The following is a 46,401-nucleotide window of genomic DNA, read 5'->3' on the forward strand; positions in this document are numbered from 1 at the left end:
CGGCTTTGATCGGCATGCTTCGAACGTACGCGAAGGGCCCGGCAGCCGTGGAGGCTTCCGGGCCCTTGGTTCTGTACGTGCGCGCCTACGCGGCCAGCTTCGCCAGCGTCGCGTCGATGCGGGTCAGCGACTTCTCCTTGCCCAGGATCTCCAGGGACTCGAAGAGGGGCAGGCCGACCGTGCGGCCCGTGACGGCCACGCGGACCGGGGCCTGGGCCTTGCCGAGCTTCAGGCCGTGCTCCTCGCCGGCGGCCAGGACGGCCTCCTTGAGGGACTCCGGGGACGTCCAGTCGGCGGCGTCGAGCTTGGCGCGGGCCGTCGTCAGGAGCGCGGCCGGGTCACCCTTGCCCATGGCCTTCGCCCAGGACGCCTCGTCCTCGACGGGCTCGTCCAGGAAGAGGAAGTCCACGTTCTCCGTGATCTCGGAGAGGACCTTGATGCGGGTCTGGGCGTGGGGGGCGATGGCCTCCCACGCCGCCTGGTCGAAGGCCTCGGGGGCCCAGTTGGCGTGCGGGGCCCGCAGCCACGGCTCGCAGGCCGCCGCGAACGCCTTCACGTCCAGCATGCGGATGTGGTCGGCGTTGATCGCCTCGGCCTTCTTCAGGTCGAAGCGGGCCGGGTTGGCGTTCACGTCCGCGAGGTCGAACTTGGCGACCATGTCGGGGATCGAGAAGACGTCCTGGTCCGCGGAGAACGACCAGCCCAGGAGGGACAGGTAGTTGAGCAGGCCCTCGGGGAGGAAGCCGCGCTCGCGGTAGAGGTTCAGGGACGCCTGCGGGTCGCGCTTGGAGAGCTTCTTGTTGCCCTCGCCCATGACGTACGGGAGGTGGCCGAAGGCCGGGGTCTGCTTGGCGATGCCCAGGTCGGCGAGCGCCTTGTAGAGGGCGATCTGGCGCGGGGTCGAGGAGAGCAGGTCCTCGCCGCGCAGGACGTGGGTGATCTCCATCAGGGCGTCGTCGACCGGGTTCACCAGGGTGTAGAGCGGTGCTCCGTTGGCGCGGACGATGCCGTAGTCCGGGAGGTTCTCCGGCTGGACGGTGATCTCGCCGCGGACCAGGTCCGTGAACGTGATCGCCTCGTCGGGCATACGGAAACGGACGATGGGCTTGCGGCCCTCCGTCTCGTACGCGGCGCGCTGCTCGGTGGTCAGGTCGCGGCAGTGGCCGTCGTAGCCGGACGCCTTGCCCGCGGCGCGGGCGGCCTCGCGGCGGGCGTCGAGCTCCTCCGTGGAGCAGTAGCAGTAGTACGCGCGCCCCGCGTCCAGGAGCTTGGCGGCGACGTCCTGGTAGATGTCCATCCGCTGCGACTGGCGGTACGGCTCGTGCGGGCCGCCGACCTCGGGGCCCTCGTCCCAGTCGAAGCCCAGCCAGCGCATCGCTTCGAGGAGCTGCTCGTACGACTCCTCCGAGTCGCGAGCCGCGTCGGTGTCCTCGATGCGGAAGATCAGGGAGCCCTCGTTGTGCCGGGCGTAGGCCCAGTTGAAGAGAGCGGTGCGGACCAGGCCCACGTGGGGGTTGCCGGTCGGCGAGGGACAGAAACGTACGCGTACGGGAGTCGCGTTAGCCACGCTTGATCACCTTGTTGGTGAGAGTGCCGATGCCTTCGATGGTGACGGCGACCTCGTCGCCGACGTTGAGGGGGCCGACCCCTGCCGGGGTGCCCGTGAGGATGACGTCGCCGGGGAGCAGCGTCATGGCCTCGGAGATGTGCACGATCAGGTCCTCGATGGAGCGGACCATGTCGGTCGTACGCCCCAGCTGGCGCTGTTCGCCGTTGACCGTGCACTGGATGGTGAGGTCGGAGGGGTCGAGGTCGGTCTCCACCCAGGGGCCGAGCGGGCAGGAGCTGTCGAAGCCCTTGGCCCTGGCCCACTGCTTCTCGCGCTGCTGCACGTCACGCGCGGTGACGTCGTTGGCGCAGGTGTAGCCGAGGATGACGTCACGGGCGCGCTCGCGCGGGACCTCGCGGCACATACGGCCGATGACCACGGCAAGCTCGGCCTCGTAGTGCACCTCCTGCGAGAAGGAGGGGTACGCGATGGAGTCGCCGGGGCCGATCACCGAGGTGGACGGCTTGAAGAAGGCGACCGGGATCTCGGGGACCTCGTTGCCGAGCTCCGCCGCGTGATCCGCGTAGTTGCGGCCGATGCCCACGACCTTGTTGGGGAGCACCGGAGGCAGCAGCCTGACCTTGCTCAGCGGGACCTTCGTGCCGGAGAGCTCGAAGTCCGCGAACGGGATGCCCTTGATGATGTCGAGGACGAGTCCGTCGGTCGTTCCGGGGGGACTTTCGCCCTCGACCGCGCCGAAGGCGACGTTGCCGTCGATGGAGAACCTGGCGATGCGCACGTGAGCGTTGGCCCCTTGCTGGTGTGGGGTGGAGTCTGACGCTCCAGGCTAACGCGGCAAGGGGGGCCGGCCTCTCGTATCAACCCGCGAGCGGGAGCTGCGGCTCCGGCGCGTCCATCAGGATCGTGCGCTTGGGGTTGGCCGTCTGCGTCGGCAGTTCGGTGGAGTGCTCCGGCTGCTCGGCGGCCGGGGCGACCTCCTGCGCGTCCGTGAGGTGCGCGAGGGTGGTGCGGCGGGGGTTGGCTATGTTGCGGAACATCGCCGACTTCACAGTCTTCATCTGCTGTTCGGGCCCTGTCAGTTGTGGCGTCGTGTGGCGGACGCCGGTTGTCGGATGTGCCATCCCTGTAAAGCGCCAGGCTAAACATCCAATTCCCGCCCAAAGCCAGGATGAGACCTTGATCTTGATGTGAGTTTCCTCACGAGCGACCGGGCAAATGGGTCAATTCAGGCCCGTGAAGGGCCTGTTGGAATCGGACATTGCGCCACTGAAGCAACCATTCCGCTCCCGATCATGAACACTGGGACACCCCTGGTCCACGGGTTTCCTGGGCCCAATCGACCATTTTGCCCTGTTCGCTTTCTACGTCTCGTGACGCGCCCCTCACGCCGGGTCACGGAAGTCCCGGCGCGACACACGGGCCTTGTTGGAGATCCTGCACTGTGCTGGAATTCCCGGGACCGCCGCGGGATCGAACCGGCGCGCAGGGGCGCAACGCAGCGCCGAGTGGCGGCGGGGAAGGGGAGCAGCGCCGGTCACTCACGACCACCATGGGGCGTTTCACGCCCCACGACGCCGACACCGTCCCGCCGTTTGTGCGGAGGGACGCCTGGTCCAGAGGTTGCGACGCTAGTGCAGGGACGTTTCAAGAGGGATGGCAGCGGCGCTGCGGCGGAGCCGGAGCGCGGCGGAACCGACCGCGGCTCCTCGGCCCAGCACGCCCAGAACCCGGGGCAGGCACCGTCCGGCGACAGCGGCCTCGGCGCCGCGCGCGGCACGAGCGGCGGCACGAGCCTGCCCACGGCCGCTCCGACACCGGGCGGCTCGACGGGCACGGCCAAGTCGCCCACAGGACCCGGGTCGCGAATAGCCCTGCGCAACTGGCGCATCTCCACCCGCCTCGTCTCGCTGCTCGCGCTCCCCGTGATCACCGCGACCTCCCTCGGCGCTCTTCGTATCAATGAGTCGATGGACGAGATCCAGCAGCTCAACAACATGAAGATGCTGACCGACATGACCAAGCGGGCCACCGAGCTGGCCTCCGCGCTCCAGGAGGAGCGCGACCGCTCGGCAGGTCCCCTCGCGCACGGCGCGAAGTCGTCGGACTACGTGGTCAAGGGCTCCCGGCAGAAGACCGACCGCGCGTACAACCGTTTCCTCCAGGAGACGCAGGAGCTCGACAACACCGACAGCGACAAGGGTCTCCTCGGCGTCCGGGCGAACACCGTCGAGATCACCCAGCAGCTCCAGAAGATCAACGACGTACGCAAGAACGCCTACAGCGACGCGAACTCGACGTCGCAGACGGTCGACGCCTACAGCCAGCTCATCGAGCAGCTGCTGAGCCTGTCCTCGGACATGGCGCAGGCGACGAGCAACCCGGACATGATCCAGCGCACCCGCGCCCTGACGGCCTTCTCCTCCGCCAAGGAGTACGCCTCGGTGCAGCGCGCCGTGATCGCCGCCTCGCTTCCCGCGGGCGACAGCACGTTCGGCAAGATCTCCGAGACCGACCGGCGCTACGGCTGGGCCGCGCTCGACAAGGAGAACTCCGAACTGGATGCCTTCAAGGGCATCTACGCGGGCAACCCCGACGAGCTGACCAAGCCCATCGACGGCGGCAACTCCTCCATCAAGGGCGCCGACTCCTACGCCAAGCGTGTGCTTGAGCAGGAGGGCGGCATCAAGCTCCAGGACAAGCGCTCGTACAAGGACTGGGTGGACAACGACACCACCAAGATCGACGCGATGTCCAAGATCGAGCTCACGCTGCTCAACGAGATGGAGCAGAAGGCCCGCGAGCTGCGCAACGAGTCCGAGCAGGCGGCCATCCTCAACGGTGCGCTGATCCTGCTCGTCCTCGGTGTCTCGCTCGTCGGCGCCTTCGTCGTGGCCCGGTCCATGATCCGCTCGCTGCGGCGCCTCCAGGACACCGCGACCAAGGTCGCCCAGGACCGGCTTCCCGAGCTCGTCAAGCAGCTCTCCGAGGCCGACCCGCAGGACGTGGACACCTCCGTCGAGTCCGTCGGTGTGCACTCCCGGGACGAGATCGGCCAGGTCGCCGCGGCCTTCGACGACGTGCACCGCGAGGCCGTCCGCCTCGCCGCCGAGCAGGCGCTCCTGCGAGGCAACGTCAACGCGATGTTCACCAACCTCTCGCGCCGTTCGCAGGGCCTCATCCAGCGCCAGCTCTCGCTCATCTCCGAGCTGGAGTCGCGCGAGGCCGACCCGGACCAGCTGTCCTCGCTCTTCAAGCTCGACCACCTCGCGACCCGCATGCGCCGTAACGGCGAGAACCTCCTCGTACTCGCCGGTGAAGAGCCCGGCCGCCGCTGGACCCGGCCCGTCCCGCTCGTCGACGTGCTGCGTGCCGCGGCGTCCGAGGTGGAGCAGTACGAGCGCATCGAGCTCTCCGCGGTCCCGACGACCGAGGTGGCCGGACGCGTGGTCAACGACCTCGTGCACCTGCTCGCCGAGCTCCTTGAGAACGCCACGTCGTTCTCCTCGCCGCAGACCAAGGTCAAGGTGACCGGTCACGCGCTGCCCGACGGGCGTGTGCTCATCGAGATCCACGACACGGGCATCGGCCTCTCCCCCGAGGACCTCGCCGCGATCAACGAGCGGCTCGCCTCGCCGCCCACGGTGGACGTCTCCGTCTCGCGCCGCATGGGTCTGTTCGTGGTCGGCCGTCTGTCGCAGCGCCACGGCATCCGCATCCAGCTCCGTCCGTCGGACTCCGGCGGCACGACCGCGCTGGTCATGCTGCCCGTCGATGTCGCCCAGGGCGGCAAGAACGCGCCGAACAAGCCCGGTGCGCCCATCCCCGGCCAGAGCGGTGGCCCCGTCGCCGCGCAGGCCTCCGCCGGTGCCGCCGCCGCACGTCGTGGAGTCGGCGCCGGAAGCGGTGCGCCCGGCTCGCCTCCCGCGGGTTCCGCGGGCCGGCTCGGTGCGGGTCCGCCTCGTGGTCAGGTCGCGGGAACGGGGCCGCGGGCCGCGCTGCCCTCGCGTGACGCGGGACCGCGGGCCGGTTCGCCGTCCGCTGCGGCGAATCCTTCCGGTCAGCTGCCTCCCCGGCAGGGGGCGCCCGGCCTCGGCTCCGGCAACACGGGCTCTTCCGGCGGGAGCCTCTTCGAGGGCGGGCAGGGCAGTCGCGGTCAGGGTTCCGCGCCGCAGCCTCCCGTACCCCAGCAGCGTACGAATCCGGTGAACCCCGCCGGGCCCATGAACCCCGCCGCACCCATGAACGCCTCCGCGAACGACGGCGGGGACCAGGGGCGCAGGCCGCAGCTGCCGCCGCGCGGTGGCCCGCGTGCCGAGCTTCCCGGGGGCAACCCGCAGCCGCGCGTGCCCAGTTGGAGCGACGAGAACGCACAGCCGCAGATCTCACGCGAGCCGTTCGACACCCCGCGCGGGCACGAGGAGCCGGAGTCCACCGGACAGTTCCCGCACCCCGTGGCGGGCGCGGGCGCGCAGGGCCCCGGCTCGACCGCCGAGTTCCCGCGGCCGGACTTCAACGGGCCTCCGCCCGGTACGGGTTCGCCGCGGAACGCCGATCACGGTCAGCAGGGTGGTCAGGGCCAGAACCAGGGTCAAGGTCAGGGCCAAGGTCAGGGCCAGCAGGGCACCGGGCAGTACGTCCGCCCGGACGTCTTCGGTGGTCAGAGCGGCTCCTCCGGCTCGGGCACCGGGCAGTTCCAGCGTCCCGGCACCAGCGCCCCCGGCTACAACGGCGGAGCGCCTCGACTCGGTCAGGGCCCCGCTCAGGGCCAGGGACCCGCTGGTCAGCAGGGGCAGGGCGGCCCGATCGGCATCCCGCCGGTGCCGCAGCAGCCCTCGCAGCAGCAGCCGCACCAACCCCAGCAGCCTCAGCAGCCCCAACAGCCCTCGCAGTCCGAGGGCCTGCCGCCCGCCGGTCCCGGCGACGGCAGCACCCCGCTGTTCGACACGCTGGAGACCAACTGGTTCCAGCAGCAACAGCAGCAACAGCAGCAGCCCCAGCAAGGGCACCAAGGTCCGCAGGGCGGCGACCGCTCCTCCGAGGAGCAGCAGCAGCCGCAGCAGCAGCCCCTGCGTCCGCAGCGCCCGCAGCCCTCGTCGCCTCTCCCGTCGCGGCCACAGGGACAGCAGCCGCAGGGACAGCACCCCCAGAACCCGGGCATGCCCCAGCGCCCGGTCTCAGCACCCGCCCCCGCGTCCAACGGCACCGGCGGCGGCAACATCAACAACGTCACGAACGGCAGCGCCGCCTCGTGGCGCACCTCGCCCAACGACGAGCTCGGCCGCCAGGCCGAGCGCGTCCGGCAGCCGTCCGCCGGTGGTGTCACCACGTCCGGCCTGCCGCGCCGCGTCCCACGAGCCAACCTCGTCGCGGGCACCGCGCAGCAGCAGGAGGAAAGCACAGGTCCGCAGGTCTCGCGTGCGCCGGATGACGTGCGCGGCCGGCTGACGAATCTCCGTCGGGGCATCCAGCAGGGTCGCCAGGCCGGTACGGGCCAGACCGGCAGCTTCCCCACTCACCAGCAGGAGCGTTAGTTGAGTCCGAGTCAGGCGGCACAGAATCTGAACTGGCTGATCACGAACTTCGTGGACAACACCCCCGGGGTGTCCCACACGGTCGTGGTCTCCGCCGACGGTCTCCTTCTGGCGATGTCCGAGGGATTCCCGCGTGACCGCGCCGATCAGCTGGCCGCGGTCGCGTCGGGTCTGACCTCGCTCACCGCCGGGGCCTCCCGGATCTTCGAGGGCGGAGCCGTCACCCAGACCGTCGTGGAGATGGAGCGGGGGTTCCTCTTCCTCATGTCCGTCTCCGACGGTTCCTCCCTGGCCGTGCTCGCGCACCCCGAGTGCGACATCGGCCTCGTCGGATACGAGATGGCGCTGCTCGTCGACCGCGCGGGCGCCGTCCTCACCCCGGACCTCCGCGCCGAACTGCAAGGCAGCCTGTTGCACTGAGTTTCTTCATCGGCCGCCCCACCGACCGAACGTACTGACCACCGTCCGGCCAACCTGGTGCCCCCCACCGGCTCTATCAGACGGCACGCAGATCACCTGCTGTCCCGCCCGGAGGATCCATGACCCCGCCCAACGCCTCTCACGATCCGTACGGCTCTCACGCGTCGTACGGAATTGAAGGCGACCAGCCGCTGGTGCGTCCTTATGCGATGACCGGCGGCCGGACAAGGCCCCGCTACCAGCTCGCGATAGAGGCGCTGGTGAGCACGACGGCCGACCCGGCGCAGCTGATGGGGCTGCTCCCCGAGCACCAGCGCATCTGCCACCTGTGCCGTGAGGTCAAGTCGGTGGCCGAGGTGTCGGCTCTGCTCTCCATGCCGCTCGGCGTGGCCCGGATCCTCGTGGCCGACCTGGCCGAGGCCGGGCTCGTCGCCATTCACCAGCCCGGCGGCGACGAGAACGCCGGCGGCCAGCCTGACGTGACACTGCTCGAAAGGGTGCTCAGTGGACTTCGCAAGCTCTAGCAGCGGAGCGCCGGCTCGCTCCACCACCTCCGCGAAAATCGTGGTGGCGGGCGGCTTCGGCGTGGGCAAGACCACGTTCGTGGGCGCGGTCTCCGAGATCAACCCGCTGCGCACCGAGGCCGTCATGACGTCCGCGTCCGCGGGCATCGACGACCTCACCCACACCGGGGACAAGACCACCACCACGGTGGCCATGGACTTCGGCCGCATCACCCTGGACCAGGACCTGATCCTGTACCTCTTCGGTACGCCCGGTCAGGACCGCTTCTGGTTCATGTGGGACGACCTCGTACGCGGCGCGATCGGCGCCGTGGTCCTGGTCGACACGAGGAGGCTCGCCGACTGCTTCCCCGCCGTCGACTACTTCGAGAACTCGGGCCTGCCCTTCGTCATCGCCCTCAACGGCTTCGACGGCCACCAGCCGTACACCCCCGACGAGGTCCGCGAAGCTCTCCAGATCGGCCCCAACACCCCGATCATCACCACCGATGCCCGACACCGTGCGGACGCAAAGAGCGGCCTGATCACGCTGGTCGAGCACGCACTTATGGCACGACTCAAGTAGACGAGGGCGTACGGAAGTTGCCGTAGATTCAACAGGGCGGCCTGTGTCCTTTGACACGGGTGGCCGCTCTGTTCATAACGTTTCGACAGAGAATTCACCGGGCGCCACCACGCGTCGCGGTCATTCGGTGTCGCTACGCGCACGAGAGCCCCGCCTTTTGGCGGGGCTCGCTCTATTTGACCGTTTTATCTGAGGCTTACACCACTCTTCACTTGCGCTTCCCACTGTTTGGTAGAGGACCGCCTGACGTGCTGGAATGCGTCGAACTGCCCAGTAGCACGGGCCTTGGAGACGACAGCGGGACCAGTGCAGGTTCCGCCGCCGAGAGGTTGTTGGTCGAGTGAGGCGAAGCAAGACGAGCCCCGCGCCGCCGCATACGCGGGACACGCGGGGCAACTTCACCCCGCCGCCGCGCACAGCGGCGTCCCCCGCCGATGTGCAGGGCATGGAGACGCCGGCTCCCACCGGCGGAAGACTGTCTCCGCGCAACTGGCGCGTGCCGACCCGCCTGAACGCGATCCTCCTCATACCCGTGCTCGTCGGTCTCGTCATGGGCGGCTTCCAGGTCAAGGGCTCGATCGACACCTGGAGCGAAGCCCAGGACGCCGAGGCCACGGCCCGCCTCGTGCAGGCCTCTCTGAACTACGGCAACCGCCTCATCGAGGAGCGCGACCTCTCCGCCGCCCCGCTGCTGCGCGACAAGAAGAACGACCCCGTCGTCGTGAAGGCCCGCAAGGCCACCGACGAGGCCGGGGCCAAGTTCGACGCCGCCGCCAAGAACATGCCCAAGAAGGAAGGCCTAGAGCGCCGCCTCGAAGGCTTCCACAAGGTGGAGCCGGGGCTGCAGTCCCTGCGCCAGGCCGCCTACACCTCCAAGCTCTCCGGCGCGCAGACCGAAGAGGGCTACGTCGCCATCCAGCACCCCTTGATGGAGTTCGCCAACGAACTCGGTCTCGGCACCGGCAACATCACCAGCTACGGACGCACCGTCTACGCGATCTCGCTGACCAAGGCCGCGCTCTCCCTCCAGCGCTCCCTCGGTACGCACCTCCTCGTCGAGCCCGGCCCCACCTCCACGAGCCTCGCCAAGCAGCGCGTGGCCCTCTCCTCGTACGCCTACCTCGAAGGCATCGCCATCGAGGAGTACACGGGCGGTGGCACCCCCGCGGACGTCGCCAAGCTGGCGGCAGCGAAGAAGAAGCTGAAGGCCGACGGCGAAAAGCAGGCCAAGCAGGCCGCTGCCGCCGCGAAGGCCAAGGGCGAGACGTTCGTCCCGCCGCCGTCGTCCGAGGCGATGGTCGCGGCCATGGCGCAATTGCAGTCCACGCAGCCCAGCGCCCGGGTCGCCCTCGCCGGCAAGGGCGTCACCGCCGAGGCCTGGTGGGCCACCACCAGCGCCAAGTTCGACGCGTACCGCACCATCGAGTCCGACCTGGCCGACAAGGCAGTGGCGGAGGCCTCGGACATCGCGGCCAACGCCCAGCGCACCGCCTACATCAACGGCGCCATCGTCGTGATCGCGCTGCTCGCCGCCTTCATCCTGGCCGGGCTCATGGCCCGCCAGATGAGCCGCTCGATGCGCCAGCTGCGTACGGCCGCCTTCGGCATCGCCGAGCAGCGTCTGCCGATGCTGGTCGACCAGCTCTCGCGCACCGACCCCGGCCGCGTCGACACCCGCGTACAGCCCATCCCGATCAACTCCACGGACGAGATCGGCGAGGTCGCCCGCGCCTTCGACCAGGTGCACCGCGAGGCCGTCAGGCTCGCCGCCGAGCAGGCCCTGCTCCGTGGCAACATCAACGCGATCTTCACCAACCTCTCGCAGCGCAACCAGTCCCTGATCGAGGGCCAGTTGACCCTCATCACCGACCTGGAGAACAACGAGGCCGACCCGGACCAGCTGGAGAGCCTCTTCCGCCTCGACCACCTGGCGACCCGTATGCGACGCAACGGCGAGAACCTTCTGGTCCTCTCCGGCGAGGAGCCGGGACGCCGCTGGGACCAGCCGGTCCCGCTGGTCGACGTGCTGCGCGCCGCGTCGTCCGAGGTGGAGCAGTACGAGCGCATCGAGCTCTCGGGCGTCCCGGAGGCCGAGATCCACGGCCTGGCCGTGACCGACCTCGTGCACCTGCTCGCCGAGCTCCTGGAGAACGCCACCACGTTCTCCTCGCCGCAGACCAAGGTCCGCGTCACCGCGACCCGCCTTCCCGACGGCCGCATCATGGTCGAGATCCACGACAAGGGCATCGGCCTCACCGCCGAGGACTTCGCGGACATCAACCACAAGCTCGCCAACCCGCCGACGGTGGACGCCGCGATCTCCCAGCGCATGGGCCTGTTCGTGGTCGGCCGCCTCTCCGACCGGCACGGCATCCGCGTCCAGCTGCGCCCCTCGGGCGAGCAGGCCGGTACGACCTCGCTCGTCATGCTCCCCGACGGGATCACGCACGGCGGAAGCGGCGAGAACCAGCTGTCCGACTCCGATTTCACCGTCTCCTCGATCATGCCGGAGCAGCAGACCCCGGATCAGGCGGCGTTCAACCACCCGCCGATACGTACGGCGGCCGAGCTGGGCTTCGACGACAGCCGCTACAACGGCGACGCGGTCGACTCCCAGGATCTCGACCCGGTGGGCCGCTCGCTGATGCGCGAGGAGCGGCGTGCCGCTCTGGAGGCGCAGGCGCAGGGCTTCGAGCAGCAGGGCTTCGAGCAGCAGCAGGGTGGCTACGACCCCTCGTACGGCCGGCAGGCTCCGGTGTACGACGAGTACAACCAGGGTCAGCCCGTGCGGCAGGCGTACGACGACCCGTACTACCCGGCGCGGGACGGCTACCAGGACGCGCCCTATGCGGAAGCGGGTCAGGACGACGACACCGCTCGTACGGGTGCTGTCTCCGAGCCGTTCGCGGCCTACCCGGACCGCTCTCACCAGGACGACTGGCCGACGCGTGGCGGATTCGACGACAACTCGGCCGCGTATCAGGCCGAGTACTCTCCGGAACCGGAATCTGGCTCGGCGGCCCCCGCGAACGGTGCCGACCGCGTAGGCTTCGAGCGTCCCGGACCGGCTCCGTCCGCGGTCCACGACACCACCGCTGCGGGTCTTCCGCGCCGCGGCGCCACCGGTGCGATCAGCAACGGCAGCGTTCCGGCCCCGGCCGACACCGCGGACGGCGACAGCGACAGCAGCCGGCGTACGTCCAACGACGACCGCTGGCAGCGCGCCGAATCGCTGAAGGAGCCCAAGGCGGGTGGGGTCACCCCGTCCGGTCTCCCGAAGCGGGTGCCCAAGGCCAATCTGGTCGAGGGCACGGCGGAGCAGACCCCGCAGGGCGGCCCTCAGGTCTCCCGCGACCCCGAGGATGTTCGGGGCCGGCTGAGCAACCTGCGCCGCGGCGTCCAGCGGGGGCGCAGCGCAGGCAGTGACACCACGAATGGCCAGGGCTTCGGCCCTGACAGCACCTACAACCAGGAGCGTTAGTGTGAGCCCGATGAGCCAGGCGGCGCAGAATCTGAACTGGTTGATCACTAACTTCGTGGACAACACCCCCGGGGTGTCCCACACGGTGGTGGTCTCCGCCGACGGACTCCTTCTGGCGATGTCCGAAGGCTTCCCCCGCGACAGGGCCGACCAGCTCGCGGCTGTCGCGTCCGGTCTGACCTCCCTCACCGCCGGGGCCTCCCGGATCTTCGAGGGCGGTTCCGTGACCCAGACCGTTGTGGAGATGGAGCGAGGATTTCTCTTCCTCATGTCCATTTCTGACGGCTCCTCGCTCGCCGTCCTCGCACACCCGGATGCGGACATCGGTCTCATTGGGTACGAGATGGCACTTCTTGTCGACCGCGCCGGCACCGTACTCACGCCCGACCTGCGTGCGGAGCTGCAGGGGAGCCTTCTCAACTAGTAGACCTACGGTGCGTTTTCGCGCTCCGTGGCCGTAAGGTTTCGGAACGCGGCTCCAGGATGATGGTGCCCGGCACAGTCGGAGGAGGAGTACGTGGCAGGTTCAGGAACACCCCCGGACGGTTCGTCATCGGCAAGCTGGTCGCCTGGTCACGGCCAGGGTCAGGGGCCGCACGACGGGGCGCCGAACCGGTACAACTTCCCCTCCGCACCCAGCCAGCACCGCAGGCCGTATCAGCAACCGCAGCAGCCGGGCCCCCGCCAGAGCCCGTACGAGCAGCCTCACACCCCCAGGATCCAGCCAGTGCAACCACAGCGACGCGCCCCTGAACCGGCGCCCGCGGGGGCTGCGAGCAATCCCCTGGTGCGTCCGTACGCCATGACGGGCGGCCGTACCAGGCCCCGCTACCAGCTCGCCATCGAGGCGCTGGTGCACACCACAGCCCAACCGCATCAGTTGCAGGGCCAGTTGCCCGAGCATCAGCGGATCTGCAATCTGTGCCGAGAGATCAAGTCAGTCGCTGAGATCTCGGCACTTCTCTCCATTCCCCTCGGCGTCGCCCGAATCCTCGTAGCCGACCTGGCGGAGGCCGGACTTGTCGCCATCCATCAGCCGGGCGGCGACGAGACCGCCGGCGGCCAGCCAGACGTGACACTGCTCGAAAGGGTGCTCAGTGGACTTCGCAAGCTCTAGCGGCGGAGCAACAGCCCGCTCCACCACCTCCGCGAAAATCGTGGTGGCGGGCGGCTTCGGCGTGGGCAAGACCACGTTCGTCGGGGCGGTCTCTGAGATCAACCCGCTGCGCACCGAGGCCGTCATGACGTCCGCGTCCGCGGGCATCGACGACCTCACCCACACCGGGGACAAGACGACGACGACCGTCGCCATGGACTTCGGCCGCATCACCCTGGACCAGGACCTGATCCTGTACCTCTTCGGTACGCCCGGTCAGGACCGCTTCTGGTTCATGTGGGACGACCTCGTACGCGGCGCGATCGGCGCCGTGGTCCTGGTCGACACGAGGAGGCTCGCCGACTGCTTCCCCGCCGTCGACTACTTCGAGAACTCGGGCCTGCCCTTCGTCATCGCCCTCAACGGCTTCGACGGCCACCAGCCGTACACCCCCGACGAGGTCCGCGAAGCTCTCCAGATCGGCCCGGACACTCCGATCATCACGACGGACGCGCGGCATCGCGCGGACGCAAAGAGCGGATTGATCACGCTCGTGGAGCACGCGCTCATGGCACGGCTTCGGTAACGGACCCGTACAGGTCCTCCAGTTCGCCCCCACCGGCAGAAGCCGGTGGGGGCGAACTGCTGTGAGGGAACTCCGGGCGGCCGTCGCGTTGCGTTGCACCTTTGGCCAAAACACATACCTGCCGCTGTGATGTTTTCGATGGCACCCTCGCTGGAGGGAGAGGCGGGTTCGCGACCACTCCTGCCTTTCTTCTTTCCCCCTGACGGATCGAGCAGGAAGCGGAGCCCTCACATGAGCCTGTCCCACTCAGGCCGGAGCGTCTCCTTGACCGGCGCCCTGACCGCACGGCGGGCGCGGTCCGCACTGGCCGGGCAGCAGAGCCGCTCCGGCGCACTCCCGGTGGACGACCGCCTGGGAGCGACGGTGGCGGCGGCACGGAAAGGGGACGAGGACGCCTTCCGAATGCTCTACCGGTCCTTGCACCCCCAACTGCTCATGTACGCCGAGGGATTGGTGGGTACGGCGCTCGCCGCAGGTGTCGAGAGCCGAGCCTGGGAGCACATCGCCCGAAATCTGGCCAACTTCCAGGGGGACGGCGGCGACTTCCGCGGCTGGTGCGCTCTGGTGCTCCGCACAGGAGCCCTGGAACATCCGTGCCTCAAGGACCGGCGCCGGCCCGACGGCGACGAGTCCGCGCGGCCCGCCGAGCGGACCCTCTCACTCATCGCGCGGCTGCCGCAGGAGCAGGCCGAGGCGCTGCTCCTGCTCTTCGTGGTGAGACTCGACCTCCGGCAGACGGCCGGCGTGCTCGGCAGACGGGCGAGAACAGTCCGGACCGCGGCACACCGGGGCATGCGCGGACTGGCGAAGCTGCTCGGGGGGACCGCCGTCCCCGAGGTCGCTATCCGGTCAACCGGACCGCAGGGCACCTTCCCCGCGGCGGTACGACAGACACAGGCGCGAGAACGGCCAGCAGGAACCAGGAGAGACCACAGAAGAGAGGAAGGTCATGCCGGTATACAGACGAAGACGCCGGCCGACGCATCGCGTCCGGCCGACGTCTGACCCCCCACCACCGGCCTCGTCAGCCGAACCCGGAGACCTTGAGCTCCGCCCAGACCATCTTGCCGCCGACCGTCGGCTCGACCCCGACGTCGGCCGACAGAGCCGCGACGAGGAACAGCCCACGCCCGCTGACCTGGAACAGGTCCGGGAGCTCGGTGGGCACCACCGGAAACTCGGTGGAGGTGTCCGTCACCTCCAGGCGCACACCCTCAGCGCCCGTACGACGGATGGCGAACTCGAACGACGAGCACGTGCAGTGCCGCACATTGCTGCACAGCTCGGTGGCCACGAAGGCGCAGTCGTCGATCAGCGCCTCCAGGCCCCAACTGCGCAGGCAGGCGCCGACGATCCGACGGATCTGCTCCAGGCAGTGCGGGTCGTACTCCATGCGGACTTCGCAGGATCTGCTGATCACTACGAGCTCCTCCGCGGACATGTTCGGCATTGCCCCTCCGGCACCGCTGTTGGTGTCAACTCAACCGAGAACAAAGGACGTTGGACTCGCATCATGTCGAGGCATCTATCACCTAGGCAAGTATTACGCACCATCCGCATCCCTCAAGGGGAGTGCGGCAAATGACAGTTGTCTGGCCGGAAGGCGAGGGACATCATGTGCGCATGCCGCAAAGTGATATGCCCACCATGCGCAGCCGGCGTCTCGGCGCCGAGCTGCGACGACTCCGGTCGGAAGCCGGCCTAAAGGTCCAGGACGCGGCCGACGCACTGGAGTGTGGGCAGCCAAAGATCAGCCAGATCGAGACAGGCAAACGAGGCATCCGGCAACTCGACCTCACCACCCTGCTCAGCCTGTACGGGGTGAAGGACGATCAGCAGCGGTCGAATCTGAAGCGGCTCGCCAGGGACATCCACAAGGTCGACTGGTGGTCCGGTCAAGGTCCCCTGCTCAGCGGTGACCTGCGCGACTACCTCACGCTGGAAGCCGACTCCTCGCTCATCCGCTCTTACGAGCCGATGGTGCTTCCGGGCCTGCTCCAAACAGAGGCATACATGCGGGAGATATTCACCGCGGGAGCCGAAGCGGATCGCGTCGAAACCCTTGTGGAGACGCGTATGAGACGCAAAGATCTGCTCCACGGGAACAGCGACTTCCGGCTGCGCGTCATCATCGATGCCCCGGCATTGCATCGCATTCCTGGTCCCACTGAATTGATCCGTCAACAATTTCAGCACCTGATCGAAGTGGGAAATCAGGTCAATGTCGCTGTTCAGATCCTCCCACTGAACATCACATTGCCGCTCGCGCAGTACGCTCCGTACACGGTCTTCACCCTGCACGGAGAACCCCCCATAGAGGTGACCTGGTTGGAACACATGACCGGGGGAACATTGCTGGAGCAGCGGCCTGACGTCCAGGTTTACACCAAAGCCTGGGACGATCTGACGGCCGCCGCCCTCTCTCCCGCCGAGTCTCGCCAGTACATCCTTGACCACATGAAAGGAGAAAGCGGGTCGTGATGTCTCTTACATCTACGGCCAGTCCCGCGTTCACAGATACAGAAGACGAATCAGTGAAAGCGAACTGGCACAAGAGCACCTACAGCGGTGCCTCGAACGGCTGCATCGAGCATACGAAGCTTTCGGCCGATCAGCGGGCGATTCGTGACACGAAGAATCGGGAGTTCGGAACACTCGTCTTCGACTCCACCGCGTGGCGCGCATTCATCGATGGAATCAACTCCGGGATTCTGCAGATATGAGCACGGACACTGCGAGCGGCACACGCCTCACACAGCGGGAAAAGGCGCTGCTCTACACGCTCGACATCTCTCGCGCCCAGTGGACCAGCACTCCGGGGAGCCCCGTCGAAGGCCCTGTGGAGATCGCCCAGCTGGAGAACGGCGCGGTGGCCCTGCGCAATCCCGCGGACCCCCGCGGCCTCGTCCTGCGCTTCACCGCGGAGGAGTGGTACGCGTTCAAACTCGGGGTGCTTGACGGAGAGTTCGACTGACCTGGCGGGCAAACGCCGAAGGACCCCGCGCCGGGGCGGGGTCCTTCGGGGTGCCGTTCGGCCTTGCCGGCTGCTTCAGGGCGCCGGTCAGCCCTGCCAGCTGTGCGGGGCGCGGAAGCCGGGCGAGCGCTCCAGGCGGCGCCAGCCTGCCTTGTCGCGGCCCCGGCGGGGCGCGGGTGCCTGTGCGGTGGCGGCGGCGCGGGCCAGCAGGATCGCGGTGATGGCGGCGACCTCTTCGGGCTCGGCGTGGCCCTTCTCGACGCGAATGTCGGGGGTAGTCATGTGCAGCGTTCTCCTTGTGGGCTACTGCAGGAATTAACTGCGTCGTCAGGGGGAATTACTGCGGAGGGTTGCCGTGCTTGCGCGACGGCAGATCCGCGTGCTTGTTGCGGAGCATCGCGAGGGAGCTGATCAGCACCTCACGCGTGGCGGCGGGGTCGATCACGTCGTCGACCAGGCCTCGCTCGGCGGCGTAGTAGGGGTGCATCAGCTCGGCCTTGTACTCCTTGACCATCTTCTGACGCATGGCCTCGGGGTCCTCGGCGGCCGCGATCTGGCGCCGGAAGATGACGTTGGCGGCACCCTCGGCGCCCATCACCGCGATCTCGTTCGTGGGCCAGGCGTAGGTGAGGTCGGCGCCGATGGACTGGCTGTCCATGACGATGTACGCACCTCCGTACGCCTTGCGCAGGATCAGCGAGATACGCGGCACCGTGGCGTTGCAGTACGCGTAGAGCAGCTTGGCGCCGTGCCTGATGATCCCGCCGTGCTCCTGGTCCACGCCCGGCAGGAAGCCGGGCACGTCGAGCAGCGTCACGATCGGGATGTTGAAAGCGTCGCACATCTGGACGAAGCGGGCAGCCTTCTCGGAGGCCTCGATGTCCAGGACCCCGGCAAGGGACTGCGGCTGGTTGGCGACGATGCCCACCACCTTGCCGTCCAGACGGGCCAGGGCGCAGATGATGTTGCGGGCCCAGCGCTCGTGGACCTCGAGGTAGTCGCCGTCGTCGACGAGCTCCTCGATGACCTTGGTCATGTCGTACGGACGGTTGCCGTCCGCGGGGACCAGGTCGAGCAGGACGTCCGAGCGGCGGTCCGCCGGGTCGTCCGACTCGTGGGTGGGCGGGTTCTCGCGGTTGTTCGAGGGGAGCATCGCGATGAGGTAGCGGACCTCGGCGAGGCAGGTCTCCTCGTCGTCGTACGCGAAGTGGCAGACGCCCGACGTCTCGGCGTGCACGTCGGCGCCGCCCAGACCGTTCTGCGTGATCTCCTCGCCGGTCACCGCACGCACCACGTCGGGTCCGGTGATGAACATCTGCGAGGTCTCGCGGACCATGAACACGAAGTCCGTCAGGGCGGGCGAGTAGGCGGCGCCGCCCGCGCACGGGCCCAGCATGACGCTGATCTGCGGGATGACGCCGGAAGCCTTGGTGTTGCGCTGGAAGATGCCGCCGTACCCGGCGAGCGCGGAGACGCCCTCCTGGATACGGGCGCCGGCGCCGTCGTTCAACGACACCAGCGGCGCACCGGCCGCGATGGCCATGTCCATGATCTTGTGGATCTTCGTGGCGTGCGCCTCACCGAGCGCGCCGCCGAAGATGCGGAAGTCGTGGGCGTAGACGAAGACCGTGCGCCCCTCGACCGTGCCCCAGCCGGTGATGACACCGTCGGTGTAGGGCTTCTTGGCCTCAAGGCCGAACCCGGTCGCCCGGTGCCGACGCAGCTGCTCGACCTCCTGGAACGAACCCGCGTCCAGAAGCAGCTCGATCCGCTCGCGGGCGGTCAGCTTGCCCTTGGCGTGCTGGGCCTTCGTCGCCTTCTCGCTCGGGCCGCGCAGAGCCTCGGCACGAATCGCGTGCAGCTCGGCCACGCGCCCACGCGCGTCGGTGGGCTCGCCCTCGGGAGAAGCGGTGTCGTCCAAAACGGTCATGTAGTGACCATACGAAGTGGGCCTACAGAAACGGACCGTCGACTATGAACAGTCTCCGGCCCGTTTTCCTGGCACCCCTGAACAGAAGGTCACGCCAGTGCGCCCGAAGTGACTGCTCAGAGCCCTGTTCGGCTGTAGGGACTCCACAAAAGGCTACGTGAGATCCACCTCACATCGACCCGCCCGACGGGGCCGGATGCACGGCAGTCCGAAAACCGTGGGCCCGGAAGCCGGGAAGCGGCGGACCCACAGTACGGGCGCTATTGTCGAACTCGGTGTGTGATCACCTGAACACGCTTCGCATTAGGTTGAATGTTGAACCGAATGGCGCTAGGGTCAATCTCGTTGAACGTTCAACAGACAGAACCTCGTAGTTCGTAGCTCTCAGCTCGCCCTCAAGGAGCAGTCATGGGTCTCTTCGGCCGCAAGAACGAAACCGCCACGTCCTCCGCCACGTCCCCCGAAGCCGCCGCCACGGCGTCCGCTCCGGTCAACCCCGACCTGGCCGCCCTGACCGGCGAGTACACGATCGACCCCGCGCACACGTCGATCGGCTTCGTCGCACGCCACGCCATGGTCACCAACGTCAAGGGCTCCTTCACCGACGTCGCCGGCACGCTGCACCTGGACGGCACCGACCCGTCCGGCTCGACGGCTTCCATCGACGTGAAGATGGAGAGCATCGACACCGGCAGCGCGGACCGTGACGGTCACCTGAAGAGCGCGGACTTCTTCAAGATCGACGAGTTCCCGGAGATGACGTTCCGGTCCACGAAGGCGGAGGCGCTGGGTGGCGACGACTACCGCATCACCGGTGACCTGACGATCCTCGACACCACCAAGCCGCTCTCCATCGACCTCGAGTTCAACGGCTCGGCCACGGACCCCTTCGGGAACGAGCGGGTCGGCTTCGAGGGCAAGGCGGAGATTCTCCGCTCCGAGTGGGGCCTCACCTGGAACGCCGCGCTTGAGACGGGCGGAGTGCTCGTCTCCGACAAGATCAAGCTGAGCTTCGACATCTCCGCGATCAAGTCTGGCTCCTGAGGTCGGTCGGCTCCTGAGGTCGGCTGGCCCTGAGCCTCGGGCGTTCCGTGCCGCCGCTTCGGGGCGGATGCGTTCACCCAGGCGACGGGCTTGTCCGAGATCTCCGTGCCGCCGACCGTCCAGTCGAGCAGGTTCTTGAACGAGCCGGGCAGAGTTCTCTCGTACTCCGGCGTGCAGACCAGGATCGCCGCCGCCTCGTCGATCGCCGCACGCAGCTCCGCCACCGACGGCGGCAGGGGGTCCGTGTCGTCGTCGCCACGTCGAGCAACGGTGAGTACACCCGGTCGGACCTCGCCCTCGCCGCCGAGCGCCGGGCAGAGGCGCCTTGCCCTAGAGCGCGGTCCAGCTTCTAGCCTCGCGCTCATGAACACACGGCAAGAGCAACAGCGCGGGGTCGGCAGCGGGTTCGGGGCGCTGAGCACAGCGGACGACGTACTCGACGGGATCGATCTCTCGGGCAGGACGGCGCTGGTCACCGGCGGCTACTCGGGTCTCGGCCTGGAGATCACCCGGGCGCTCGCCCGGGCGGGCGCGCACGTCATCGTCCCCGCGCGCAGGCCGGGCGCGGCGGAGGAAGCGCTGCGGGGCATGGCCCGCGTGGAGGTGCGGGCGCTGGATCTGGCGGACCAGGACAGCGTCAGGCGCTTCGCGGACCACTTCCTCGCGACGACGCACCGCACCCTCGACCTCCTCATCAACAACGCGGGCGTGATGGCCTGCCCCGAGAGCCGCGTCGGCCCGGACGGCGCCTGGGAATCCCACTTCGCGATCAACCACCTGGGCCACTTCGCCCTGGTCAACCGCCTCTACCCGGCGCTGAGTCCGGGCACCGCGCGCGTGGTCTCCGTGGCCTCGTCCGGGCATTTCCTCTCCGACATCCGCTGGGCGGACCCGCACTTCCAGCAGGGCTACGACCGCTGGCTCGCCTACGCCCAGTCCAAGACGGCGAACGCGCTCTTCGCCGTCCACCTCGACTCCCTGAGCACGGCCGAGACCGGCGTTCGGGCCTTCTCCGTACATCCGGGCAGCATCCTGACGCCCCTCCAGCGCCACATCCCCCGCGAGGAGCAGATCGCGCAGGGCTGGATGTCCGCCGACGGCACCCCGGCACGAGGCTTCAAGACCCCCGCGCAGGGCGCGGCCACCGCGGTCTGGGCGGCGACGTCACCGCTTCTCGCCGCCCGTGGCGGCGCGTACTGCCAGGACTGCGACATCGCCGAGCCCGCCACGACCGAGGACATGCTGATCGGCGGCGTCAAACCCTGGGCGACGGACCCGCAGTCCGCTGCCCGCCTCTGGCAACTGTCCGCGGAACTCACGGGGTTGGGCGCCCCGGCATCATGAGGGCATGACCCGGAACCGCCATGAGTGGATCACCGTCGCCGCGTACGAGAACGGCACCGGCACCTTGGCGCCGCTTCGCCCGCCGGGCCTGCATCCGAGTCGGCGCGCGTCCCGGGTGACCGCCCCCTCGCCACCGAAGTGGCGGCACGCGGCGGCGGAACGGCGCGGCTAGGAAACGGCCGTGGAGTCGGCGTGGTCGAGGATCGCCGCCGCGAGCGGGGCCTGTACCACCGGGGGCAGTGCGTGGCCCATGCCCGCGATCTCCACCACGCGCGCGCCGCCGCCGATGACCTGTGCCAGGTGGTACGGATGCGGGGGCGGGAACACCGGCTCGGCCGAGGCGGAGACGACGAGTGTGGGGACCTTCGAGTCGGCCAGTTCGTCGGTGCGGAGCAGGTGGGAGTCGTCGGCCCTGGCATGGGCCGTCGAGGCGACGTGGGTACCGGTGTGCTCGATGATCCGACGCTCCAGATCGCGGAAGTACGGCGCCTCGAAGGGGAGTTGGCCGCCGCTCAGGACACGCCAGTGCTCGACCCGGCGGTCGAGTTCGGCCTCCGGGCCCTTGTCCTCGAACGGGCGCGACCACATCTCCAGGACTTCCGGAGCGATGCCGGGGAGTTCACCGACCGGGACTTCGGTTCCGTCCGGGGCCGCGTACGGGATCTCGCTGAGCGCGCACGTGCCGATCAGCGTGGCACTGAGGACGCGCTCGGGGTGGTCGGCCAGGACCAGCTGGGTCAGCATGCCGCCCAGTGACATGCCCACCAGATGCGCCCGCTCGACACCGAGGCCGTCCAGGACCGCCACGGCGTCCCGCGCCAAGTCGGTGATGGGGTACGGGTGCTGGTCGAAGGTGGAGGTGGAGCGACCCGTGTCCCGGTGGTCGTAGCGGATGACCTGGTACCGGTCGGCAAGCGCGTCGACGAAGGCGTCGGGCCAGCCGAGACCCGAAGCCTGGGCGCCCATGACCAGAAGCAGCGCGGGGGCCTCCGGCGCGCCGATCCGCTCCGTCCACAGGCGGATGCCGGGGGCGACTTCGACGTACTCCTGCTGTCGCGACTGTTGCCGCACGAGTGACCTCCCGAGTCAACCGAACAATGCGAGACGATACGTAGCGTCTCGCATTCTCTCCGTCCCGTCAACCGTCGCCCCGCCGCCTCCTCCGTCTAGAACCCGCCGCCCCCGAAGTCGCCGCCGCCCCCGAAGTCCCCACCGCCGCCGAAGCCGCCGCCGAAGTCCCCGGGGTCGAAGTCCGACCCCGAGTAGTCCCCGCCGTCGTACCCGGACCCGCCCCCGAAGTCCCCGTACCCGGAGCCGTAGTCCGCGCCGTACGCCGGGCTCGCCATCATTCCGCCCAGCATCGTGCCGACCAGGAGGCCCGGCAGGATGCCGCCGCCGAAGTAACCGCCCGCCCAAGGGCCGTACGCCGGGCCCGCCTCCCAGTACGGGCGGCGCTCCCCCGACTCCGTGGCCACCGTGCGCGCCAGTGGTTCCTCGCCGTCTGCCAGGCGTGTCGCGTCCGCCTGGCAGACCGGGACCGTGCGCTCGGCCCCTCCCGGCGGCGCCCACCGCGCGTCCTTCACCGACGGGCCGTGCCGCGGGTCGAAGAAGCAGGGGGCGCGCCGCTCCGGCAGCGGGCGGCCCTCCCGGCGTGCGGCGAGGAGGGCGAGCGAGAAGCGGCCGTCCTCAAGGGACTGGGTGACTGCCCGTACGTCCTCGGGACGCTCCGCAGCCGCCATGAACGACTTCGCCTTCTCGTACGAGTCGAGCGCCCGTTCGTAGTCGGCGCGCATCGCGTCGTCCGCGCCCGCCTCCGCGGGATGGAAGTCGAGGCGGTCCAACTCCTCGCCGTACGCCGTGATGTCCTCGTCCACCACGACCCGCAGCTTCTCAAGCGCCGCCCGCTGCTCGTCGGCCCGCCGCCGCCGGTTGCGGCGGACCACCGCGTACGTCGCCCCGGCACCCGCCACGAGCACCGCACCGACACCGATGAGGGCGCCCACGTTGACGCCGTCGTCGGAACCGGAACCGCCGCCCCACGAGTCGGGTGCCGAGCCGCGGGCGTCCTTCACCGCCTGATCGACGAAGGCGTTCAGCTGGGCCTTGGTGTCGGCCTCGTCCCCGTACGTCGTGACGAGGTTGGAGACGGCGTCGCTGCTCAGCACCTGCTGATCAGCCTTCGCGTCGAAGGCGTCACCGAGCCGGATCCCGTACACACCCGTCACACCGGTCTCGGTGCGCAGCTTCTTGAAGAGGGCCTTCTTCGGGAAGTCCGCGGGCAGCACCGCCACGAAGACCGGCTTGTCGGCGTCCTTGATCTTCTGCGCGAGGGCGTTCGCCTCGGCCCCGGACAGCTGGTCCGACACGGCCGGGTCCACGTACACCGGGCTCTTCTCCCAGGCGTCGGCCACGGCCGGGACGCTCGCGGCCGATACAGCGGCCGTGGCTCCGGGCGCCGCCGTGAACGACACGGCGCCCAGAGCCACGAGAAGCCCGGACAGCGCGACAGTGACTCGCTTGGTCCCATTCCTCATACATCGAAGCTAACCCAGCCGGGCGGCCGACGGCGGCCCGGAGCCGACCCGGTTTCGCCCGGTTTCCTACTCCACGGGCTCGACGCCCGCCCGCAGCAGACCGAACGTGTACGCGTCCTCCAGGGCCTGCCACGACGCCGCGATCACGTTCTCCGCCACCCCCACCGTCGACCACTCCCCGTCACCGTCGCTGGTGGAGATCAGCACCCGGGTCGTGGACGACGTGCCGTGCTTGCCCTCCAGGATGCGGACCTTGTAGTCGACGAGTTCCATCTTGGCGAGCTGGGGGTAGATGCGCTCCAGGCCGACCCGGAGCGAGCGGTCGAGGGCGTTGACCGGGCCGTTGCCCTCCGCCGTGGCGACGATGCGCTCGCCCTTGGCCCACAGTTTCACCGTCGCCTCGTTCGCGTGCGTGCCGTCGGGGCGGTCCTCCACGATGGCCCGCCAGGACTCGACGCGGAAGTAGCGCCGGGCCCGGCCCTCGACCTCCTCGCGGAGCAGCAGTTCGAAGGAGGCGTCGGCGGCCTCGTACGTGTAGCCGCTGAGCTCGCGCTCCTTGACCCGCTCGACGACCCGGCCCACCAGCTCCCGGTCGTCGCCCAGGTCGATCCCGAGCTCCTTGCCCTTGAGCTCGATGGAGGCGCGTCCCGCCATGTCGGAGACCAGCATCCGGATGCGGTTGCCCACCAGGTCCGGGTCGATGTGCTGGTAGAGATCCGGGTCGATCTTGATCGCGGAGGCGTGCAGGCCCGCCTTGTGCGCGAAGGCCGAGACGCCTACGTAGGGCTGGTGCGTGGAGGGCGTGAGGTTGACGACCTCGGCGATGGCGTGCGAGACGCGGGTCATCTCGCTCAGCGAGCCCTCGGGCAGGACCCGCATGCCGTACTTGAGCTCGAGCGCGCCGACCACCGGGAAGAGGTTGGCGTTGCCGACCCGCTCGCCGTAGCCGTTGGCGGTGCACTGCACGTGTGTGGCGCCGGCGTCGACGGCCGCGAGGGTGTTGGCGACCGCGCACCCCGTGTCGTCCTGCGCGTGGATGCCAAGACGCGCGCCGGTGTCGGCGAGCACGGTGCCCACGATCGCCTGGACCTGGGCGGGGAGCATGCCGCCGTTGGTGTCGCACAGGACGACGACGTCGGCGCCCGCCTCGGAGGCGGTGCGGACGACGGACTTCGCGTACGCGGCGTTGGCGCGGTAGCCGTCGAAGAAGTGCTCGCAGTCGACGAAGACCCGACGCCCCTGGTCCACAAGGTAGGAGACGGTGTCCCGCACCATCTCCAGGTTCTCCTCCAGGGTCGTGCGCAGAGCCAGCTCGACGTGTCGGTCATGGGACTTGGCGACGAGCGTGATGACCGGGGCGCCGGACTCAAGCAGGGCGTTGACCTGCGGGTCCGTAGCCGCCGAGCCACCCGCGCGGCGCGTGGCGCCGAAGGCCACGAGCTGGGCGCGCCGGAAGGTGATCTCTTGCTGAGCGCGGGCGAAGAACTCGGTGTCGCGGGGGTTGGCGCCCGGCCAGCCGCCCTCGATGAAGCCCACGCCGAAGTCGTCCAGGTGCCGGGCGATGGTCAGCTTGTCCGCGACGGTCAGGTTGATTCCCTCGCGCTGCGCGCCGTCGCGCAGCGTGGTGTCAAAGACGTGGAACGTATCGTCGGGTGTGCTGGTTTCCGTCATGCTGATCTGGCTCCTGTGTCGGATCTCGGTCTACCGGAATGACCGGCTCCACCGCCCCAATGATCCCTCGCGCTCCGCGTCCGGCTGATGTTGGGCCAGGAAACGAAAAAACCCCTCGTGGGTACGAGAGGTTTGCGCGCGGGTCTGGAGACGACGGTGTCCGCCCGTACATGGTGGTACGAGACGGTCACTGCGGACCGGCGCGCCTGCTGCCAATAATCATGGCGAACGAGAGCACGCTGACACCCTGCCACAGCCCGTACACACCGCGCTGCCCCGTCTCACGATGCGGGCGACGCATCCCACGCGCCGCCCGCATGACGTGCCGCGTGCCTCAGCGCAGGTGACGCACGAAGACGTCCCTCACCCCGTTGGTGTCGCCGGACACCAGATTCGTGGCGTCCGACGAGAACGCGACGGTCCCGGCGTCCGCGCTGAGCGCGTAGTGGGACACGCTGGAGTCGGCGTCGCCGCCGCCCTGCGGCACGTCCACGCGCTGGTTCTTCCCGGTGCGCAGATCGCGTACGTAGAGGGAGCCGTGGCCGGGATCGTCGGCGACGAGACCGGAGGCGCTTGAGCTGAACACGACGCGGCGGCCGTCCGGCGTGATCCGGGCCTCGGTCGAGTTGCCGTCCGTCTGACTGCCCTCGGCGTCGTACACGATCCGCTCGATGGCGTCGGTGCGCAGGTCGATGCGGAAGATGTCGTACTTCTCGTTGGTGTCCCCCGGGACCAGATCGCCCGACCGTGCGGAGAAGACGCCGTACCGCCCGTCCTGGCTCAGCGAGTCGACACCGACCTCGCGGTCGGCGCCCGACGGCGTGAGGTCGAGCCGCCTGCCCTGGCCCGCCTTCACGTCGTAGATGTAGGTGCGGCCGTCGAGACCGGGACGCTGCTGGCCGATCGAGTAGCCGATGTGGCTGCCGTCGGCGCTCACGGTGAACTGCGAGATGAAGTACGAGGAGCTGGCGGACCCCGTGACGATCTCGCTGATCCTCTTGGTGGTCCCCTTCTTACGGTCGCGGACGTACACGCCGGTGTTCATCCCGTCGACGTAGTCGCCGTTCTCCTTGAGCTGCGAGACGAACGTGACGTACCGGCCGTCGGCGCTCGTCCGCGCGGGTGTCGCGCTCTCGCCGGTCACGGGCTTGTCCGCGTCCGAGAGGCTGACGAGCTCGGTCCGCTTCTTCTTGAGGTCCCGCAGGTAGATGCCGCTGTAGTAATGGCCGTCCGCGTCGTACGAGACGGCGGCGAACGTCACGTAGCGGCCGTCGGCGCTGATGGTCGGCCGCTGGCCCACGAAGTCGGTGAACTCGGCGCCGGAGTCCTGCACGCTGACCCGCTCGACCGTGCCGCGCCGCAGGTCACGTACGTACACATCGGGCCAGGTGTCGGTGTCGCCCGGCACGAGGTTCTTCGCCTCCGTCGAGAAGACCACGTACCTCCCGTCGGCGCTGACGTCCGGCAGCTCCGACGCCCCGTCGGTCTGGGTCCCGTCGGCGGCGACGCTGACCCGTTCGGTGCCGGGCGCGGCGTCGGGGGCCGCGGACGCGGCGGGCAGGGTGGCGGCCGTGACCGCGGCGACGAGCGCGGCGGCGGCCAGGGTGGCGCGGAGCCTGGTTCCGGGCGTGGTGCTGTGCTTGGTTCTGGGCGTGGTGCTGTGCTTGGTTCTGGGCGTGGTGCTGCGCATGGTCAAGTCCCCCGTGTCGCCGTGTCGCCGTGGCGTTGAGTGCGTGCAATGTCTGTGATGCGCGGGATGCGCTTACGGTTCCACGGGATGCTCATACGGTTCCGGGGGACACATGATCCCCCGGAGCGCGTCCAACCTAGACGGGGGTGACGCGGTCCTGGGAGCCGGAGGCGAGCGCTCCGTCCAGGAACTCCCTCACATGCGCGAGGATCTGGTCACGGCTCGTGCCGCGCAGGCCGATCGCGACGTGGATGGAGAACCCGTCGAGCAGCGCGCGGAGCCGCGCCGCGAACCGGTCGGGGTCCAGGGCCCCGAACTCGCCCCGCGAGACGCCCTCGGCGAGCAGCGCCACCAGGTCGCGGTGCCAGGCGCTCTCGATGGCGACCTGCCGGTCGCGCTCGTCCTCGTCGGCGTTCAGGGAGCGGTTCCAGACTTCGAGCCAGAGCGTCCAGTGGGGGTCGCCGGGGGCGTCGGGGACGTACAGGTCGACGTACGCGTCGAGCCGCTCGCGCGCCGTGCCCCGCCGTGCGAGCAGCCTGCCGCGCTCGGCGCCGAGAGCGGACTCGCTCCACTCCAGAGTGCGCAGGAGCAGCTCGTCCTTGGTGCGGAAGTAGTAGAGGAGGTGGCCGCTGCTCATGCCGACCTCGCGGCCGAGCGCGGCCATGGTCAGCTTCTCCAGGCCACGCTCGGCGATCATCTCCATGGCCGCGGCAAGGACGTCCTCGCGCGGTGGCGCGTTCTTCCGGCGGGCGGCCTCGGCCACGGGGACTCCTGCGGTGATTCGTCTGACGCCAGATCTACGGGTTCTACGGGATCTACGGGATCTACGGGATCCTCGGCTGCTGCTGGGTGATGCAGTGGATGCCACCACCCCCGGCAAAGATCGTACGGGCGTCGACGAGCGTCACGGTCCGCTCCGGGAAGAGACGGCGGAAGATGCCTGCCGCGATCTCGTCGCGCGGGTCGTCGAAGGCGCACAGGACGACGCCGCCGTTGCAGAGGTAGTGGTTGATGTAGGAGTAGTCGACCCAGCCGTCGTCGTCGGCGAGGACCGTCGGCGCCGGCACCTCCACGATCTGCAGGGTGCGGCCCCTGGCGTCGGTCCGCCCCCGCAGGATCCCGATGATCTCCTTGCTGACCTCGAAGTCCGGGTGGGCGGGGTCCTGCTGCGAGTGGACGAGCACGACACCGGGCGCGGCGAAGGCGGCGACGATGTCCACGTGCCCCCGGGTGCCGAACTGCCCGTAGTCGCCGGTCAGGCCCTTCGGCAGCCAGATCGCCTGCTCCGTGCCGATACGGGCGTGGACCGCCTCCTCGGCCTCCTCGCGGGTCAGCCCCGGATTGCGTCCCGGGTCGAGCTGGACCGTGTCCGTCAGGAGGACCGTGCCCTCGCCGTCGACGTGGATGCCGCCGCCCTCGTTGACCAGGGGCGAGGAGTGGACGGGCACGCCCGCGATGTCGGCCACGTGCCGGGCGATCTTCGCGTCGTGCTCCCAGCGGGCCCAGTCCTGGCCGCCCCAGCCGTTGAACGTCCAGTCCACTGCCGCGAGCCGGTCTCCCTCGCGTACGAAGGTGGGGCCGATGTCACGCATCCACGCGTCGTCCAGATCGCGCTCGACCAGTTCGACGTCCGGCCCGACGAGCGCGCGGGCCGACGCGCTCTGGCCGGTGCCGACGATCATCGTGACGGGTTCGAAGCGGCGTACGGCACGGGCGACGCCCGCCCAGGCGGTCCGCGCGTCGGCAAGCTCGCGCTCGTTCGTGAACGTGGGGTTGGGTCCTGGCCAGGCCATCCAGGTGCGTTCGTGCCGGGCCCACTCGGGGGGCATACGGAAGGTCATGGTGATCCCTACGTAAAGGACTGCGGGAAGGACTGCGGGGAGGGCTGCGGGGAGGGTCAGAGGAAGTAGAGGCGGTTGAGCGATACGGAGTCGGCGGGCTCGGAGCGGACCGGGTCGCCGTCGAGCGTGACGAGGCCGGAGCGCTGGTCGACGTCGATGGAGCCGGTACGGGAGTTGAGGCGCAGGTCGGCGGGCCCGATACCCCGGGTGCCCCGCACGGCGACCCTGCGCCGCCGCGTGGGCATCTGGTCGTTGCCCTGGTCGACGGCGGCCTGTGCGACGAAGGCCACCGAGATGTCGGCGGGCGTCGCGCCGTACGACCCGAACTGCGGCCCGAGGACGAGCGGCTCGCACGTGTCGGTAGCGGCGTTGGGATCACCGACGACCCCGTACGCGGGGAAGCCTGACTTCAGCACCAACTGCGGCTTGGCGCCGAAGAATTCGGGCCTCCAGAGCACGACGTCGGCCATCTTGCCGACCTCGATGGAGCCGACCTCGTGGGCGAGGCCGTGGGCGATGGCGGGGTTGATGGTCAGCTTGGCCATGTAGCGCAGGACGCGCGCGTTGTCGTAGCCGTCGCCGTCGCCGTCCATGGGGCCGAGCTCGGCCTTCATCTTCCCGGCCATGGCGAAGGTCCTGCGTACGGTCTCTCCCGCGCGCCCCATGCCCTGCGCGTCCGACGAGGTGATCCCGATGGCGCCCAGGTCGTGCAGCACGTCCTCCGCGCCCATCGTCCCGGCCCGGATGCGGTCGCGGGCCATCGCCGCGTCACCCGGCAGCTCCGTCTTCAGGTCATGGACCGAGACGATCATCCCGTAGTGCTCGGCGACCGCGTCGCGTCCGAAGGGCAGCGTGGGGTTGGTGGAGGAGCCGATCACATTCGGCACGCCCGCCATCTTCAGGACGTTCGGTACGTGTCCGCCGCCGCACCCCTCGATGTGGAAGGCGTGAATGGTCCGCCCCTCCAGCACCTTCAAGGTGTCCTCCACCGACAGACACTCGTTCAATCCGTCGCTGTGCAGAGCCACTTGGACGTCATGCTCCTCGGCCACCCGCAACGCCGTGTCCAGCGCCCGCGTGTGCGCGCCCATGTCCTCGTGCACCTTGAATCCCGACGCGCCGCCCTCGGCGAGGGCCTCGATCAGCGGGGCGTCGTGCGAGGACGAACCCCGGCCCAGGAAGCCGATGTTGACCGGCCAGGCGTCGAAGGCGTTGAACGCGTGCCGCAGCGCCCAGGGGGAGTTGACGCCGACGCCCCACACGGGCCCGAATTCCTGGCCGATGACCGTCGTGACCCCGGAGGCGAGCGAGGCCTCCATGATGCGCGGCGAGAGCAGATGGACGTGGGTGTCCACGGCTCCGGCGGTGGCGATGAGCCCCTCCCCCGACACGATGGACGTGCCGGTGCCGACCACGACGTCGACCCCGTCGAGGGTGTCGGGGTTGCCTGCCCGCCCGATGGCGTGGATACGGCCTTCCCGGATCCCGATCGACACCTTGCGGATGCCCTGCACCGCGTCGATCACCAGCACATTGCTGATCACGACGTCACAGGTCTCGCGGACGGCGGCGGCCTTCAGATGCAGCCCGTCACGGGCCGTCTTGCCGAACCCGGCGAGGAACTCCTCGCCGTACTTCTGCGCGTCGGACTCCACCCGGACGGTCAGGCCCGAGTCGCCGAGCCGGACGCGGTCGCCCGCGCGGGGTCCGTGCGTGGCCGCGTACGCGTACGGATCGATGCTCATCGGCCGGCTCCTCCCTCTGCTCCTTGCCCAGCTGTTCGGTCGGCTCCCAGATAGCCGCAGGCCACGGCCCTGCGCAGGGCCTCTTCCTTGGCGCCGGGCGCGTCGAGCGGGCCGTCCACCAGACCGGCGAAGCCGATCGCGACGCGCTCACCGCCGATCGGCACGAGCCCGACCTCGACGCTCTCGCCGGGGGCGAAGCGGACGGAGGATCCCGCGGGCACCGCGAGCCGCATGCCGTAGGCGGCACAGCGGTCGAAGTCGAGCCGGGGGTTGGCCTCGAAGAGGTGGAAGTGCGAGGTCACGGAGACGGGGACGGTGGCGGTGTTGTGCACGGTGAGCGTCGCGACCGGCGCGGGCTCCGCGTGCGGCGGCCCGGGAAGCAGCGCTCCCGGAGCCGCACCGCCGAGCCCCACCCCGCCCGCCGCCCCGATCGGCCGCGAGACGACCGCGAGCCGGGACCCGTCGTCGAAGACGGCCTCCACATGCACCTCGGTCACCACGTCCGCCACACCCGGCAGGACGTCGTCGGGGCCCAGGACCGAGCGGGCCCGCTCGATCGCCTCGGCGAGCCTGGCCCCGTCGCGGGCCGCCTCGCACACCGTGTCCGCGATCAGCGCGGTCGCCTCGGGGACGTTGAGTCTGAGGCCGCGCGCCTTGCGGGCCCTGGCCAGCTCGGCGGCCTCGAAGAGCAGCAGCCGGTCGCGTTCCGTGGGGGTAAGCCGCACTCCACCACACCTCCATCATTTGAACGACACTCTAACCATGAGATTGATCCAGCGGAAACATTGACGTAGGAGCATGCCTCAGGTCACATTGAGCGGCACTCAAACAGTCGAACGGCGGCCTGTGTGCGCAGGCGGCCACGATCGAGCGTCAGGGGCACCCTCATGCCGATAGAACAGCGCGGAGTCGACACCATCCCGGACGGGGAACGCACCAGCGGCCCCCGCGATCTCATCTCGATCCTGCTCGGCTCCAACCTCTGCCTCGGGGTGATCGTCTTCGGCTGGCTGCCGGTGTCGTTCGGCCTCGGCTGGTGGGCGTCGATCACCTCGGTGGTGGCGGGCACGGTGCTCGGCACGGCCCTCACCGCACCTCTCGCCCTGGTCTCGCTCCGCACGGGCACGAACCTCTCCACCTCCTCCGGCGCGCAGTTCGGCGTCCGGGGCCGTCTGGTCGGCTCGATCGTCGGACTCCTCCTCTCCCTCGGCTACACCGCGCTGACCGTCTGGATCGGCGGCGACGTGATGGTGGGCGTCCTGCACCGCCTGATCGGGCTCCCGGCGGGCGGCCTCTCGTACGGGATCGTGTACGCGCTTCTCGCCGCCGCGACGGTGACGGGCGCGGTGTACGGATACCGGGTCCTGCTGCGCCTTTCGCGTGTCCTCGCGGTCGGCATGACGGCGCTGCTGATCCTCGGGGTGGTGGCGTACGCCCCCGACTTCACGACGTCGTCGCTGCCTCAGGCGGGCGGCTACCTCCTGGGCTCGTTCTGGCCGACGTGGCTCCTCGCCCTGGTGGCGGCGGGTCTGAGCGGCCCCATCGCGTTCATCACGCTCCTGGGCGACTACACGCGTTACGTCTCCCCCACCCGCCACAGCTCGCGCACGGTCCTTCGGGCGTCGTGGACCGGCCTGCTGGCCGGGCTGCTGGTCCCCCAGCTCTTCGGTACGTTCACGGCGTACGCGGCGGGGGCGGCGCTCGACTACGCGGGTCCGCTGGTCTCGGCGTCCCCCACCTGGTACTTGGTCCCGCTCCTGCTCGCCGCGTCGGCGGGCTCGGTGGGCAACGCGGGCCTGATGCTGTACTCGATGGGCCTCGACCTGGACGCGATCCTGCCGCGGGCATCGCGGGCCCGCGCGACGTACACGGTGGCGGTGGTCGCCACGGGGTGCGTGTTCGTGGGCCACTACGCGTGGCAGGCCCAGGACGCGATGACGTCCTTCGTGCTGCTCCTGACGGCGATCGGCACGCCCTGGGCGGTGATCACCCTGGTCGGCTTCGCGCGCTGCGGGGGCGTCTACGACGCACAGGCGCTCCAGGTCTTCAACCGCCGTTCCCGGGGCGGGATCTACTGGTACCGCGCGGGCTGGAACATCCCGGCGACGGTGAGCTGGGCCCTTGGCGCGGTGGTCGGACTTGCCGCGGTCTCCCTCCCCTCCTACGAGGGGCCGCTGCTCTCCCTCACCGGCGGGGTGGACTGCAGTTTCCTGCTCTCGGGCGTGGTGGGCGGGCTGACGTACGTGATCCTGGAACGCAGGCAGGCGCCCGAACCCGCGGCGGTCAGCGTGCCGACGCCGTGATCAGCTCATGCAGATAGCGCTTGACGATGACACCGCCGTACGTGCCTTCGATCAACGCCCGTACGCACCCGAGCAGTCCATCCCGCGTCGGGTCGTCGAGAGCGCGGTGCCCCGAGTAGGTGCGCAGGACGTCGATGTACTGATCGGCGGTGTAGGTGATGTCCCGCGCGAAGCGCCGCACGGTGACCGGCCCGAGGCCGTCCGCCCGATCCAGCTCCCCCGTGTCGCTGTGGACGGCGCTCTCCGCGGGCAGCCGCAGACCAGGCTCGGTGGCGTCGGGGTCCCACCGCTCGTAGCACCCTTGCACTTCGACCCAGAACTCCGCGCTCCCCCCGGCGACATGCTCGGTGGTGACGACCGCGAGTGTCCCGCCGGGCCGCAGAGCCTCCCGCATCCTGGGCACCCGCACGGCGGGGTCGAGCCAGTGAAAGGCGGTCGCGCAGACGACCAGGTCGTACGGTTTCGGGGGCAACGCCCATGCTTCGAACTCGGCCACTTCCACGTGGGCCCGGGGATACGGGGCGAGGTTGCGGCGGGCCACGGCAGCCAGGGCGGGGCCCAGTTCTACGCCGGTGAGGGTGCTGCCGGTCCGCGCCAGGGGCACGGTCAACTGCCCGGTACCGGGAGCGATCTCAAGCACCCGGCTGCCCCTGCCCAGGCCCGCCTGACCGGCCAGCTCCTCGACCAACCCGGCGGGATACCGGGGCCGGGCCCGCTCATACAACTCGGCATCCCCGTCAAAGATCCCACGCAACATCACCCCACTGTCCCACCGCGGGTCTCTCCCACCCACCGGGGACAGCGCGAAGGCCGGGCCCGGAAGGTCGCTTCCGGGCCCGGCCCTCACCCACGTACGCGGCTAAGCCCTCAGCCGAGATCATGCATCCAGCCGTGCCGGTCCTTCGCCGTGCCGCGCTGCACGTCGAGCAGCGCCTCGCGCAGCTTCATCGTGACCGGACCCGGCTCGCCGCCGCTCTGGGTCCATTCACCCGAACGGCACTTGACCGTACCCACGGGAGTGATCACGGCCGCGGTGCCGCACGCGAAGACCTCCGTCAGCGTGCCGTCGGACGTGTCCGCCTGCCACTGGTCGATCGAGACCCGCGACTCCTCCGAGGAGTAACCCAGGTCGCGGGCGACCGTGAGCAGCGAGTCACGGGTGATTCCGGCGAGCAGCGAGCCCGTCAGGGTCGGCGTCACGATCTTGTCCCCGTACACGAAGTACAGGTTCATCCCGCCGAGCTCCTCGACCCACTTGTGCTCCACGGCGTCCAGGTACGCCACCTGGTCGCAGCCCTTCGCCGCGGCCTCGGCCTGCGCGAGCAGGGACGCCGCGTAGTTGCCGCCGGTCTTGGCGTCGCCCACGCCACCCGGGACCGCCCGCACGCGGTCCTCCGAGAGCCAGATCGAGACGGGCTTGACGCCACCGGGGAAGTACGCGCCCGCGGGCGAGGCGATGACGATGAAGAGGTACTCGTTGGCCGGCTTCACACCGAGACCGACCTCACTGGCGATCATGAACGGACGCAGGTAGAGCGACTCCTCGCCACCGTGCTCCGGCACCCACGCCTTGTCCGCCTTCACAAGGGCATCGCACGCCTCGATGAACGTCTCGACCGGCAGCTCCGGCATCGCGAGCCGCCGCGCCGACCGCTGGAAGCGCTCCGCGTTGGCCTCGGGACGGAAGGAGGCGACCGAGCCGTCGGGGCGGCGGTAGGCCTTGAGGCCCTCGAAGATCTCCTGCGCGTAGTGCAGGACATTGGTCGCCGGGTCGAGCGAGAGCGGGCCGTACGGCGTGAGCTGTCCGTCGTGCCAGCCCCGGCCCTCGGTCCACTTGATCGTCACCATGTGATCGGTGAAGTGGCGACCGAACCCGGGATTGGCCAGGATCGCCTCGCGCTCCGCCCTGGACAGCGGGCTCGAGGTGGGCTTGAGCTCGATCGTGGTTGTCGGCGTCGTCGTCATGAGTGGTAGTCCTTCACGGTGTGATGGTGACGGACCGCGCTCACGCCCGTACGTCGCGTACTAGGACGTCCGAGTAACCCTGCATTCCGCGGTCCCACGTTCGATTATCGCTCGCGTGGCTCCGAGGACGAAACAGCGTGAATGCGGCCCAGGGGTCGATGGTGGCACCCGGAGCCGCATAGGAGAAGCCGCCGGGTCGTGAACCGGACCCGGCGGCTGCTGTGATTTCAGTGAGCGACCGGGTCAGCCCGCTACTCGTACGGCGAGCGCGTCGCCGATCTCTTCGGTGCTGCGGACCGTGTCGCCGCGCTCCGCGAGGTCGGCGGAGACGGCGGCCTCGATGCGCCCCGCCTCGTCCTCGTAGCCGAGGTGACGCAGGAGCAGCGCGACGGACAGGACGGTGGCCGACGGGTCGGCCTTGCCCTGGCCCGCGATGTCCGGCGCCGAGCCGTGCACGGGCTCGAACATGGACGGGAACTCGCGGCTCGGGTTGATGTTCCCGGAGGCCGCGACGCCGATGCCGCCGGAGACGGCCGCGGCGAGGTCGGTGATGATGTCGCCGAAGAGGTTGTCGGTGACGATCACGTCGAACCGCGCGGGGTCGGTGACGAGGAAGATCGTCGCCGCGTCCACGTGGAGGTAGTCGGTGGTGACGTCGGGGAACTCCTTCGCCACCTTGTTGAAGACGTTCGTCCAGAGGTGACCGGCGTACGCGAGGACGTTGTTCTTGTGGACCAGCGTCAGCTTCTTGCGCGGGCGGGCCTGGGCGCGGGCGAAGGCGTCACGGACCACGCGCTCCACACCGAAGGCGGTGTTGACGGAGACCTCGGTGGCGATCTCGTGCGGGGTGCCCTGGCGGATGGTGCCGCCGTTGCCCGTGTAGGGGCCCTCGGTTCCTTCGCGTACGACGATGAAGTCGATCTCGGGCTGACCCTTGAGCGGGGTCGCGACACCCGGGAGCAGCTTCGAGGGGCGCAGGTTGACGTGGTGGTCGAAGAGGAAGCGGAGCTTCAGCAGGAAGCCGCGCTCCAGGACGCCGGACGGGACCGAGGGGTCGCCGATCGCGCCGAGGAGGATCGCCTCGTGCTGCTTGAGGGCATCGACGTCGGCGTCGGTGAGGGTCTCACCGGAAGCGTGGTAGCGCTTGGCGCCGAAGTCGAACTCCTTGGTCTCCAGCTTCACATCCTGCGGGAGGACGGCATTGAGGACCTTGAGCCCCTGGGCCACGACTTCCGGGCCGATTCCATCACCGGGGATCACTGCGAGATTGAGGATGCGAGAGCTTGCCGACATGCGAGAAGCCTACGCCTCGTCCCACGGGATGACACACGCAGTCCGGCATGCGGACACTCCTGGTCACGCCGCCGACCACGCCGTTGCCCGCACCGCTGCCCGCGCCGTGCACAGGCAACCGCATGGACACCCGCTCTTCACCCTCAGGCCTGGTGGGAGTTGAGGGTCACTGGGAAGTTCCCTTTCATGGACACCCCCGATGTCGGCATACCGGAGCGGCTCGCGGCCGCGATGAGCATGCCGGAGCAGCACGCGTACCTGCGCGAGAAGCTCTCGCGCCGCAAGGTCCTCGCCAGTTCGTTCGCCACCGCGGGCACGGTCGGCGGCATCGGCCTGCTCGCCGGATGTTCGGGCAGCGCGCACGGCGGGGGCAGGTCGGCGTCGCGTCCGCTCGCCGCGTCGTCCGCGCCCGTCAAGGTCGACGGGAGACTCGTGGCGCCCTTCGCCCGGCATCTCGCCTTCGGGGCCGACCCGAAGACGCAGATGCGGGTCTCCTGGCAGGTGCCGCTCGCGGTCAAGGCCCCTTATCTGCGCGTGGGCCTGAAGCCCTGGGAGCTGAGCCGGAAGATCGAGGCCGAGGTCCGTGATCTGCGCACGCCGTCCCTGTCGAAGAAGCTGCCCGCCGTCGAGCAGTACTACCTGCACGCGGCGCTCGACGGGCTCAGGCCCGGCACGACGTACTACTACGGCGTCGGCCACGAGGGCTTCGACCCGGCGTCGCCCGAGCGCCTCGCGACGATCGGCTCCTTCCGCACGGCACCGGCGCAGGCGGAGAACTTCGTCTTCACGGCCTTCGGCGACCAGGGCGTGAGCTACCACGCGCTCGCCAACGACCAGCTGATCCTGGGCCAGAACCCGTCCTTCCACCTGCACGCGGGTGACATCTGCTACGCCGACACCACCGGGCACGGCGAGGAGTCCGACACGTACGACGCGCGCGTGTGGGACACCTTCCTCGCGCAGACGGAGTCGGTGGCGAAGTCGGTCCCGTGGATGGTGACGACCGGCAACCACGACATGGAGGCGTGGTACTCGCCCAACGGCTACGGCGGCCAGTCCGCCCGCTGGTCACTCCCCGAGAGCGGCTTCGACCCGAAGAACGCGCCCGGCGTCTACTCCTTCGCGTACGGCAATGTCGGCGTCGTCGCGCTCGACGCGAACGACGTCTCGTACGAGATCCCCGCCAACAAGGGCTACACGGACGGCAGGCAGAGCGCCTGGCTGGACAAGCGCCTGGGCGAGCTGCGGGCGGACGACTCCATCGACTTCATCGTCGTCTTCTTCCACCACTGCATGTACTCGACGGCGAGGCACGCCTCGGACGGCGGGGTGCGCGACGCGTGGCTCGAACTGTTCACCAAGCACCAGGTGGACCTGGTCGTCAACGGACACAACCACGTCTACGAACGGACCGACGCCGTCAAGGGCGGCGAGGTCGGCAAGCCCGTGCCGGTCGGCGCGTCGACCGATCCGACGCGCGACGGCATCGTGTACGTCACCGCGGGCGGCGCGGGCAAGGACCTCTACGACTTCCCGGCGGGCGTGCGCGACAGCTACGAGGGAAACGTCGACGACCGCGATGCGATCGAGTCGTTCCACTGGACGAAGTCGCGCCGACCCCAACCGGACACGGTGGAGTGGTCACGGGTGCGGTACACCGGCTTCTCGTTCCTCCGGGTGGAGGTGACGGCCGGCGCGCACCCGAAGCTGACGGTCACCGCGCTCGCGGAGAGCGGGGAACGCGTGGACCACTTCGACGTGGTGCGCGGCAAGTAGGGACAACCGCGGTCAGAAGCGGGGACCGGGGAAGCGCGGGCGGGTCAGTGACCCGTCTCGCCGCCGTTGTCCCTGCGGTCGAGGGCTCGTTGCAGGGCCGCGGCGGCGTTCCTGCGCTCGGAATCGCTGGTACGGGAGGCGTGGCGGACTCGGCGTGCGGTCGTCTCGGCCATGGGGGATCCACTCCTTGGAAGAAGGATGTTTTCGAGACGCCGGAGGGGCGGGGAGCGAAGGAGCGGCAGGGGTTGCCTGCGTGGAGCTCCGGCTCACGACCGCCATTCGCTTGGTCGAGCGAGACGTTCGGCTTCTACAAAGCTAAGCGAGGACGGAGCGTCTGTCTCCACAATTACTCGGACTTCCTACTATCTGAGACGGCCTTCACTCTCCGTAACTCCCCGTCGCCCCTCTGGCGGCTCTCAGCTCGCGGATGAGGGCGCGCACGGCGACGGTTGAGGCCGGCTCCGGGGCGAGAACAGAAGACGTCCTAGAAGACGTCCCCGTCGCGCCAGTCGATGAGGAGTTCGTGCACCGGGTCGAGGTGGGCGCCCCGGAGGAGCGGGGGCTCCTCGTCGGGCATGTGGACCACGCCGTTCGGGCCGAGTGTGCCGACCGCGCCCTTCCACTCCTGCCAGGCGCGCGCGAGGTAGAGCCGCTGCCCCTCGTCCGACGCGGAGAGGGCGCCGAGCGCGTACGCCCGGTCGATCACCCGCTCCAGAGCACCCATCACCTGCCCGCCCAGACCCTGCCGCCGACGGTCCGGACGGACGGCGACCGCTTCGACGTAACCGGTGCGCAGCGAACGGCCGTTGTGCAGGATCCGGCGCTGGACCACGGAGCCGTGCGCGAGGAGAAGGCCGGATTCGTCGTGCACGAGAGCGTGCACGCCGCCGAGGCCGTGGTCCCAGTCCTGATCGCTGAAGTCCCCGTCGAACGCCTCGTCCATCAACGCGCGGGCGGCGCCGAGTTCGGTGGGGCCGAGATCGCAGGTATGGGCCGTGCGCAACGTGGTCACCCATCCACCGTACTCAGGCCCTATCTGAGTACGCACCCCGATTTGCCGACCGTCCGACGGCGGCAGAGTCGGTGCCATGAACGGCCTCTACACTCTCAAGCCCTGGTACGCGGACCGGTTGTCCGGCGTACGCGGCGCGCTCGCCCGCCGCGAGGTGTCGCCCGACGCCCTCACCATGGCGGGTGTGCTCTGCGCGGCGGGCGCGGCGGCGGCGCTCGCCTGGCTGCCGGTGCCGATCGCGGCGCTCCCCGTGGCCGTGCTGCTCGCCGCCCGGCTCGCCTTCGCGAACCTCGACGGAGCCCTGGCCCGCGACACGGGCCGCACGACGCGCCGCGGCGCGCTCCTGAACGAACCGCGAGGCGGGCCGCGCCGACATCGCACCACAGGACTGGCTGGCCCAGTCGGCGCTTTCCCGGGGCTCCCGCACCCTCACGGTGGGCCTCGCCTTCGGGGCCTTCGGGTTCCTTGCGCACCGGCTGCGACGGTTCTACGGGCTGTATCTGGCCCTGCTGGGCGTCGGATTCACGACCGGTCTCTCATTGATCGTGACGGGATGGAGCTGACCGGGGCACACTCGTGAACATGGCTGACGAGACCGCAGAACGACCCTGGACCCCCATCCACGGCGATCCCTACCGCTCCGTCCCTTACCGCCCCGAGCGCATGCCCGCGACCGAATCCCTCGCGCACGCCGCCGAGTTGAGGACGCGGATGCAGGAGCGGCGGACAGTACGGCAGTTCGCGCCGGACCCGGTGCCCCCGCAGGTCGTGCGGGACGCCATCGCGTGCGCGGCGACGGCGCCGTCCGGCGCGCACCAGCAGCCGTGGACGTTCGTCCTCGTCCAGGACCCGGAGATACGCCGCCTGATCCGCGAGGCCGCCGAGCACGAGGAGCAGATCTCCTACGACGGCCGTCTCGGCGAGGAGTGGCTCGCGGCGCTGCGTCCACTCGGCACGGACGAGGTGAAGCCGCATCTGACGGACGCGCCCGCGCTCGTCGTGGTCTTCCAGCAGCGCTACTGGCTCGGTGATGACGGCGCCAAGCACAAGCACTACTACGTCGACGAGTCGGTCGGCATAGCCGTGGGGATGCTGCTGTCGGCGCTGCATCTGTCGGGCCTCGCCGCGCTGATCCACACCCCGAGCCCGATGCGGTTCCTCTCGCAGGTGCTCGGCCGCCCGGAGAACGAGAAGGCGTTCGCGGTGATCCCCGTGGGCTATCCGGCGCCGGACTGCCAGGTCCCCGACCTCGTACGGAAATCGCTGGATCAGGTCCTGGTGGAGGTCTGAGCGCCCACCAGCACACGCTCCATGGAGGGGTAGTCGGTGTACCCCTCGGCCCCGTGGGTGTAGAGGTGCGCCGCGTCGATCTCCTGGAGAGGCGCGCCCGCGGCGAACCGCTCCGGCAGGTCGGGATTGGAGATGAACGCCCGCCCGTACGACACGAGGTCCGCCAGGCCTTCGGCAAGCACCGCCTCGCCCGCGTCGCGCGTGGTCGGCTCGCCATTTTCACCGACGTTGCCGATGAGGGTGCCGTGCCAGCGGGGGCGCAGGTCGCTGAGGGCGGGGTAGCTGTCGTTGTCGGTGAGGTGGAGGTAGGCGAGACCGAGGCCGTCGATCTCGTCGAGCAGCGCGCGGTAGACGGGGCCGGGGTCGGCCTCCGCCATGCCGAACTGCGGGTTGCCCGGCGAGAGGCGCAGACCGAGGCGCTCGGCTCCGATGGCGTCGGCGACGGCGCGCACGACCTCGACGGCGAAGCGGATGCGGTCGGCGATCGAGTTCCGGCCGTACTCGTCGTCGCGCACGTTGGTGTTGTCGGCGAGGAACTGGTGGATCAAGTAGCTGTTGGCGCCGTGGAGTTCGACGCCGTCGAAGCCCGCGGCGATGGCGTTGCGGGCGGCGGTGACGTGATCGCGCACGGCGGTGTGGATCTCGTCGCGGGTCATCGCGCGCGGGACGACCGGATCGGCCTTCCCGCCGCCGCTCACGTGGACGCGGCCCGGGACGAGCACCGCGGACGGCCCCGCGGGAAGGTCGCCGTCGATCCGGGCCAGCGGGTGGCCCTTGCGGCCGCCGTGCATGAGCTGGGCGTAGATCCTGCCGCCCGCCTCGTGCACCGCCTCGGTCACCGCGCGCCAGCCGGCGATGTGGGCGGGGGTCTCCAGGCCCGGGATCCGCCAGTCGCTCTGGCCGCCGCTCGCGGGCCAGATGCCCTCGGTGACGATGAGGCCCGCGCTCGCGCGCTGGGCGTAGTGGTCGGCGACGACCGGCAGCGGAGTGCCGTCCTCGGCCGCCCGGTGGCGGGACATGGGCGCCATCACGACGCGGTTGGGGAGGTGGCCGACGGGGCCCCCGGAATACGGTGCGAGAAGCGAAGTGTTCGTCATGCCGAAAAGGTAGAAGCTGACACTGGTGTCAGATTCAAGTGCGGAGGCACTTCAAGTGCGGAGGTACGCGTGACATGAGGATCGGCGAGCTGGCGAAGCGTACCGCTGTGAGCGAGCGGTCCCTGCGCTACTACGAGAAGCAGGGCCTGCTGCACGCGGAGCGCACACCGGGCGGCCACCGCGACTACGCGGAGGCGGCGATCGACCGCGTCGTCCACATCCAGGAGCTGTTCGCGGCGGGCCTGTGCAGCGCGAAGATCGTGGAGCTGCTCCCGTGCATGCGGGACCAGGACGGCGGCCCTTCGAAGACCGCCACACCTTGGCTGGTGGAGGAGCTGTCGGTGGAGCGGGCCAGGATCGACGGCATGGTGGAGGAGCTGTTGCGGGCGCGGGATGTGCTGGACGAGGTGATCTCGGCGGCGTCGGATCCGACACCTGCGAGCAGCTGAGGACCCCCACGGGCACGGGGAGAAAACACCGCCCCCGACCGGGGTGGGGCCCAGGTCAGGGGCGGGATCCAGGGGGCTTCGCAGCCAGGGAAATTCAGCCCATGTGCGGGTACGAGTACTCCGTGGGCGAGACCAGCGTCTCCTTGATGGCGCGGGTCAGCGTCCAACGCTGCAGGTTCTGCGGCGCGCCGGCCTTGTCGTTCGTGCCCGAGGCACGCCCACCGCCGAAGGGCTGCTGCCCGACGACAGCACCGGTCGACTTGTCGTTGATGTAGAAGTTGCCCGCCGCGTAGCGGAGCTTCTCCATCGTGTACGCCGCCGCGGCACGGTCACCCGCGATGACCGACCCGGTCAGCGCGTAGTCCGACGCCGACTCCATCTGGGTCAGCATCTCCTCGTACTTGTCGTCCTCGTAGACGTGGATCGCGAGGAACGGACCGAAGTACTCGGTGGTGAAGACCTCGTTGGCCGGGTCCGAGCACTCGACGACGGTCGGACGGACGAAGTAGCCGACCGAGTCGTCGTACGTGCCGCCCGCGACGATCGTGCAGGTCGGGTCGGCCGCCGCGCGGTCGATGGCGGCCTTGTTCTTGGCGAACGCGCGCTCGTCGATGACGGCGCCGACGAAGTTCGACAGATCGGTGACGTCACCCATCTTGATGCCGTCGACCTCGGCCGCGAACTCCTCCTTGAAGCCGGAGTTCCAGATCGAGGCGGGGACGTACGCACGCGACGAGGCGCTGCACTTCTGGCCCTGGAACTCGAAGGAGCCACGGGTCAGGGCCGTCTTGAGGACGGCGCGGTCGGCGCTCGGGTGCGCGACGACGAAGTCCTTGCCGCCGGTCTCGCCGACCAGGCGCGGGTAGGTGCGGTAGTTGGCGATGTTCTCGCCGACCGTCTTCCACAGGTGCTGGAAGGTCGGGGTCGAGCCGGTGAAGTGGATGCCCGCCAGGTCGCGGTGGGTCAGGGCCACCTCGGAGACGGCGATGCCGTCGCCGGTCACCAGGTTGATGACGCCCTTGGGCAGGCCCGCCTCCTCAAGGAGCTGCATGAGCAGCACGGCGGCGTGCGTCTGGGTGGGGCTCGGCTTCCAGACCACCACGTTGCCCATGAGGGCGGGGGCGGTGGGGAGGTTGCCCGCGATCGCGGTGAAGTTGAACGGCGTGATCGCGTAGACGAAGCCTTCGAGCGGGCGGTGGTCCAGGCGGTTCCAGACGCCGGTCGAGTTCGCCGGGGGCTGCTCGGCGAGCAGGTCACGGGCGTACTTGACGTTGAAGCGCCAGAAGTCGACGAGCTCACAGGGAGTGTCGATCTCGGCCTGCTGGGCGGTCTTCGACTGGCCGAGCATCGTGGACGCGGCGAGCGTCTCGCGCCATGTCGTGGAGAGCAGCTCGGCGGCGCGCAGGATGATCGCGGCGCGGTCGTCGAAGGACATCGCGCGCCACGCCGGGGCGGCGGCCAGAGCGGCGTCGATCGCGTCCTGGGCGTCCTGCGAGGTGGCACCGCGACCGTTGCCGATGACGGCCTGGTGGTTGTGCGGCTGCACGACCTTGAAGGGCTCACCGCCACCGAGGCGCTTGACGCCGCCGATGGTCATCGGCAGCTCGATGGGGTTCTCGGAGAGCTCCTTGAGCTTCGTCTCGAGGCGGGCACGCTCCGGGGAACCGGGTGCGTAGCCGTGCACCGGCTCGTTGACCGGCGCGGGGACCTGGGTGACGGCGTCCATGAGTTCCGTATCTCCTTGGAGGGGGGTCGGGGGAAAGGGAGCTCAGCCCTTGGTGAGGATGGAGCGGGCGAAGAAGAGCAGGTTGGCCGGCTTCTCCGCGAGGCGGCGCATGAAGTATCCGTACCAGTCGGTGCCGTAGGCGGTGTACACGCGCATCCGGTGGCCCTCGGCCGCGAGCCGCAGGTGCTCGTCGCTACGAATGCCGTACAGCATCTGGAATTCGTACTCGTCCAGTTTGCGCCCTGCGCGCCGTCCGAGCTCCTGTGCGATGGAGATCAGGCGCGGGTCGTGGGACCCGATCATCGGGTACCCGGAACCCTCCATCAGGATGCGCATGATGCGCACGTACGCCTTGTCGATCTCCGCCTTGTCCTGGTACGCGACCTCGGCGGGCTCCTTGTAGGCGCCCTTCACGATGCGTACGCGGCTGCCCGCGGCGGCCAGGCGGCGGGCGTCGTCCTCGGTGCGGAAGAGGTAGGACTGGATGACGCAGCCGGTCTGCGGGAAGTCCTTCCGCAGCTCCTCGTGGATGGCGAACATCGAGTCGAGGGTGGTGTGGTCCTCGGCGTCCAGGGTGACCGTGGTGCCGATCGCGGCGGCGGCGATGACGACCGGGCGGACGTTGGCGAGGGCCAGCTCGTGGCCGCCCTCAAGGGCCTGACCGAACATGGAGAGCTTCACGGACATCTCGGCCTTGGTGCCGAGCCCCAGGTCCTTGAGGCGCTCGACGAGCTCCAGATAGGCGTCGCGCGCGGCGGCGGCCTGCTCGGGCGTGGTGATGTCCTCGCCGACGACGTCGAGGGTGACCTCCAGGCCCTTGTCGGCGGCGTCCGTGATGATCGGAACCACCTGGTCCACGCTCTCACCGGCGATGAAGCGGCTCACGACCTGCTTGGTGCCCGGGGCCGCCGACACGAAACGGCGCATCTGGTCGCTGCGCGACGCGGCGAGGATCACGGGACCCAGCACGGGCACCTCCACGGAGAGTAGATAGGGGGCCGTACCTGGATATGCGTAACAAGCCGGTACGGCACGGAGAACCACCGTGAAACTTAAGGATCCCTCCGATCCGGGGCCATCGACAGCTGTCACGCATCCGTGCCCTGGATCTCAGACATCTGTCTGAAGGTGGGGCGGAACTACGCCAGAATGGACAGTGTGAAAGGTGATTACCAGGAACTGGTCGACGAGATCTCGGCCCTGCTCGGCGCCCCCGCGACACTGGAGAACCGCGATTTCGAGCTGATCGCGTTCGGCGCGCACGACAGCGGCGGCGACACCGATTTCGACGCGACGGCACTCGATCCGGTGCGCACCCGCTCGATCCTCACGCGCCGCTCGACGGCCGGGGTCCGCACCTGGTTCGAGAGCTTCGGCATCACCCGGGCGACGGCCCCGATCCGCATTCCGCCCACTCCGGAGGCGGGCGTCCACCGCGGCCGGATCTGCCTTCCCGTACGACATCGGGGGTTCGCCCTGGGTTACGTATGGCTGCTCGACGACGAGCCGGGCCCCACGGAGGCCCAGCTGACCGCCGCCATGGAGGTCGCCACCCGCATCGGCGCGCTGCTCGCCGACGAGGCGCAGGCGGGGGCCGATCTGACCCGGGAGTTCCGCGCGGTCCTGACCGCCGAGCGGGGCTGGCAGCGGGACATGGCCGTGGCCGACCTGCGCACGGCACTCGGCTCGCGCGGCGAGGGCCTGCACGCGGTGGTCTGCGTCGCCCCCTGGCCTTCCGCCGACCCGGACTCCGCCCCTTCGGTCCGTACGGTGCAGGGGGCGACCGCCCTGTGCACGGTGCCCTGGGGCGCGGCGGGCCAGAGCCTCGCGGTGCTCGTCCGGGTGCGCTCGGCGGACGTGCTCACGCCCGCGGTGTCGGCGGCCACGCGGCTCCTGGAGTCGGTCACGTCCGCGGCGGCGGGGATCGCGAGCGCCCGGCACGGCCTGGACGAGCTCGGCGCCGCCTGGTGGGAGGCGTCCACGGCGGCCCGCGCGGCCCGCGCCGAACCGCGCTTCGCCCCCGTGGCCCAATGGTCTGACGTAGGCCCCTACCGCCTGCTCACCTCCCTGCCCGCCGAGGCCGCCCAGGACCCGGTGGCCCGCGCACTGCTCTCCCCCGCCCATCGCGAACTCGCCCGTACCGCGGAGGTGTTCCTGGACTGCGCGGGCCAAGCGGGCCGCACGGCGGCGGAGTTGGGAATCCACCGCCAGACGCTCTACTACCGGCTCTCCCGCATGGAGCAGCTCACCGGCCTCGACCTGGACGACGGCGAGGACCGGCTGCTGCTGCACATGATCCTGAAGGCGTCACGACTGTAAGAGCACGGCTACAAGCACGCCTACGGGCGGCACCTGGCATGGCCATGGCCCGGTAACCTCTCCCCTTGATCACAGAAGTTGATCACATCCGTATTCCACAGGGGAGACCGAACACCCGATGAAACTCAAGTTGTTGGGACCCGCCGTCGCCGTCGCCGCCCTCGTCGGCACCACCCTCACCGGCGGTATCGCCGTGGCACAGACGCCCTCCGCCCCGCTCGCCGCCGCCGCGGCCCCCACCTGCCTGAGCGGCCTCTCCAACGTGCCCGCCAAGGAGACCGTGAAGGTACGCACCACGGCGAAGGTGAACGGCACCGCCGTCGGCCAGTGGAACAAGGGCAGGAAGGGTTTCGTCTGCAACGACGGAAAGCCGATCACTGGCCAGAAGTACACGCTCTGCGGCAAGACGAGCACCCAGTGGCTCTACGGCGTCACGAACGACACGAACGTGAAGGGCTACGTCCCCAGGGCCTGCATCGACTGGTAGCCAAGTCCTCGGAAGAAGCATGACCCACAGTGGTGGGGGGGGGGGGGGGGGGGCCCCCCCCCCCCCCCCGCCCCCCCCCCCCCCCCCCCCCCCCCCCCCCCCCCCGCCCCCCCCCCCCCCCCCCCCCGCCCCCCCCGG

Annotated in this window: 45 protein-coding genes and 1 pseudogene (1 of these 46 running past the window's edge); 22 read left to right on the forward strand and 24 right to left on the reverse strand. The window is 69.6% G+C overall.

Annotated elements, in window-relative coordinates; all coding sequences use genetic code 11:
* The 4 genes from ACFVXC_RS25620 to ACFVXC_RS25635 form a co-directional block, all read right to left on the reverse strand.
* Window positions 1–16 carry the 5' portion of an HAD family hydrolase gene (locus ACFVXC_RS25620; RefSeq protein ID WP_389909071.1) on the reverse strand. 710 nt of this gene lie to the left of the window's left edge, so 16 of the gene's 726 nt are visible here — the first part of the coding sequence; its start codon is at window positions 14–16; its stop codon lies beyond the left edge, outside the window.
* A gap of 69 nt (window positions 17–85) precedes the next feature.
* Complete coding sequence (gltX, locus tag ACFVXC_RS25625) at window positions 86–1,567, reverse strand: glutamate--tRNA ligase (protein WP_389909074.1); 1,482 nt, start codon at window positions 1,565–1,567, stop codon at window positions 86–88.
* Window positions 1,560–2,348 carry a fumarylacetoacetate hydrolase family protein gene (locus tag ACFVXC_RS25630; protein WP_389909076.1) on the reverse strand — a complete coding sequence of 263 codons (789 nt, stop codon included), beginning with the start codon at window positions 2,346–2,348 and terminating at the stop codon, window positions 1,560–1,562. Before ACFVXC_RS25630 ends, gltX begins: the two co-directional genes overlap by 8 nt.
* Window positions 2,349–2,427: 79 nt before the next feature.
* Window positions 2,428–2,628 (reverse strand): hypothetical protein, encoded by a 201-nt coding sequence (locus tag ACFVXC_RS25635; protein ID WP_389909385.1) that lies wholly within the window; start codon window positions 2,626–2,628, stop codon window positions 2,428–2,430.
* A gap of 573 nt (window positions 2,629–3,201) precedes the next feature.
* Here ACFVXC_RS25635 and ACFVXC_RS25640 point away from each other — a divergent pair.
* From ACFVXC_RS25640 to ACFVXC_RS25680, 9 genes are all read left to right on the forward strand, one after another.
* The gene (locus ACFVXC_RS25640; RefSeq protein ID WP_389909079.1) at window positions 3,202–7,101 is read left to right on the forward strand and encodes a nitrate- and nitrite sensing domain-containing protein; all 3,900 of its coding nucleotides are present in this window, start codon (window positions 3,202–3,204) and stop codon (window positions 7,099–7,101) included.
* Window positions 7,102–7,521 carry a roadblock/LC7 domain-containing protein gene (locus tag ACFVXC_RS25645; RefSeq protein ID WP_098244998.1) on the forward strand — a complete coding sequence of 140 codons (420 nt, stop codon included), beginning with the start codon at window positions 7,102–7,104 and terminating at the stop codon, window positions 7,519–7,521.
* A gap of 119 nt (window positions 7,522–7,640) precedes the next feature.
* Entirely contained in the window at window positions 7,641–8,045 is a 405-nt protein-coding gene (locus ACFVXC_RS25650; protein ID WP_190084712.1) for a DUF742 domain-containing protein, read from the forward strand.
* Window positions 8,026–8,610 (forward strand): ATP/GTP-binding protein, encoded by a 585-nt coding sequence (locus ACFVXC_RS25655; RefSeq protein WP_190084711.1) that lies wholly within the window; start codon window positions 8,026–8,028, stop codon window positions 8,608–8,610. The genes ACFVXC_RS25650 and ACFVXC_RS25655 overlap by 20 nt, the downstream gene beginning before the upstream one ends.
* Window positions 8,611–8,950: 340 nt before the next feature.
* Complete coding sequence (locus tag ACFVXC_RS25660; RefSeq protein WP_389909082.1) at window positions 8,951–12,091, forward strand: nitrate- and nitrite sensing domain-containing protein; 3,141 nt, start codon at window positions 8,951–8,953, stop codon at window positions 12,089–12,091.
* Between the two features lie 10 nt (window positions 12,092–12,101).
* Entirely contained in the window at window positions 12,102–12,515 is a 414-nt protein-coding gene (locus ACFVXC_RS25665; RefSeq protein WP_135330751.1) for a roadblock/LC7 domain-containing protein, read from the forward strand.
* A 93-nt stretch (window positions 12,516–12,608) separates the two neighbouring features.
* Window positions 12,609–13,208: a DUF742 domain-containing protein gene (locus ACFVXC_RS25670; protein ID WP_389909085.1), complete on the forward strand. Its 600-nt coding sequence runs from the start codon at window positions 12,609–12,611 to the stop codon at window positions 13,206–13,208.
* On the forward strand, window positions 13,189–13,773 hold the full coding sequence (locus ACFVXC_RS25675) for an ATP/GTP-binding protein (RefSeq protein ID WP_190084708.1): 585 nt from the start codon (window positions 13,189–13,191) through the stop codon (window positions 13,771–13,773). The genes ACFVXC_RS25670 and ACFVXC_RS25675 overlap by 20 nt, the downstream gene beginning before the upstream one ends.
* Before the next feature lie 231 nt (window positions 13,774–14,004).
* On the forward strand, window positions 14,005–14,778 hold the full coding sequence (locus tag ACFVXC_RS25680) for an RNA polymerase sigma factor (RefSeq protein WP_389909088.1): 774 nt from the start codon (window positions 14,005–14,007) through the stop codon (window positions 14,776–14,778).
* Between the two features lie 19 nt (window positions 14,779–14,797).
* On the opposite strand, the gene ACFVXC_RS25685 is transcribed toward ACFVXC_RS25680, so the two are convergent.
* A complete protein-coding gene (locus ACFVXC_RS25685; RefSeq protein WP_389909091.1) occupies window positions 14,798–15,193 on the reverse strand; it encodes an ATP-binding protein in 396 nt (131 codons plus the stop codon).
* Window positions 15,194–15,396: 203 nt separating this feature from the next.
* Between ACFVXC_RS25685 and ACFVXC_RS25690 the strand changes: the two genes are divergently transcribed.
* Genes ACFVXC_RS25690 through ACFVXC_RS25700 form a run of 3 tightly spaced genes read left to right on the forward strand, consistent with a single transcriptional unit; the run spans window position 15,397 to window position 16,747 of the window.
* Window positions 15,397–16,254: a helix-turn-helix domain-containing protein gene (locus ACFVXC_RS25690; protein WP_389909388.1), complete on the forward strand. Its 858-nt coding sequence runs from the start codon at window positions 15,397–15,399 to the stop codon at window positions 16,252–16,254.
* Window positions 16,255–16,307: 53 nt separating this feature from the next.
* Entirely contained in the window at window positions 16,308–16,496 is a 189-nt protein-coding gene (locus ACFVXC_RS25695; protein WP_389909093.1) for a DUF397 domain-containing protein, read from the forward strand.
* The gene (locus tag ACFVXC_RS25700; protein WP_389909096.1) at window positions 16,493–16,747 is read left to right on the forward strand and encodes a DUF397 domain-containing protein; all 255 of its coding nucleotides are present in this window, start codon (window positions 16,493–16,495) and stop codon (window positions 16,745–16,747) included. Before ACFVXC_RS25695 ends, ACFVXC_RS25700 begins: the two co-directional genes overlap by 4 nt.
* 87 nt (window positions 16,748–16,834) lie before the next feature.
* Here the strand turns inward: ACFVXC_RS25700 and ACFVXC_RS25705 are convergent, their stop codons facing one another.
* Both ACFVXC_RS25705 and ACFVXC_RS25710 read right to left on the reverse strand, forming a co-directional pair.
* Window positions 16,835–17,029: an acyl-CoA carboxylase subunit epsilon gene (locus ACFVXC_RS25705; protein ID WP_389909098.1), complete on the reverse strand. Its 195-nt coding sequence runs from the start codon at window positions 17,027–17,029 to the stop codon at window positions 16,835–16,837.
* Window positions 17,030–17,084: 55 nt separating this feature from the next.
* The gene (locus tag ACFVXC_RS25710) at window positions 17,085–18,677 is read right to left on the reverse strand and encodes an acyl-CoA carboxylase subunit beta (RefSeq protein ID WP_383283742.1); all 1,593 of its coding nucleotides are present in this window, start codon (window positions 18,675–18,677) and stop codon (window positions 17,085–17,087) included.
* Between the two features lie 408 nt (window positions 18,678–19,085).
* On the opposite strand from ACFVXC_RS25710, the gene ACFVXC_RS25715 reads away from it, so the two are divergent.
* Window positions 19,086–19,721, forward strand: a complete 636-nt coding sequence (locus tag ACFVXC_RS25715; RefSeq protein ID WP_389909101.1) for a YceI family protein — start codon at window positions 19,086–19,088, stop codon at window positions 19,719–19,721.
* 56 nt (window positions 19,722–19,777) lie between these two features.
* Here the strand turns inward: ACFVXC_RS25715 and ACFVXC_RS25720 are convergent.
* Window positions 19,778–20,086, reverse strand: a pseudogene (locus tag ACFVXC_RS25720) (NADPH-dependent FMN reductase); the annotation flags it as partial.
* Here ACFVXC_RS25720 and ACFVXC_RS25725 point away from each other — a divergent pair.
* Together ACFVXC_RS25725 and ACFVXC_RS25730 are read left to right on the forward strand one after the other, a co-directional pair.
* Entirely contained in the window at window positions 20,085–21,065 is a 981-nt protein-coding gene (locus tag ACFVXC_RS25725) for an SDR family NAD(P)-dependent oxidoreductase (RefSeq protein WP_389909104.1), read from the forward strand. The pseudogene ACFVXC_RS25720 and the gene ACFVXC_RS25725 sit on opposite strands and share 2 nt — an antisense overlap.
* 4 nt (window positions 21,066–21,069) lie before the next feature.
* Window positions 21,070–21,237 carry a hypothetical protein gene (locus tag ACFVXC_RS25730; RefSeq protein ID WP_389909106.1) on the forward strand — a complete coding sequence of 56 codons (168 nt, stop codon included), beginning with the start codon at window positions 21,070–21,072 and terminating at the stop codon, window positions 21,235–21,237.
* On the opposite strand, the gene ACFVXC_RS25735 is transcribed toward ACFVXC_RS25730, so the two are convergent.
* The 8 genes from ACFVXC_RS25735 to ureA all read right to left on the reverse strand — a co-directional run bounded on the left by ACFVXC_RS25735 (window position 21,234) and on the right by ureA (window position 31,271).
* Window positions 21,234–22,136 (reverse strand): alpha/beta fold hydrolase, encoded by a 903-nt coding sequence (locus ACFVXC_RS25735; RefSeq protein WP_389909109.1) that lies wholly within the window; start codon window positions 22,134–22,136, stop codon window positions 21,234–21,236. The two genes, ACFVXC_RS25730 and ACFVXC_RS25735, sit on opposite strands and share 4 nt — an antisense overlap.
* Before the next feature lie 95 nt (window positions 22,137–22,231).
* Window positions 22,232–23,599: a hypothetical protein gene (locus ACFVXC_RS25740; protein ID WP_389909111.1), complete on the reverse strand. Its 1,368-nt coding sequence runs from the start codon at window positions 23,597–23,599 to the stop codon at window positions 22,232–22,234.
* A 66-nt stretch (window positions 23,600–23,665) separates the two neighbouring features.
* The gene (gene cimA, locus ACFVXC_RS25745; RefSeq protein ID WP_389909114.1) at window positions 23,666–25,270 is read right to left on the reverse strand and encodes a citramalate synthase; all 1,605 of its coding nucleotides are present in this window, start codon (window positions 25,268–25,270) and stop codon (window positions 23,666–23,668) included.
* A 334-nt stretch (window positions 25,271–25,604) separates the two neighbouring features.
* The gene (locus tag ACFVXC_RS25750) at window positions 25,605–26,960 is read right to left on the reverse strand and encodes a TolB family protein (RefSeq protein ID WP_389909116.1); all 1,356 of its coding nucleotides are present in this window, start codon (window positions 26,958–26,960) and stop codon (window positions 25,605–25,607) included.
* Between the two features lie 136 nt (window positions 26,961–27,096).
* Complete coding sequence (locus ACFVXC_RS25755) at window positions 27,097–27,663, reverse strand: TetR/AcrR family transcriptional regulator (protein ID WP_389909391.1); 567 nt, start codon at window positions 27,661–27,663, stop codon at window positions 27,097–27,099.
* A 121-nt stretch (window positions 27,664–27,784) separates the two neighbouring features.
* Window positions 27,785–28,801, reverse strand: coding sequence for an agmatine/peptidylarginine deiminase (locus ACFVXC_RS25760; RefSeq protein WP_389909119.1), 1,017 nt, complete (start codon window positions 28,799–28,801; stop codon window positions 27,785–27,787).
* Between the two features lie 56 nt (window positions 28,802–28,857).
* Window positions 28,858–30,546 (reverse strand): urease subunit alpha, encoded by a 1,689-nt coding sequence (locus tag ACFVXC_RS25765; RefSeq protein ID WP_389909122.1) that lies wholly within the window; start codon window positions 30,544–30,546, stop codon window positions 28,858–28,860.
* Window positions 30,543–31,271, reverse strand: coding sequence for an urease subunit gamma (ureA, locus tag ACFVXC_RS25770; protein WP_389909125.1), 729 nt, complete (start codon window positions 31,269–31,271; stop codon window positions 30,543–30,545). The genes ACFVXC_RS25765 and ureA overlap by 4 nt, the downstream gene beginning before the upstream one ends.
* A 162-nt stretch (window positions 31,272–31,433) precedes the next feature.
* Between ureA and ACFVXC_RS25775 the strand changes: the two genes are divergently transcribed.
* On the forward strand, window positions 31,434–32,849 hold the full coding sequence (locus ACFVXC_RS25775; protein ID WP_389909127.1) for a cytosine permease: 1,416 nt from the start codon (window positions 31,434–31,436) through the stop codon (window positions 32,847–32,849).
* On the opposite strand, the gene ACFVXC_RS25780 is transcribed toward ACFVXC_RS25775, so the two are convergent.
* From ACFVXC_RS25780 to ACFVXC_RS25790, 3 genes are all read right to left on the reverse strand, one after another.
* Entirely contained in the window at window positions 32,830–33,606 is a 777-nt protein-coding gene (locus ACFVXC_RS25780; protein ID WP_389909129.1) for a class I SAM-dependent methyltransferase, read from the reverse strand. The genes ACFVXC_RS25775 and ACFVXC_RS25780 overlap by 20 nt on opposite strands.
* 110 nt (window positions 33,607–33,716) lie before the next feature.
* Complete coding sequence (locus ACFVXC_RS25785) at window positions 33,717–34,814, reverse strand: branched-chain amino acid aminotransferase (protein WP_389909132.1); 1,098 nt, start codon at window positions 34,812–34,814, stop codon at window positions 33,717–33,719.
* 243 nt (window positions 34,815–35,057) lie between these two features.
* The gene (locus ACFVXC_RS25790) at window positions 35,058–36,107 is read right to left on the reverse strand and encodes a 3-isopropylmalate dehydrogenase (RefSeq protein ID WP_389909135.1); all 1,050 of its coding nucleotides are present in this window, start codon (window positions 36,105–36,107) and stop codon (window positions 35,058–35,060) included.
* A gap of 186 nt (window positions 36,108–36,293) precedes the next feature.
* Here ACFVXC_RS25790 and ACFVXC_RS25795 point away from each other — a divergent pair, with 186 nt between their 5' ends.
* Entirely contained in the window at window positions 36,294–37,883 is a 1,590-nt protein-coding gene (locus ACFVXC_RS25795; protein ID WP_389909137.1) for a fibronectin type III domain-containing protein, read from the forward strand.
* Window positions 37,884–37,927: 44 nt separating this feature from the next.
* On the opposite strand, the gene ACFVXC_RS25800 is transcribed toward ACFVXC_RS25795, so the two are convergent.
* On the reverse strand, window positions 37,928–38,056 hold the full coding sequence (locus ACFVXC_RS25800; RefSeq protein ID WP_383279553.1) for a hypothetical protein: 129 nt from the start codon (window positions 38,054–38,056) through the stop codon (window positions 37,928–37,930).
* A 311-nt stretch (window positions 38,057–38,367) separates the two neighbouring features.
* On the reverse strand, window positions 38,368–38,973 hold the full coding sequence (locus ACFVXC_RS25805) for a GNAT family N-acetyltransferase (RefSeq protein ID WP_389909140.1): 606 nt from the start codon (window positions 38,971–38,973) through the stop codon (window positions 38,368–38,370).
* On the opposite strand from ACFVXC_RS25805, the gene ACFVXC_RS25810 reads away from it, so the two are divergent.
* Both ACFVXC_RS25810 and ACFVXC_RS25815 read left to right on the forward strand, forming a co-directional pair.
* Window positions 38,972–39,475 (forward strand): hypothetical protein, encoded by a 504-nt coding sequence (locus ACFVXC_RS25810; RefSeq protein ID WP_389909143.1) that lies wholly within the window; start codon window positions 38,972–38,974, stop codon window positions 39,473–39,475. The genes ACFVXC_RS25805 and ACFVXC_RS25810 overlap by 2 nt on opposite strands.
* Before the next feature lie 2 nt (window positions 39,476–39,477).
* Window positions 39,478–40,185 carry a nitroreductase family protein gene (locus ACFVXC_RS25815; protein ID WP_389909146.1) on the forward strand — a complete coding sequence of 236 codons (708 nt, stop codon included), beginning with the start codon at window positions 39,478–39,480 and terminating at the stop codon, window positions 40,183–40,185.
* Here ACFVXC_RS25815 and ACFVXC_RS25820 read toward each other — a convergent pair.
* Entirely contained in the window at window positions 40,164–41,282 is a 1,119-nt protein-coding gene (locus ACFVXC_RS25820) for an alkene reductase (protein WP_389909149.1), read from the reverse strand. The two genes, ACFVXC_RS25815 and ACFVXC_RS25820, sit on opposite strands and share 22 nt — an antisense overlap.
* Before the next feature lie 74 nt (window positions 41,283–41,356).
* Between ACFVXC_RS25820 and ACFVXC_RS25825 the strand changes: the two genes are divergently transcribed.
* Window positions 41,357–41,731 (forward strand): MerR family transcriptional regulator, encoded by a 375-nt coding sequence (locus ACFVXC_RS25825; RefSeq protein WP_389909152.1) that lies wholly within the window; start codon window positions 41,357–41,359, stop codon window positions 41,729–41,731.
* A 94-nt stretch (window positions 41,732–41,825) separates the two neighbouring features.
* Here the strand turns inward: ACFVXC_RS25825 and pruA are convergent, their stop codons facing one another.
* Window positions 41,826–43,457 (reverse strand): L-glutamate gamma-semialdehyde dehydrogenase, encoded by a 1,632-nt coding sequence (gene pruA / locus ACFVXC_RS25830; RefSeq protein ID WP_389909155.1) that lies wholly within the window; start codon window positions 43,455–43,457, stop codon window positions 41,826–41,828.
* A 42-nt stretch (window positions 43,458–43,499) separates the two neighbouring features.
* Window positions 43,500–44,426 carry a proline dehydrogenase family protein gene (locus tag ACFVXC_RS25835; RefSeq protein ID WP_389909158.1) on the reverse strand — a complete coding sequence of 309 codons (927 nt, stop codon included), beginning with the start codon at window positions 44,424–44,426 and terminating at the stop codon, window positions 43,500–43,502.
* Between the two features lie 180 nt (window positions 44,427–44,606).
* Between ACFVXC_RS25835 and ACFVXC_RS25840 the strand changes: the two genes are divergently transcribed.
* Both ACFVXC_RS25840 and ACFVXC_RS25845 read left to right on the forward strand, forming a co-directional pair.
* Window positions 44,607–45,776 (forward strand): PucR family transcriptional regulator, encoded by a 1,170-nt coding sequence (locus ACFVXC_RS25840; RefSeq protein ID WP_389909161.1) that lies wholly within the window; start codon window positions 44,607–44,609, stop codon window positions 45,774–45,776.
* 118 nt (window positions 45,777–45,894) lie between these two features.
* On the forward strand, window positions 45,895–46,263 hold the full coding sequence (locus ACFVXC_RS25845) for a hypothetical protein (protein WP_389909164.1): 369 nt from the start codon (window positions 45,895–45,897) through the stop codon (window positions 46,261–46,263).
* Window positions 46,264–46,401: the final 138 nt, after the last annotated feature.

The sequence above is a fragment of the Streptomyces sp. NPDC058257 genome (assembly GCF_042881845.1).
GTDB lineage: Bacteria > Actinomycetota > Actinomycetes > Streptomycetales > Streptomycetaceae > Streptomyces.

Coding starts and splice junctions, on each gene's coding strand:
- ACFVXC_RS25760 (WP_389909119.1), bottom strand. CDS start 28,801: ATGACCTTCCGTATGCCCCCCGAGTGGGCCCGGCACGAACGCACCTGG.
- ACFVXC_RS25690 (WP_389909388.1), top strand. CDS start 15,397: ATGCCGCAAAGTGATATGCCCACCATGCGCAGCCGGCGTCTCGGCGCC.
- ACFVXC_RS25725 (WP_389909104.1), top strand. CDS start 20,085: ATGAACACACGGCAAGAGCAACAGCGCGGGGTCGGCAGCGGGTTCGGG.
- ACFVXC_RS25815 (WP_389909146.1), top strand. CDS start 39,478: ATGGCTGACGAGACCGCAGAACGACCCTGGACCCCCATCCACGGCGAT.
- ACFVXC_RS25785 (WP_389909132.1), bottom strand. CDS start 34,814: ATGACGACGACGCCGACAACCACGATCGAGCTCAAGCCCACCTCGAGC.
- ACFVXC_RS25840 (WP_389909161.1), top strand. CDS start 44,607: ATGGACAGTGTGAAAGGTGATTACCAGGAACTGGTCGACGAGATCTCG.
- ACFVXC_RS25680 (WP_389909088.1), top strand. CDS start 14,005: ATGAGCCTGTCCCACTCAGGCCGGAGCGTCTCCTTGACCGGCGCCCTG.
- ACFVXC_RS25775 (WP_389909127.1), top strand. CDS start 31,434: ATGCCGATAGAACAGCGCGGAGTCGACACCATCCCGGACGGGGAACGC.
- ACFVXC_RS25650 (WP_190084712.1), top strand. CDS start 7,641: ATGACCCCGCCCAACGCCTCTCACGATCCGTACGGCTCTCACGCGTCG.
- ACFVXC_RS25795 (WP_389909137.1), top strand. CDS start 36,294: ATGGACACCCCCGATGTCGGCATACCGGAGCGGCTCGCGGCCGCGATG.
- ACFVXC_RS25730 (WP_389909106.1), top strand. CDS start 21,070: ATGACCCGGAACCGCCATGAGTGGATCACCGTCGCCGCGTACGAGAAC.
- ACFVXC_RS25820 (WP_389909149.1), bottom strand. CDS start 41,282: ATGACGAACACTTCGCTTCTCGCACCGTATTCCGGGGGCCCCGTCGGC.
- pruA (WP_389909155.1), bottom strand. CDS start 43,457: ATGGACGCCGTCACCCAGGTCCCCGCGCCGGTCAACGAGCCGGTGCAC.
- ACFVXC_RS25665 (WP_135330751.1), top strand. CDS start 12,102: ATGAGCCAGGCGGCGCAGAATCTGAACTGGTTGATCACTAACTTCGTG.
- ACFVXC_RS25805 (WP_389909140.1), bottom strand. CDS start 38,973: ATGGCACCGACTCTGCCGCCGTCGGACGGTCGGCAAATCGGGGTGCGT.
- ACFVXC_RS25715 (WP_389909101.1), top strand. CDS start 19,086: ATGGGTCTCTTCGGCCGCAAGAACGAAACCGCCACGTCCTCCGCCACG.
- ACFVXC_RS25755 (WP_389909391.1), bottom strand. CDS start 27,663: ATGGAGATGATCGCCGAGCGTGGCCTGGAGAAGCTGACCATGGCCGCG.
- ACFVXC_RS25825 (WP_389909152.1), top strand. CDS start 41,357: ATGAGGATCGGCGAGCTGGCGAAGCGTACCGCTGTGAGCGAGCGGTCC.
- ACFVXC_RS25705 (WP_389909098.1), bottom strand. CDS start 17,029: ATGACTACCCCCGACATTCGCGTCGAGAAGGGCCACGCCGAGCCCGAA.
- ACFVXC_RS25790 (WP_389909135.1), bottom strand. CDS start 36,107: ATGTCGGCAAGCTCTCGCATCCTCAATCTCGCAGTGATCCCCGGTGAT.
- ACFVXC_RS25780 (WP_389909129.1), bottom strand. CDS start 33,606: ATGTTGCGTGGGATCTTTGACGGGGATGCCGAGTTGTATGAGCGGGCC.
- ACFVXC_RS25635 (WP_389909385.1), bottom strand. CDS start 2,628: ATGAAGACTGTGAAGTCGGCGATGTTCCGCAACATAGCCAACCCCCGC.
- ACFVXC_RS25765 (WP_389909122.1), bottom strand. CDS start 30,546: ATGAGCATCGATCCGTACGCGTACGCGGCCACGCACGGACCCCGCGCG.
- ACFVXC_RS25740 (WP_389909111.1), bottom strand. CDS start 23,599: ATGAGGAATGGGACCAAGCGAGTCACTGTCGCGCTGTCCGGGCTTCTC.
- ACFVXC_RS25710 (WP_383283742.1), bottom strand. CDS start 18,677: ATGACCGTTTTGGACGACACCGCTTCTCCCGAGGGCGAGCCCACCGAC.
- ACFVXC_RS25810 (WP_389909143.1), top strand. CDS start 38,972: ATGAACGGCCTCTACACTCTCAAGCCCTGGTACGCGGACCGGTTGTCC.
- ACFVXC_RS25750 (WP_389909116.1), bottom strand. CDS start 26,960: ATGCGCAGCACCACGCCCAGAACCAAGCACAGCACCACGCCCAGAACC.
- ACFVXC_RS25845 (WP_389909164.1), top strand. CDS start 45,895: ATGAAACTCAAGTTGTTGGGACCCGCCGTCGCCGTCGCCGCCCTCGTC.
- ACFVXC_RS25700 (WP_389909096.1), top strand. CDS start 16,493: ATGAGCACGGACACTGCGAGCGGCACACGCCTCACACAGCGGGAAAAG.
- cimA (WP_389909114.1), bottom strand. CDS start 25,270: ATGACGGAAACCAGCACACCCGACGATACGTTCCACGTCTTTGACACC.
- ACFVXC_RS25800 (WP_383279553.1), bottom strand. CDS start 38,056: ATGGCCGAGACGACCGCACGCCGAGTCCGCCACGCCTCCCGTACCAGC.